A 57,671-nucleotide genomic window follows, 5' to 3' on the forward strand; every position below is an offset into this window, starting at 1 on the left:
ATCTGCCAATTGCGGTAATTTCAGTCGGACCAAACCGGGATCAAACAATTGTCAGAACAGTTTAAATGATGTAATCACCCTTTTATATCGCAATTTTTGAAAGAAATTAGAGAGCTGGTTCGAAAAGATTTTTTACTGGAACTCAGACAGAGATATGCCTTAAATGGGATTCTGCTGTATGTGGTCTCTACAATTTTTGTGGTTCAGCTATGCATTGGAAGGGTTATTGATGAAACAACCTGGATTGCCCTGTTCTGGATAATTCTCCTTTTCGCGGCGTTTAATGCCGTTTCTAAAAGCTTTGTTCAGGAGAGTGCTGCCCGGCGTTTGTATTATTACGTGCTGGCTGCACCGGTTTCGGTTGTCCTGTCAAAAATGATATACAATACCTTGTTAATGCTTTTTCTGGGTGCACTTAGTTTGGGTGTTTATTCAGTTTTTATGGGAATGCCTCCCTTTAATCTGGCCTTATTTTTACCTGCATTTGCACTTGGATGTATTGGGCTGGCTTCTGCACTAACAATGGTTTCAGCAATTGCTTCCCGGAGTGGAAATAATGCTGCCCTTATGGCTATTCTGGGCTTCCCGGTAGTGGTTCCCTTATTGCTGCTGCTGGTTAATGCTTCTAAAGCTGCGCTTAAACCGGGTTTGTATTTGACCGAAATTGCAAAAATCCTGACTTCAATCCTGATGATTGATCTTGTTGTGGTGGTGCTTGCGGTTATTCTCTTTCCTTATCTTTGGAAAGACTAATCTAAGTTAATACGATAAAAATATGATAAAAGGAATGTGGTGGAAAATAACAGGAATCGTTTTAATCCTGTATTCGATTATTGCCGGGTTGCTGATTGATGTGCCTGATTTACCTGTAATACGCGAAACTATCAGAAACCTGTTTTACCATGTGTGTATGTGGTTTGCTATGTTTACCATGTTCGGCACTTCATTGGTTTATAGTATTAAATATCTTTCCGGCTTTCAACTTAAAGATGATTTAAAGGCCTCAGAAACCGTTTATACCGGTATATTTTTTGGCATCCTTGGATTAGTTACCGGAATGATTTGGGCAAAGTTTACCTGGGGCGATTTCTGGACAAACGATCCTCAGCTCAATGGTGCTGCCGTGAGTATGATGGCTTATATGGCTTATGTGGTCCTGCGCAGTTCAATTGACGAACAATCAAAGCGGGCTCGTATTTCTGCCGTGTATAATATTTTTGCGTTTATGCTGTTGGTCATTTTCCTTGGTGTGTTGCCGCGGCTTGCCGATAGCTCACTGCATCCCGGCAAAGGGGGCAATTCCTCAACCATGGAAGGCCTGGATATGAAAATGCGCATGGTTTTTTACCCTGCAGTTGCCGGTTGGATTATTGTAGCATTTTGGCTTACTCAACTCAGATTGCGAAAACGCATGCTGATGAATAATGTTTAACCCTTTTGATGACAAAACAATGATTGGAGAAGATAAATATATGGTAGTGGCCATTGTTATGGCTATCATTTTTGCCGGACTTGGTGTGTATTTGCTGCTGCTCGATAAAAAACTCAGCAAGATGGAAAAAAAACAGGCTGATTTCTTTAAAGAAAACAGTAAGTCCTGATTTGCTTTTCTTTAAGTTAATTATCTACCTTTGTAGATTAATGGATACATTTGCATAATATAACCACAAAATCTCAAAGCGATGAAACGGGTCCATATCCTTATTCTTATAGTTGTAATTGCTGCAATAGGTGTAGTAATGAGCCTTTCAATGAATTCATCAACCTATGCGGGCTTTGCTGAAGCGATAGAGCGCCCTGGGCGTGAATTTCATGTTATTGGTAAACTTAGCCCTGGCAAACCTATTGAGTTTGACGCCATGAAAGATGCCAATAGCTTTACCTTTTATATGCTTGATAACAATGGCAAGGAAATGAAGGTGAAATATACCGATAGCAAGCCACAGGATTTTGAGAAATTGGATCAATTGGTTGTGATTGGGAAAATGAAAGACGGACAATTCGAAGCCCATAAAATGAACCTGAAATGTCCGTCAAAATATAACAATGACGAAGTTCCTGAAGGCTTTAAAGAAAAAGACTTTACAGGATCTTCAAATTAATCAGTATTCGAATTTTAGTGAGATATCATCAATGATCAAAGGATTCTTGTTTTGATTCCAAACATAGCCTTTAATGATATTTTCACCGGTAAGGGTTTCAGGAAGCTCAAATGTAGCTGAAACTTGTTTCCATTCCTTGCCTGCCGGGAAGAAATCAGCAATTTTAAACCCTTTGTAATAAGCGTTGTTGTTTACTGAAACGACTATTGAGCCTGGAGTATTGGCCATATCCGAATAAATCCATGCTGTATAATGTACTTTTTTAGGTACACGGGCATCGATGTAACTCAGTTTTTGCTCAAAAACAAAACTGAACTCGTTTGTTGAGTCAATTTTTGAAGCAAATTTTCCAGAATGCGCCATGCCCTCAGCAATGGTCTTCTCGTTTTTCCAGGATGCAGGAATTTCGTTAAGCAGCGAATCAATGTTTTCAAGATCTGTAGAAAAAGTAATCTCATTGCTTGAGCTTGCTTCACTTTTTTCCTGAGTTCCTGACCCACAAGCTGTTGCCATTACAGCAAGAATTGTGATAATGAATAGGTTTTTCATTTTCTGGTTAGAATTGTGTTATTTTTCTTTTTAAAAACGTGCAAATTTACTACAATTCTGCTATTCCAAACCAAACTTTCTTTGCCTCTGTTTTTTATTATGAAGATCATCATTGAATGGCAAGTGGAATAAAATTAAAACACAGAAAATCAGAAAACTGACTGTTAAATTAGTTATTTGTTGGCGATAAGTTTGTCAACAACTGAATTTAGCAGAGCAATGTTTTCTTCCACGTATTTAAGACCGGCTTCATGCAGAGCATTCAGATTCTTGACTGAAGCATCGTCCATTTCATTGTTGGCTTCATAAAGTGAAGGTTCCAGCCTGATGTAGTTTTCAGGTGTACCGGTTGTTTCCCAGATTTTTCTGAGCTGGTAGTTCACTGTTTCCGAATTTCCCGACATCATAATGTCTATAATAGGCTGAATCCATTCTATCATTCCCCAATCTTTTGCATCGTTATATTGGTATGGCTTGCTGGTCGAGCCTGTTCCAATTGAAACTATTATCATGTCTTTGGCATAAGGCATGTCAGCTTTATCAGGGTTGTTTAATATTTTTGAGAATGGAATGCTTCGGGCTTCGGCATATGCACACATGGCCGGATTATTGGCAAAAACACCACCGTCAATCAGTGGATAGGGTGTTCCGTATGCTGATTTGATGCGAGCTACTTCAAAATAGGTAGGCGCTGTCGAAGTGGCCCTTGCAACCTCTTTCACCTTAAAGTTATGGGTTATACTTGCTTTGGCATCTACCTGACTAAAAAAATGAGCCCGCCTGTTTCTGATGTCATATGATGAAATCAGGCAGGGCTTCAGCAAATCACTCAGCATCGTATCACCCATATAATCTTTTAAAGCTTCCTCAAGCTCCTGGGCATTGTATTTTTCATCAAGCAAACCACCTTTGCTTTTTATTTTCTGCCATATCGTGATGTCGAAGATTTCATCGCCGCGATCAAGATATATATCTACAGCTTGTTTTGTCGTGTATTTTGGCCGATTGGTTGGTTGACCCTTGCTATCCAGCGCGGGAATGAGAAAAGTGCAAACCAGAATGCCTCCGGTACTTGTACCAGCCAACAGATCGAAGTAGTCGCACAATCTGGCTTCTTTCCCTTCTCTGGCTATTAATTGCTCCTCTATGTATGATAAAATAACACCCGGCAAAATGCCTCTGATTCCACCGCCATCAATGGATAATATTCGTACTTTTTTCTTTTCCATGGTTTTGAGTTTTGATAAATCAAATATAATCAATAACAAGTCTAAATAAAAATAAGTATGCTATTATTTTATCTTCGGCATCAGGTGATTAGAGGACCGGAGTGATGAAAATTACACTTTCTGGTTTAAAAAATAATGGGTGCTGTAAATATGACACTGAAAAAAAATAGCTAAAAAACAAAATTTCAATGCCTTTGGATAGAGGCAATCTTAAAGTTATATCTTTGTTGCGAAAATCTATGACCAATATATTAACACTAAATAAATTTAACTCATGAATGAATTGATGACATCGGAAAAGTTGATGCATCTGGAAGAAAAGTACGGAGCGCACAATTATCATCCACTGCCAGTTGTTTTAGCTAAAGGAGAAGGCCCTCTGGTATGGGATGTTGAAGGTAAACAGTATTATGATTTTCTGTCAGCATATTCTGCTGTAAATCAGGGTCATTGCCATCCGAGAATCATTAAGGCTTTGGTTGATCAGGCGTCAAAAATGACGCTTACTTCCAGAGCTTTTTACAATGATTCTTTAGGCGTTTATGAAAAGTTTGTAACTGAATACTTTGGTTACGACAAGGTGCTGCCGATGAACTCCGGTGCTGAAGCCGATGAAACAGCGCTTAAACTGTGCCGCAAATGGGCATATACCCGCAAAGGTATTGCTGAAGATCAGGCTAAGATTATTGTTTGTGATGGTAATTTCCACGGAAGAACCATCACCATCGTTTCCATGTCGACCGATCCTGATTCCTTTGGTGGCTTTGGTCCGTTTACTCCCGGATTTATCAAGATTCCTTATAACGATATTGATGCGCTTGCCGAAGCACTTAAAGACCCGAATGTAGCTGGTTTTCTTGTAGAGCCTATTCAGGGTGAAGCTGGCGTTTTTGTACCGGATGAAGGTTATCTGTCAAAAGCTGCTGCCATGTGTAAAGAGAAAAATGTACTCTTTATTGCTGATGAAGTACAAACAGGTATTGCACGTACAGGTAAATTACTTGCCTGCGATCACGAAAATGTTCGCCCCGACGTATTGATTCTTGGTAAAGCCATTTCTGGCGGCGTTTATCCTGTATCTGCAGTTTTGGCCGACGACGATATCATGCTTTGTATCAAACCGGGTGAACATGGTTCTACCTTTGGTGGAAATCCTGTTGCTGCGCGTGTTGCCATGGAAGCTTTGCAGGTTATTAAAGATGAGAACCTGGCTGAACGTGCTGAATATCTTGGTAAAATATTTCGCGATGAGATGCGTGCCGTTAAATCAGATATGATTGCACTGGTGCGTGGAAAAGGTTTATTGAATGCTGTTATTATCCGTCCTAAAAATGGTAAAGAAGCCTGGGACGTTTGTATGAAGATGAAGGAAAATGGTGTATTGGCAAAGCCTACACACGGCGATATCATTCGCTTTGCACCTCCTCTTGTTATCTCGGAAGAGCAGCTTCGTGATGCTATTAAAAGGATTATTGAGTCTATTTTGTCATTCGAATAGCATCTCTGTATATTTCTGCAAAAGCCGTAGTCAGTTAAACTACGGCTTTTTTTTATTTTAAACCTGTTTTAACTTCCATTTTCCACGGCTGAAAATCAGAATGCCTAGCAGGGTTAATGTGCTTTCGGCCAGCACTATGGCATAATATACGCCGTTGGTGCCAAAACTAAAATGGATTGCCATTAGGTAAGCGAGTGGAATTTCTATGAGCCAGAAACAGATAAAGTTCAGCAGCGTAGGAGTGTATGTGTCGCCTGCGCCATTGAGTGATTGTGTCATTACCATCCCCATGGCATAAAAGAGAAAGCCTGAACTTACGATTCTCAAACAACTGATTCCAGCTTGCAGCACTTCCGGATCGCCAATAAACATACCTACAAAGTATCCGGGGAAAACTACAAAAATGACTGAAATCAATCCGAGCAAAAACATGTTTGAGAAGCCGGTAATCCAGGCTGCCCGTTGGGCTCTGAGTGGCTGTCCGGCTCCCAGATTCTGCCCGACCAAAGTGGCAGCAGCATTGCTTAATCCCCAGGATGGTAATAATGAAAATATGACTATTCTGATACCAATTGTGTATCCTGCAACTGCAGCACTTCCAAATACAGAAATGATTCTTACCATCACAATCCAACTGGCTGTTGCAATAAGATTCTGAAGAATGCCACCAGTTGAAAGCCTGATGAAGGATGCCATTATCCGAAAGTCGGGGATGAGGTGTTTAAATTCAATATGAATTCTTTTGTGACCTTTAAAGAGTATGTAAAATTGAAAAAGTACAGCCAGTCCACGTCCGATGTTGGTGGCCAAAGCAGCGCCTTCGATTCCCATGGCAGGTATCGGGCCCAATCCAAATATCAATATTGGATCGAGCACAATATTGATTGCATTTGCAATAAAAAGTACGCGCATGCTTAAGGCAGCATCCCCTGCACTTCTGAAAGCTGCATTGATAATAAACAACATCATAATGACGGCATTTCCTGCAAACATGATGCGGGTGTATCCATGGTTCATTTGAGCCAGTTGTTCACTGGCACCCATTAAGCGCAGCAATTCGCCAGAAAAGAGAACCCCGGGGACAGCTATGATAAATGAAACAAGCAAGCCGGCAATGATTGATTGCCCTGTAGCTTTTGCTGCAGCTCCGGGGTGTTTCTCACCAATTCGGCGCGATACAAGAGCTGTGGTTCCGGCACTGAATCCGACTGCCAGTGCATACACCAGTGTCATCATCGATTCGGTTAAGCCTACAGTGGCTATGGCGTCATTCCCCAATTTTGACACAAAGAATATGTCTGCAATGGCAAAAACAGATTCCATAACCATTTCAAGAATCATGGGAATGGCGAGCAAAAAAATGGCCTTGCCAAGTCGCAGGCTGGTATAATCCTGCTCGCTGCCGGTAACAGCAAGCCGAAGAAGGCTGTAATATTCTTTGAGTCTGGAATACAATATTTTATATTTTTCTGATAAGCTCATTTGATTCTATTTAGTAAAAAAACAAAAACCCGGGCTGATGAGAGACCGGGTTTGCTATAATTTTGGAGGCAAAAGTCAGATAAATAGAATATATCTCACCCGGTTAAGATCAATTTTAACCAGACAAATGGTTAAAATCAATAAAGATTTTTTACAGGTGAGTTTCATATCGTATATATTAGAAGTACAAAAATAGAAAAAATATGAATAAAAAAATGAGGCTATCTCATTTAATGAAATAGCCTCATTTTTAAAATCAAATGGTTTATTTTGAGCCACCTGCCCACCATACATTGTCAGTATAAACATAACTACCGTTTCCATATGCACTTGCAATATTAGGATTGGTGGTTACGTCATCTGCGCCATAAGTGTAACGCAATGGGAACTGATTATTGTTTAACGGATTTTCAAGTGTGATAAAGTTTTCGCCAAGGGCTTTAAGTCTGCGAACATCATTATAGGCTTCAATTGATTCTTCTTCAAAGAATGCCAGGTATTTCTGAACCATCACTTCCTGAATCGGATTACTGTTGAAACGTGGAGTAACTTCATTTTCAAAATAAGTAGTGGCATCCGCTTCAGTTAAGCCAACTTTAATGAATGCTGCAACTATACCATTCTTAAGCGCTTCAGCAGCTTCAGTTGCATGACCTCCCATACGGGCATATGCTTCTGCTTTTAAAAATTCAACTTCATGATAACTCATGAGGAAAGTTGGAGCTGTTGGGGAGCTAAGGGCTGAAATTCCATAGAATCCTTGTCTCTGGTCGGGTCCGCCGTTAGGAGCAAAAGTGAGAGTTTCAGTCCCTGGGTAAGCCATGAAGTACACAGCATCTCTGGGGTCATTGCGTTCTACAAGTTTGTTATGAAGGCTCTGACTAGCACCAAAATAATCTCTGTCTGTGAAAAAAGTATAAAAAGGACTATTGGTTGAAGATCCATTGTAGGTGAATTTACATTCTTCACTTGCATCGGCGAATGAATTATTTGCGAAGTTAATAACATCGTCCCATTTTCCGCCATTTTTCAGGGATAACCTTGTGGTATAACGAGCTTTCAGGCCGTTTGCAAATTTTGTCCATTTAGCTGCATTACCGCCAAAAAGAAAGTCCTGAGTGCCTAAAGAAGCATAGGTGGTTTCTTTACCAAGATTCGCGATTGCATCATCAAGGAGTGTAAAGATTGTATTATACAAATCTTCCTGTTTGTCAAGCTTTGGTTGGAAAATTACACCAGGTTGCAGTGCTTCGCTATATGGAACATCTCCCATCAGGTCAGTAAGCATGGCAAGGTTGTATGCTGTAAGGATTTGAGCAATACCCAAAGTACGGAAGTTGTTTGCTTCAGCTCCACCTTCAGAGCACTTGTTGATTATAAGCTTTAGATTATAGAGGTTTTCATAACAAGCACCCCATATATTATTATAGGTTGTTGATGAAATAGGTTCTCCTGATCTTACTTCAGCATTATACATCTGATTATAGATTCCAACGTTATGTTCAACATAAACAGAAGCATAGAAAGCAAAATCGCTACCAGTAACTGTAAATGCAGATCTAGTCATTACGTCAGTAATTGCTAACTTGGTTGGAACATCGAGAGGATTATTCTCGTTTTTGTTGATGTCCTCCAAAGTATCCTGCGAGCATCCCACCATGGCTAGCATGAAAGTTGGGATGGCTAACATTTTTAGTATTTTGTTCATTTTGTTTCTGTTTTAAGGTTAGAAATTCAGGTTTACGCCAAATCCAAAACTTGATGTTTGTGGCATAGAGAAGCGTTCGAAAGAACCTCCCATATTGTTGTTACCCTGACTTGATTCAGGATCGAAGTTTGGTAATTCTGTCCAGATTAGAATATTACGGGCATAAACCGATAATTCCAAATCAACATTTTTAATTACCTGTTTTGGCAACCTGTAGTTTAGTGTTAATTCTCTGAGTTTAACAAAGGAGTTGTTTTGAATATAGTATTCGTCAATTCCGGTGAGAACGCCAGTAATAAGATCTTGGTATGCATCAGGGTCATCAGCACCACCACGAACGATATCATTAGGGGTTCCATCAGGTTTAACACCAGGATAGATAAAAGTACTTTCACGATCTTCAACGTTTTTAGAAACGCCATATAAATCAAGCAGGCCATTGGTACCAGCGTACATCTGGCCGCCATTTTTCCAATCAACAGTAGCTGTTAATGTAAAATTATCATAGGTTAGTTTATTAGAGAAACCTAAGATGAAATCAGGAGAGGCTTCTCCAATAACTTTGGGCTCTCCTTGCTGAGGGAATCCATTATACCATTCTCCTGGTTCATCATAAACAATGATGTTTCCATTGTCATCTCTAAGGAATGACGATCCGTAGATAACAGGATAAGTGCTTCCAATACCTGCTCTAACCTGAGGTGTAACAAAACCGCCAAGGAAAATACTCTCAACGCCTGGTGCAAGTGCATCAACGAAATTGTTGATTTTTGAGAAGTTCACATTAATATCCCATGAGAATTTCTTGCCACTAAAAGGAGATGCATAAAGCATGATTTCATGAGCATTGGTATGAAGCTCACCACCGTTCATAACAAGCGAGCTAGCTCCGGTAGAGGCAGCTAAAGGAACTTGGAAAATTTGGTCAGTTACTTTCTGATATGAATATGCATAGTCAATTCCAATGCGGTTATTGAAGAATTTTAACTCGGTTCCAAGTTCATATGATTTAGTGTTCTGAGGTTTCAGATTGGGGTCATATTGAATATTGTTGGACAGATAAGCGCTTATTCCGGCAACCGGGTACTGAATAGGAGAGCCTCCCCAGAAACCACCGCTATAATCAGGAGTTGTGTAGAAATTTACAAGATATTCTCCGGCTTGTCCTACTTCAGCATAAGAAGCACGAACTTTTGCAAATGATAATACCGGTAAATCATTCAGGCTTTCAAGCTCTGTAAGAACAAAACCTAAAGATGCTGAAGGATAAAAGAATGCATTGTTGTCTCTCGGCATAGTTGATACATAGTCTTGACGGCCAGTTGCGTTAAAATATAACATGCCTTTGTAGTCAAGAGATAAGTTGCCAAAGAATCCGACTGTGCGATCTTTGTATTGCTCTTCATTAGCCTGTACTATTTTAGCATTCTGGATATGAGCCCATCCTCCAAAATTGAATGTTGAACCATATTCATTGTAGATTTTACGGTTTCTTTCATTAAACTCATTACCAATTAAGGCCGTGAAATTCAAATCCTGGTTAATTTTCCAAGTATAAACCATTGTTAACAATGAGTTCGCAGTGCGTGATGTAACCCCATAGTTGGTTATTTCACCTGTGCCCCCTCTGTGTCCGTATTCAAATATATCCTGATAATGTGATGTATAAGAATCCATACCAAGCTGATACCTGGTTTTTAAGGACATATTGTCAGAAATTTTTGGTGCATATTCAACAAACCCATTTCCGAAGAAGCGATCTGTTGACTCTGTAAACTTATTGTTCTTTGCAGCCCAGTATGGGTTGTCAAATGTAAGTGAACGATAGTATATCTGAGCGTAAGGGTCTGATGGAAGGTTATAAGGAATCTCTTTAAGATTATAAGTTGCAGGTGCTGCATAAACTCCGGCGAGTGAAGCATCGTTTGCTGCAGGGAGTTTATCAATAGAAGTTCTGACGAAATTTGATGAAAATCCTAATGTCCAGTTTTTATTTAACTGAGTTTGTCCTGCAGCTTTTGCATTCCATCTGTCCATGCCAGTAGAAGGTACAATACCATCCTGGGTTGTGTTTCCAAGGCCAAATGCAATATTGCCTTTTTCTGTTGCCTGGCTGATGTTAAGCGATGTAGTAGTTGTTGTTCCAGTGTTAAAATAATCACTGTAGTTGTCATATATGGCTGGAGTGACCCAAGGGTCAAGTCCTGCTCTTTCTAACTGAGGTACGTTGTACATCCCAGGATGTCCCTGTGAATTTCCTCCGTAGGTTGCATCATCTGGCAAATCAGAGATTTTTGGTCCCCATGAAAAAGAAGTATTTGGGAAAAAAGAACCATAACTTCCCTGTGCGTAAGTTGTTTGATATTCTGGTTTCCTTGAAACTTTCTCAAAGCTTGTGAAATTTGAAAAAGATATCATCGGTTTACCGGTTTTATTTCCCTTGCCACTTTTGGTCGTAATAATGATTACACCATTCGACGCTCTGATTCCGTACAAAGCAGCTGCTGCCTGTCCTTTCAGAATGTTGATGCTTTCTATATCGTTTGGATCAATGTCAACAGCACGGTTAGCAATATCAGCTCCGGTTACACTGTTCATTGTTGAAAAGTCAGCTGTAGAAGAAATGGGTAATCCGTCAATCACATATAATGGTGTATTGTTTCCTGAGAAGGAACGGGCACCACGAATTACAATCTGTGAAGATGCTCCAGGCATACCACTTGAGGGTTTAATCTCAATTCCTGAAACTTTTCCTTGTAATGCGGTTGATAAATTGGAAGAACCAGACCTGGAAAGGTCATCACTTTTCACTTCTTGTGCAGAATATCCAAGTGCTTTTCTTTCTTTGCTGATACCCAGGGCTGTTACAACAACTCCCTCAATGTTCATGACATCGGGGTCAAGCACTACATTAATTACGGTTTGGTTTCCGATAGTAACATCGGTTGTTTTCATTCCCACAAATGAAAACTGAAGAATTTTTCCCTGGGCAGGGACTTTAATTGAATATTTCCCACTCATGTCGGTAGTTAAACCAACAGTGGTTCCTTTTACGAGCACGGTAGCTCCGGGAATGCCCTGGCCGTCCTCAGAACTGGTAACCGTACCTGTGATGGTCGTTTGCGCCAGTACTACCTGCACTCCGGCAAATACCAAAAGTGCAAGCATTAATGCAAATTTTCTCATAATGTGTGTTTTTGATGAGTAAAATGTTTAACAAAATGTTGATGTTTCTTTTGTAATCAATCTTAATCCTGTTGGTTGATTTAATGATAATTGATGTGTGTGGCCTCCTTTGTTAATTGATTAAGTAGTGGGTTAGTGTTTGTAGAAAATTGCCGCAATTTATAATAAATTTTTGCAGCAAGTCAAGCAAAATTAATAAATTTTGCATTATCTACGTTTGTTCTTATAGATATATGAATATATCTATAAAAAATGCGGCATTTTAATCAAAAAAAATGAACCTGAAGCTGCTTATTGCATAAATTTTAAGTTAACAGCGTAGGCCAGAATAAACGAACCTGTTAGTAACAGGTTGGAAATCGGGGCAATGTAGCCGTCAATCATCAGGGAGGGCAAGAGGAGCATGAGTAGCTGCGCAAGGGTGTAGAAATGAAATCCTGTTTTTTTAAGTTTAAACATCAAGATTGCACCGGTAAGAGAGGCTGCATAAAGTAATCCCATGAACAAGAAAAAAACAGGACCTGCAGCTTTAATCATTTCTGCAATGGCTGATGCTTCAGCAAAGGCAGAGTCATGAACAACACTTGGAATGATATCATAGGCTGCTGAAACAAAGAAGGAAGAGAAGGCAGACAAGCCACTTCCGGCAAAGGTAAGAATGCAGAGAAATGTTAAACCCGGAGGTCTTTTTCCTGCATAATGTTTGGTGGAAGTAGGTGATTTGTCTGTTGTAAATTCTTCCATATTTGAATCAGCTATAGCCAGATTGATTGATTTAGCTGTAAAATTAACAATTATTATTCAAAGAAAAAAAATACGAACAATCTTTTTTAATCAAGTTTTCCTGTTATTGCTTCAACTTCGTTTAAAATCTCACATGATTTAACCAATTCCTTCATCTTATTGTGGTCGGCATATAGAGGCCTGTCTGTTTCGAGAAACTCAATGTGTTTTCTGATGACCTCTTTGGCTTTGGTAACACCATGTCCAAATTTGTATTCTCTGAAATCCAGTGCCTGTGCAGCTGCCATAAATTCTATTCCGAGAATTCCATAAGCATTGTCGAGTATCTGGTTGTTTTTAAGAGCTGTATTCATTCCCATTGATACGAAGTCCTCCTGATCGGCAGCTGCCGGAATTGACTGAATACAGGCCGGTGCGCTGAGTATACGCTGTTCAACAATCTGCATATCGGCGGTATACTGACTCAGCATAAGGCCTGAAAACATTCCGGCTCCTTTGGTGAGAAAGGCGGGCAGTCCGACACTCAGCGCAGGATTATTGAGCCGGTTCATTCTTCGTTCTGACATTACACTAACCATCGTAATTACATAGCCTGCCATATCCATAGGAACCGCAACCGGTGTACCCTGAAAGTTTGCGCCTGAAAGCTGGATGTCAAGCTCGGGGAAAAAGATTGGATTATCGCCTACGCCGTTCAATTCGATTTCCACCTGTGATTTGGCCCAGGCCAATGCATCGTGTGCCGCGCCTATTACCTGTGGTGTTGAGCGCATGGAATAGGCGTCCTGAACTTTGCATTTAATTCTGTTTTCGGCCAAATCGCCACCTTCAACCAACCGCCTGATGGCATTGGCACTGCGCACCGCACCCTTAAATCCGCGAACTTCATGCAGCAAAGTGTTATATGGCTTCATATTGGCTTTCAATGCTTCAAGCGACATGGCTGCCGCAATTTCGGCCTGTTTCAGCCAGTTGTTGGCATCGTAGAGAAAGATGGCACTCATGGCTGTGAGTACATTTGACCCGTTAATGGTGGCTAATCCGTCACGAGCCTGAAGTCCGGGTATTGGTATTCCGGCTTTTTGCATGGCCTCTTTGCCTTCAAGAAGCCGGCCTTTATAATAGGCCTTGCCTTCACCCATCAACAGGAGTGCTATCTGTGACATGGGTGCCAGATCGCCACTGGCGCCTACCGATCCTTTCTGGCAAACATAAGGTGTAACCCCTTTGTTCAGCATGTCAACAAGTGTCATTGTTATTTCGGGCCGTACGCCTGAATTGCCGTGTGCATGTACATTTATACGTCCAAGCATGGCTCCTCTTACATGCTCAACAGGCATGGGGTCGCCAATGCCAGCGGCGTGGTTATAAATCAGGTATTTCTGAAAGTCTTTGACCTGATCATCATTGAGTACCACTTCAGAGAATTCACCTATTCCGGTATTAACACCATACATAATTTCGCCGGCACTGATTTTCTTTTCAAGCATTGCCCGGCAGGCCTGCATCCTTTGCATAGCTTCAGGATGAATGTCAATCTTTTTTCCGAAACGGGCTACATCAACTACATGCTGAATGCTTAATCCACTGCCTTTGATAATGAGTGTCATATTACCTCCTGGTGTTAGGGTTGTATGAAGTGATAATCAAAGAAATGGAAAAGAAAGGAATCTGCAAAGAAAACCAGAATATTTTTTTATAATCGGCAAAAATTAATTTGAGAATTGCATAGAGGCTCATTCTCAGATACCTCTATGCAATCAACGGACTATTCCGGGAAATCAAATTTTATTTGCCGGATAAATTCGATGGTTTTATTGATTTCGGTATAAATGACCTTATCGTCATTGACAAAGGACACTGCGCCGCGGTATTCTGAAATAAATGCATTGAGAAATGGTGAAGTTTGTGCAATTTCTCTGAAGTCAAGAGCCTGGGCGCCGGCAAAAAGCTCAATTGCCAGCAGTTTCTCCAGATTGTCGAGTACTCTTACGGTTTTGGTTGCTGCATTAGCTCCCATACTCACATGGTCTTCCTGCTCATTTGATGAAGTGATTGAGTCGATAGAACAGGGTGTTGCCAGTTGTTTGTTTTGACTCACAATACTGGCTGCAGTGTATTGGGGAATCATAAACCCTGAATTTAGACCGGGTTTGGCAACCAGAAATTCTGGTAGTCCGCGTTGGCCTGAAATTAGCCTGTAAACGCGTCTTTCCGATATGTTGCCTAATTCAGCAAGGGCGATAGCCAGGAAATCGAGAGCAAAAGCCAGAGGTTCGCCATGGAAATTTCCACCCGAAAGAACCAGATCTTCATCCGGGAAAATGGTTGGATTATCGGTTACAGCGTTTATTTCGGTCAGAATAACTGATGCGGCATACCTTATCGTGTCTTTAACAGCACCATGAACCTGCGGAATGCATCTGAATGAGTAAGGGTCCTGTACCTTTTTGCCTTCGCTTTCAATGAGCTTGCTTCCTTTCAAAAGGTGGCGCATGTTGCGGGCGGTTTCAATTTGTCCGGCATGTGGCCTGATGGTATGCAGTTGTTCCATAAACGGATCGATGCGTCCGTTGTAGGCTTCAAGCGAAATGGCCCCGGTGATGTCGGCAAGTTTTGCCAGTTTTCCGGCGCGCAGCAGGATATAAACACCATGCGCACTCATAAACTGCGTGCCGTTAAGCAGTGCCAGGCCTTCTTTTGATTGCAGTTCAATAGGGTCCCAGCCAAATTGTTTCATGATTTTTTTTGCCGGATACACTTTGCCTTCATAATGAATTTCACCTTTGCCGATAAGCGGGAGGCTCAGGTGGGCAAGAGGGGCAAGGTCGCCTGAGGCTCCCAGTGATCCTTGCTCGTAAACGACAGGTAAAGCATTGTTGTTGAATAAGTCAATCAACCGTTCAACAGTTTTTACCTGTACGCCTGAGTTGCCAGATGAAAGGGCGTGTATTTTCAGCAGCAGCATCAGTTTTACGATTTCCTGATGGATTTCAGGCCCTGTTCCGCAAGCGTGCGACATGACAAGATTTTCCTGAAGAGTACTTAAATCTTTGTTGGATATCTGAATATTGCACAGGGAACCAAAGCCGGTGGTAATACCGTAAATAGGATCGCTGTGGTTCTTTACTTTATTGTCAAGGTATTCGCGGCAATGGGCGATTTTTGCCTTTGACTCTTCTGAAAGGCTTAGTTTTGTGTTGCTGACAAGAATTTGTTCAATAGTTTCGAAGCTCAGAGGAGCTGAGCTGATAGCAAAAGTATTCATGATAAATGGGTTACGTGAGTTAAAAAAATAAGCAATTGTAGAAATGGAGCTGGTGCTCCGGCTTTATTTTTCTTACCACGTAAGTCCCGCCCGGTTGATTTTAATTTTAAATCTCAGTTTCCAGTCGGTTCCCATTATGCCTGTATATGTTGGATGATTTGTTCCGGTGTAACCATGATTTGTTCACCGGTTTTCATGTTTTTCAGCTGATATTCGCCTTTTAATCTTTCACTTTCGCCAATAATGACTACAAATGGAATTTGCTTACTATCGGCATAGGAGAACTGCTTTTTTATTTTTGCGTTTTCGGGGTAAAGTTCAGTATTAATGCCATTTCTTCTGAGCTCAGAAGCAAGCTGAAGGCAGAGAGATTCTTCGGCTCCGCCAAAATTTACAAAAAGTACCCGGGTGGATGAGGCTGTTTCCTGTGGGAAAAGATTCAGTTCATTCATAACATCATATATACGATCGGCACCGAATGAAATACCAACTCCGCTTATTCCGGGAAGTCCGAAAATTCCTGTAAGGTTATCGTATCTACCACCGCCGCTGATGCTGCCCATAGCCACATCGGCAGCTTTAACTTCAATGATGGCACCTGTATAATAATTGAGCCCGCGGGCCAGGGTCAGGTCAAGCTCAACAGGACTGTTAATTTTCATGGTTTTAACCATGTTCAGAATTTCTGTTGTTTCTGCAATTCCCTTTGTTCCTTCAGCAGAATTAGCCAGTACTTTACTTATTTGTTCCAGCTTTTGGGCATTATTTCCTTCAAGGTTTATAATGGGTTGAAGCATGGATATGGCTTGCTGGTCAAGTCCGCGTTCGGCCAGTTCTTCATTTACTTTTTCAGGGCCGATTTTGTCGAGTTTGTCAATGGCCACAGTAATGTCGGTGATTTTATCGGCATGACCAATAACTTCAGCAATACCCGACAGTATTTTACGGTTGTTGAGTTTGATTACAATATGAATGCCCAGGCTTTCAAAAATCTGGTCGGCCATCAGAAGCAGTTCTGCTTCATTGATGAGAGCGTCGGAGCCTACAACATCGGCATCGCATTGATAAAATTCACGGTACCGGCCTTTTTGTGGCCGGTCGGCACGCCAAACCGGCTGAAGCTGGTAGCGCTTAAACGGAAAGCTGATTTCGTTCCGGTGCTGTACAACATACCTGGCAAAAGGCACGGTGAGATCGTAGCGAAGTCCTTTTTCAGTGATTTTGCCTGCCAGTTTTCCACTGTTTTCAGGTGTAATTTCTGAAGCAGGTATGCCCGACAGATAATCTCCTGAGTTGAGAATTCTGAATAAAAGTTTGTCTCCTTCTTCACCATATTTTCCGAGCAATGTGCTGAGATTTTCCATTGCAGGCGTTTCAATAGGTTGATAGCCAAAACGTTCAAATATCTGGCGAATTGTTTTGAATATATAGTTGCGGCGGTTCATCTCCACAGGGGAGAAGTCGCGTGTTCCTTTGGGGATGGATGGTTTTTGACTGGCCATTGTAAACAGCTCTTTGGTTAACAAACTGCGGCTGTTGAATGCCGTAGCCGGAAGAGCAGCGCAAAATTAAACATTTTCAGCCAACCCTGAGATTCAGTTTTTTTATCAGCTGTTCGAGATACGCTTTGGCTTGCGGTTCACCTTCAGCAGGAGCCCAAGCTGCAAAGTTTTTATCATCAATGGGATGGTATGGGCCGTCTTTAACTTCATAGGCCACAGAGCCTTCCTGCAGTGAAATGATGCTGTGGAATGTGCGTTCTGCTATTTCAACTCCATAGTTTCCTTCAGTGGCATCCAGGATGGTGTGCTGTAAAACTTCTCCGGTTTCATTGAATTCTATGATGCAAAGTCTGCCCCGAAGCGCCATGAAAACTTCTCTTTTGTCAGGATTTTCATGTTTATGAGGTCTTACATAAGTGCCGGGTTCCATGGCATTCAGCATGCGTTGCAGGGTGTCTTCAGCATCGTAGTGAAAGTTGTGATTCATCCGCAGCCTTGGCGATGCCTTGGCCTTGCTGGTGAGTTGAGCAAGCAAATCCTGGTTGATTTGTTTCATACTGCATATATTTTTATCAGCCATTGAGCCAGTAATCCGGTAAAAATTGCCACTGCAAAACTAATCATGGTGCCAATCAGGATGTATTCTGCACCTTTGCGGTTGTTGCTGTCGCGGATATCGCCAAAGCGCATTACCGATTTGGCTGCTACCAGAAACCCGACAGCCGGGAACTGGTTTATCAATACAAATGTGAGGATAAGCAGTCGCTCGAGTATGCCTATATAGCGTCCAGCATCTTTCAATCCATCTGAGGTTTCGTTTTCATACGACCATTTTCGGGTAAGCATACCGATGATGATTCCCATTGGCCATGTAACCATTGTATAAGCGGCTATATAAATCCATAGCTCCAGATTTCCGAAAAGCCATTCAGGCCCGGCCGGCAATCCTTCACGGGTAAGGTATAGCCAGGTTGCACCCGCTGTAGCTGCCAAATGCAATAATTGGTCTGCTGCAAAAATTACAGGTTTGTCAGGGGCATATGATTTAATGATATCAATTCCGGCATGAACTGCAAATATCAGTATCGGAATTAGCCAGGTGTGAGGATATCCTGATAATATCCATGAAAGAACAGCAATTATTGCGGCATTGGCGTAAAGCAATCCCGACTTCCATTTATATGTGGCCCTTTGTTTAACCCAACTCTTTTGCTGCAGAATAAAATCACCAGCCATATGGGCAATGAAAAGCCTGATAAATAAGGAAATGGCCGTCACACTTATGCATGTTTCTGCCTGCATCGGATTTTGTTTTTATAGTTAAATTAATATAACCATTAGAGGTTATAAATTATAAATATAACCACATGGGGTTATAAGTAAGTAATATAACTACTGAAGGTCAGTGTATAGGTATTCAAGTGGATTCACAAAGAAAGCGATACCGTATCAGGAGTAATTCAATGGCAGGCCAGCCGGCTTTTTGTGTTTTTTTTGCGATGGCTGCTTGCGAAATGCCTTTTTCCATGGCTAAAGAGACCTGAAGCCGGTTGTTAAGCAGGCCGGGAATTATACTCGCCTGCGCTGAAGTCCAGTTTTTTACAATTTCATCACAAAGGGCAAGCTCGGTATTCAATTCGCCTGTCATTGCGGGGCTGGGGGTTTCAATGGCCATCATGACCGATTTCTTCATGGTTTCCAGCAGCCGTCCTGAGCGGGTAAAAGCTTCGCCCGAACTTTCAGTGATGTTTTCGCTCAGGTTTTCAATGGTGTCAATAGCGATGGCGAGCCGGCAATCGACTGCCCGTGCCACGGTGGCAGGGTAGGCAATGCGAAGGCCGGCTCTGATAAAAAGTGAAGCTTCGAGCGCATAATAAGGATCCAGAAGCAATTGAAAACTGTCACCTCTGAAAATGCTGTATCTTAGATGCTGGTCATTTTTATTCAATACCAGGTTATAATCTCCGAAAATCTTTTTCAGCACCGCCGGCAGCCTGGCCAGGTCGGTGGGTTGAAGTTGGGTAGATTTTCTGATATCTCCGGTTATAACAGCATAGAGGTGAGGGTTCATCATTCCTTTAATTTTTTATATCTGATACGATGGGGTTCGGTATCTCCGGTTCGTTTCTTACGGTTTTCTTCGTACTCTGTATAGCCTCCTTCAAAGAATACAACCTGTGAGTCGCCTTCAAAGGCCAGAATATGCGTAGCAACGCGGTCGAGGAACCAGCGATCATGCGAAATAACCACTGCACATCCGGCAAAATTTTCGAGGCCTTCTTCCAGCGCTCTCAAGGTATTCACATCAATATCATTGGTAGGTTCGTCGAGCAATAGCACATTGGCTTCAGAACGCAGGGTGAGAGCCAGATGCATACGGTTTCTTTCGCCGCCTGAAAGCACTCCGGCTTTTTTGCCCTGATCGGCACCGCTAAAATTAAAACGGGCAACGTAAGCGCGCGAGTTGAAAAGTTTGCCACCCAGTTGCAGGTTTTCATTGCCTTCGGAGATGACTTCCCATACAGATTTTTCGGGGTCGATATCGGTATGAGCCTGATCGACATAACCAAGTTTAACAGTTTCGCCCACTGCAAAGTCACCGGCATCGGTTTTTTCAAGTCCCATGATCATCCTGAAAAGGGTGGTTTTTCCGGCTCCGTTGGGGCCGATAATACCCACAATACCGGCAGGCGGTAAACTAAAGCTCAGGTTTTCGAACAGGAGTTTGTCGCCATATGCTTTTGAAATCCCTTGGGCTTCAATCACTTTATTTCCAAGGCGCGGGCCATTGGGGATGAAAATTTCCAGTTTTTCTTCTTTTTGCCTTGTATCTTCACTCATCATGCGTTCGTAAGCGGCAAGACGTGCTTTTGATTTGGCGTGACGTGCTTTGGGGGCCATGCGCACCCATTCAAGTTCGCGTTCAAGGGTTTTGCGGCGTTTACTTTCGGTTTTTTCTTCCTGTGCCAGGCGGTTTGATTTTTGCTCAAGCCATGATGAATAATTGCCTTTCCAGGGTATGCCTTCTCCGCGATCAAGTTCAAGAATCCAGCCGGCTGCATTGTCGAGAAAATATCGGTCGTGGGTAACAGCGATGACTGTTCCTTTATATTGTCTGAGGTGTTGTTCCAGCCATTCAATGCTTTCAGCATCGAGGTGGTTGGTGGGCTCGTCAAGCAACAGAATGTCAGGTTCTTGCAGCAAGAGTCGGCACAGGGCCACCCGGCGGCGTTCACCTCCTGAAAGGTTTTTAACAGATTGCTCAGGCTCGGGACAACGCAGGGCATCCATGGCCCTTTCTAAACGGGTGTCAAGTTCCCAGGCATTGTGATGATCGAGCAGTTCTGTAATACGTCCCTGTTCTTCAATCAGGTCGTTCATTTCATCATCGGTCAGGGGCTCTGAAAACCGGTTGTTTACCGTTTCATAATCTTTCAACAGTTTTACTACTTCTGCTACCCCTTCTTCAACAACTTCCCTGACTGTTTTGGTTTCATCAAGCTGTGGCTCCTGCTCAAGCAACCCAACAGAGTAACCCGGCGAAAAAACAACCTCACCCGTGTAGGATTTCTCAACCCCTGCAATAATTTTTAATAATGTTGATTTCCCTGAACCGTTTAAACCTATGATGCCGATTTTGGCTCCATAATAAAATGACAGGTATATATCCTTGAGTATTTGTCGGTTAACTGGCACAACTTTGCCAACACCAACCATTGAAAAAATGATTTTTTTGTCGTCTGACATAATGCTTATTTGTTTTGCGCAAACTTAAGCATTTTTAGCAAATTGTAAACTGAAGCTATGTGAGATACCTGATTGGGGGCGATTAAACAAGGCTAATTGAGCGGCACTTTTCTAAGCGGCTGAAGCAACATAGTAAAAGTGCTTCCCTTGTCAATTTCACTTTCAACCTTGATGATGCCATGGTTGAGCTCCATAAATTCGAGGCACAATGCCAGTCCAAGCCCGGTGCCCCGCTCGCCCATTGTGCCTGTACGTTGTACTTTAGGATCAAAAGTAAACAGGTTCTCAAGTATTTCAGGAGGAATTCCATTTCCGGTGTCTTTTACCGAAATTTTTACCATCCCGTCGCTCTGAAGCGCCTGCACGTGTATTTTGCCACCTGAAGGGGTAAATTTAATGGCATTGGAAATCAGATTGCGCAATACGGCCATTGTCATGTCTATGTCGGCCCATGCCTGCAGCAATGGTGGCAAGTCGTATGTAATTGCTATGTTTTTCTTGCGTAACTGTGACTGGAATATGGGAATGGTTTCATAAACCATTTCACTGATGTTAAATGCTCTGAATACGGCCCTGGCTGAACCTGTTTGTGTACGACCCCACTCTAATAGATTTTCTATCAAACGATAGGTGTCATTGGAAACACTCAGGATATTTGTGGCTGCTTCGCGGCGTTGTGTTTCAGATAAATACTCGTATTCTGAACTGAGCAACTCTGAGAACCCAAGAATTGACTGGAATGGCGATTTGAGGTCGTGCGCTATAATGCTGAAGAATTTGTTTTTGGTCTCATTCAGTTTGAACTGTTCCTTATACAGTTGATTGAGCTCTTCTTTTTGCTTCGATATTTGTTCGTTGCGTTCTGCAAGCAGCTCATTTTTACGCTTTTTGCCCTGATACAAAGAGAAAACAAATGAGGCAAATACAATCACGATGATAGAAATGATTATCAGCAGGTTTCGGATAGTTTGCTGCCTTTTTAGCGCAAGCTGGCTAAATATATTCTGTTGTCGCAAAAACTGATTGTCGCGCTCGGTTTGCTCTGACTCAAAAGTTACCCTCAGGCGGTTCAGCTTTTCGCTGTTTTCTGTATTGTAAATACTGTCGGAAAAGGTCCGGTATTTTGTAAGAAAATCGAGCGATCTTTTATAATCCCCTTTCTGTTTCCAGGCTGTTGACAGTTTTTCGTAAACATCCATCAGCAGAATGTTTGAACCGGTTTTTTCAGCAAATGGCAGTGCTTCATTCAATAATGTGATGGCTTCATCAGGATCGTTAAGTTTGATTCTGAGATTTGCCAGACTTGTGAGTACTGATACGTTCAGACTTTTATCATTGACGCTGTTTGAAAGTCGTTGAGCTTCTTTGAGGTTTATCATAGCCTGCGGCAAATTGCCTTCGGCCATATTGATATCACCGATGTTAAGCAAACAAATGATTATGCCCTGCTGATCGTTAAATTGTCTGCTCAATTCGATGCTTATTCTGTAATAATCCAGCGCTTCATTATTCTTGCCCAGCCCCTGAAAGGCTGCCCCCAGGTTATTGTAGTTGGTGGATAGATTTTCCTGGCTATTGAAAGATTTATTGATTTTTTCTGCCTTCCGGTAATAAGTGATGGCTGTCATAAAATCTTTCATGCTCAGATAGATGTTGCCAATGGTGTTATAGGAACGGGCCATTTTCAGGCTGTCCTTGTTCTTTTCATCTATCTCAAGGGATTGCCGCATGTAGTCCAGCGCTTTATCATAGCGACCCAATGTGTTGAAAAATTCTCCTATATTTCCCAGAATAGTCGAGAGCTTTTTCTCATTGTTGTTTTTTGAAAATATGGAAGCTGACTCAAGATACCTTTTCAGGGCTCCCGAATAATCTCCCTGTCTCTCCAGAATCAGTGCAATGTTATTTTGATTACTGGCAATGCCTTCGTAATCATTTATTTGTTTGAATATGGCAAGGGATTGCTCATAATATTCAAGTGCCTGCCTGTAGTTGGTTAGCTGGTAATGGGCGATACCAAGTGTTTTGAGGGCTGTACCTGTTTCTTTTTTATTCTGAAGTTCAGCAGCCAGCTTTAAGGCCTGATTGGCCATAGATATGGCTTTCTGAGGCGATTCAGTGGCAATTTCAACAGCTTTTTTATTCAGTTCTGTAAGCTGCTTCTCGTCTGATGCACTACCAATCCCTAAGGCAAGTTTAAAACTAAAGGATACCAGCAGCAGGATAAGCACGGCCGTGCTGGCATATATGTTCTTTGTCATTTTATAATTTCACTGTTTGTTTATCAGGATTTCTCCCATTTGTAATCCTAAAATGGAAAAAAAATTTACACTTTTTAGCATTCTTTTTAAAGTTAAGCTTTTTTAATCAGCTTTAACCGCATTTTTGTTTGCCCTTTTTCTTCCTTCAGGCCTCAACCTTTTCCATATGGTTTCACATATTCATTCCTTATGATGCATGGAATCAGTTGATTGTAAATTTTGGTTCCTTTTGTCAGGTCAGGCACAAGCGATAGCTTGTTTTTAAGTTGATGTGATTGTGGTTGGCAAGTTTGGGTTTCTTTTTAACGCTACGAATTCCTGTTCATTGTTGGTTCATTTCATTAACCTGATAATTTTGACGGGATAAGTGCTCAATTGCAGCTTACGGTAGGAGCAAGGTACAGCCGGCCGCAAATTATTCAGCACAGGTTTATGCCTGGGTTGTCCGGATTTTTACAGAAGGGATATGTTGCCTGCAACAGGGGTGATAAACTGCTATTTTAAGCAGTCATTCATTGATGAATTAAAGGGGGGTAGCCAGCTTCGGTTAGTTTTTGCTGTTGTTCAGAAAAAGGGCTGATAATTTTTCAGTGGCGCCTTCCCAGCTGTAGTTTCTGTTGACAAAATAAAAACCACTGTCGGCCAGGCTGGTTCTGACAGTAGTGTCTTCGAGCAGTAAAACCGCATGTTTAGCTACTGCTTCAGGAGTGTCGCCAATCAATATTTCACTGTTTTCCTTTGCACCAAGAGCCAGGTTGCACAGGGTGGAGGTGATACTGGGCAACCGCATCGACATTGCCTCAAGTAGTTTGTTTTGCAGTCCAGTACCTATTTGCATGGGGGCCAGAAAGATACGGGCACTTTCGTAGCAGGTTCTGATATCGTCTACCCATCCGGTAACAGTTACATGTTCCGAAGCAAGCGCTTTAACCCTGGCGTGGGGCGAGGCTCCTGCCAGCATCAGTTTTACATGGGGATGGGTGCGGTGTATAACCGGGAGTACTTTTTTAACCAGATACTCGGCGCAGTCAATATTGGGCGGATAGCCCATATTTCCTGTAAAAATCAAATCATGGGTTATTTTACTCTTGCCTGGTCTGAAAAAACCCTGATCTACCCCATTGGGTACTATTACAATCTGTTCGCGTCCGTTATGCGGAATGCAGTTTCTGTCGGGAATGGAGATAATGGTTTTGTTATTGAACAGGTCAAACAGTTTCTCCTCGTACTGCAGCAGCTTTTTATATTCAAATTTCAGTACAGGTTTCATGAAAAAACCTGCTGTTGGAATTCTTCTTTCAATGCCTTTCGAAAATACATCCTGATAGTCGAGTGTTTTCGGAAGATTGCTGTCGAGCGCATAGGCAGCAGTTCTCAGTAATTGGCAATAAATATGGTCGGGTTTGTCTTCGGCAAGTATCCGGTTGATTTTGCGTTGTGCTTTCCGGCTGTAGTAATAACCTGCCTGCAAAGGCCATTTGTTCAGGAAGGCTCTTATCAGGTTGATAAAAATATCTGTAAGCAAAGGGCGCACTATAACTATTTTGCTGCAGAAGGGCTTGATTTTTTCAATACTTGCCGCCGGAACTCTTTCGTGGCTGATGGCAACCAGTATAATGTCAAAACTGCGCGAAAGAATGCGTAACTGATGATAAGCCCGCAGTTTATCGCCCTTTTCAATGGGGTAAGGAAACCGGGGAAGAATAACCAATAGCTTCATATGGCAGAACCAGGCCGGATTTTTGGTCCGTTGTACAAACCCTGACAACGGCTCCGGGCTTTAAGCGACAAAGTTAATAAATTAGCTTAATGCTGGATCGCTCTGTAAAAATCAGTTAATTTTTGCATCAACACCGCATTGTTGTGCGATTTCATAACCAGTTGCCGGCCGTTACTCCCGGTTTGCAAGGCAAGGGATGGTTGAAGGATGAGTTCGCTGATTTTTTCGGCAAAGGTTGTGGCATTTTCTGCAATCATCAGGTTTTTTCCATCCGTATAATCTATCCCCTCGGCTCCAACCCGGGTGGTTACGATGGCGCAGCCGGCAAGCATGCCTTCTATTATTTTTATGCGGATACCACTCCCCGAAAACAGCGGAACCACCATTACTGAAAATGATTCCATATATGCTTTGGCGTCAGGTACTTCGCCGTCAATTACAATGCCCGGTGTTGTGCATTTTCTCAGCCAGTCAGGCATTTCACGACCTGCAAGGTGAAACTCTAAATCAGGAAACTGTTTGTGAATCAGTGGCCAGACTTTGTTTATAAACCATTTGATACCTTCCTGATTAGGCAGCCAGTTCATTGACCCCAAATGGAAAATACCTGTCCGACGGGTTGGATAACCGCTTTTTTTTCCGGGGTTTGCTTCATTGATGTTATTGATGCCAAACGGGATATCCGTTACTTTAATTTCACCGGCATGCTGCCTGAAAAATGCAGCATCTTTGGCCGTTATGGCTACAATGCCATCCACTTTTCTGATGGTATTCAGCTCGTATTTTTTAAGTGTGGATGCCAGATGGGTCAGATAATACTTCTTAAACGGATTGAAAGTCCCTTTGGCCATTCTTTCCCATATCAGGTGCTCAATATTATGTGCCCGTAATATGAGTTTTGCATCTGAAAACATTTTAATTTCATCCAGATAAGGGGTGGTAAACAGTGTTTCAAACTGGATGATGTTAAATTTTTCATTTCTCAGAATGGCCATCAATGCCTGCCTGAAATCTTCTGAAATAAAGCGCTCTACATGGTATGATTTTCCGCTGAATAAATTCAGAAAGGCAGGCCATGGCCTGACCGAAAGATCGATATACACATACTCGATGCGGGTTTTAGCCCGGTAATTTTCAGGGATAGACGAAAGTGCAATGCTGTATTTGTTGCTGTTAATGGCCAGGATTTTAACTGTATGACCTGCATTGATAAGCCCTTCGGCCATGGCATTCATCGCAATCGGACCTCCTTCATGGGGAGGCCAGGGCGATTTATTACACAGCAGTAAAATATTCATTTCCGGTTTTTCGCGTTACAGTTTACTCAGGTTTCTTTTGAAGCCATTTTCCGGTAAAAAATCTTTTCCAGATATCAGGATCAAACAGGGGAGAGTCGGTGGTTGCTTTCAGGGTGAGAATAACCCCTAATGGCAAGAGTACGGCAGATGAGAGCCACATGCCAATTACCGGATCCATTTGTCCGGCCTTTACCGATTTTTCGCCCGTCATTGATATAACGTGGTAAATGACAAAAAACACAATAGATATCACCAGCGGAAGCCCCAGCCCTCCCTTACGAATAATCGCTCCCAAAGGTGCGCCGATGAAAAACAATACCAGGCAGGCAATGGAAAGGGTGAATTTACGGTGCCATTCTACTTCATGCTTATGAACCAGTACTGTTCGTTCTTTCAGGTCGTTTTTACTGAATTCTATATTGTTTCTTGCGTTTTTGGCGGCATTCAGTGCCGATTCATGTGCCTGCAGCAACTCTTCTTTATTCATGCCCTGCATGGCCGGTATACGATTGTTTACCTTCGTTTCCTTTTCGGGAATCTGAATGCGACCTGAATCTATCTGTGTGTTGAAATAATAACTTAACTCTGTTGAGCGAAGCAGGCCATCGCGCCGGCTATTGATTTCATTCTTGAGCGAATCTTCCGATTTTGTAAGCTGCCTGAGGTTGAGCATCTGGTAGTGATTGCGAAACAACTCTTCATTGGTGCGCATCATTTTGAACTGCGACAAGTCAAATTTCCGGTACTGTTCGGCAAACCAGGTGCGCTGAAATGGTCGTTTAAGGTCATTTCTGCGGTCGGTTTTTTCGTCGTAGTTATATCCATTATACAGGGTAAGCTCCAGGAAATTACCATCAGGACTCTGTATCATTGTGCCCGATTCAGCTTTGGTTACCGTTGTATTGCCCATCCGTGATGAATGATCGTAAATCATTACATCCCTGATGGTAATGCCATCTTCCTCTTTTTTGTTGATGCGCATCACATACCCATCTATGCCATTGTAAAATATGCCTTCCCTTATATTCAGTGCAAGCTTTTGTTGCCGCACATCATACAGTATTGACTTGAATTTAAGGTTGGTTACCGGTAAAACATTGTTTGAGAAGAAAAAGGCAAATACGCTTATCAAAATTGATAACACCACCAGTGGCCGCATAAAAGTGCTGAGCGAAATCCCTGCCGATTTTACAGCTACCAGCTCATACCTTTCTCCCAGATTGCCAAAGGTCATTAACGACGATAATAATATGGCCAGTGGTAATGCAAGCGGAACAAATGTGGTGGAGGCATAAAAAAGCAACTGACCAACTACATACCACGGCAGGCCTTTGCCAACCAAATCGTCAATGTACTTCCACAAAAACTGCATCACCAGAATAAACAAGGCAATGAAGAATGTGAGTATCAGCGGGCCAAGATATGACCTTAATATGAGCAGGTAGAGTCGTTTCACAATTGGTGCTTATTGATTGCAAAAGTAAACATTTGTTTATTTGAATAAACCTGGTATGTGCCAAAGTTCCTATCAACCTGTTAAGATTGTTTGTTGTCGAGTGCCGGTTTTGATTTGCCTTTTGAGAAGCGGTTATTATTTACATGATTATCCGGACAATCTGAATTGTTAAATACTAAGTCGCTGTAAACCTGTTGTCTGCCTTTGTTCTTTGGGTTCATATGTTTATGTAGGTCTTTAAAGTTCAGGTTGCTGTTGCTGTTTCTGGGCAATTTTGTGAGGCTGAAGCTCAGAGAATTTCCCTGTTCAGGCAGATAATCCTTTTTTGAAAATATTCGATAACAAAAGAAGTAAACGCCATTGAGAAGCAAAACAGCATCGCTTGAATATGAATATTACATTGGGCTGAACATCAGTGTTTTCAAGATATACATGGCTGCTCAATAGCAATCGTGCCATTTAAAAAACGGGCAATGTTTCGTGCTAATCTCATAAAACTCTATACATTTGCTTGGAATTAAAACAGAACAAAGTTTATGCATCTTGTTGAAGTTAAAGATAAAAAACAGGCCGGCCAGTTTCTCGATGTTGCCCGCAGCATCTACAAAAATGATCAAAACTGGATTTGCCCGCTCGATTCGATGGTTGAAGCCGTTTTTAATCCGGCTGTAAATGTATTCTTTACACATGGTGAAGCTATCCGGTGGATTCTTTTTGATGAAAAAGGCAATGCCATTGGGCGGGTAGCTGCATTTATCAACCGCAAAAAAGCCTTCAACTTTGAGCAACCAACAGGCGGAATGGGCTTTTTTGAGTGTATTGATGATCAGAAAGCGGCTTACTTTATGTTTGATGCCTGCAAAAAATGGCTTTCCGACAAGGGGATGCAGGCCATGGATGGCCCGATTAACTTTGGCGAAAATGATAACTTTTGGGGGCTGCTGGTGGAAGGCTATATGCCGCAAAGCTTTGGCATGAATTACCATCACCCTTATTACCGCAATTTTTTTGAATCTTACGGCTTTAAACCCTATTTCGAACAGGTTACCAATCATTTGGATCTTACCAAACCCTTTCCTGAACGCTTCTGGAAAATTGCTGACTGGGTTAGGCAACGCCCTGGGTATAGCTTCAGGCATTTCGACTGGAAGAAAAGTACACAACTGATCCAGGATTTTAAAACCATATATGATGATGCCTGGCAGTTTCACGAAAATTTTACACCTATTGTAAAAGAAGACCTGCTTAAATCTCTGAGTGAGCTAAAGCCAATTATGGTGAATGAGTTTATCTGGTTTGCCTATCATGATGATGAACCCATCGCCTTTTTAGTAATGATTCCTGATGCCAATGAGCTATTCAGGCATTTTAATGGCAAATTGGGGCTGTTGGATAAACTTAAGTTCCTGTATCTGAAAAAGAAGAATATTTTTACACGTACACGCATTACTGTAATGGGCATCAGGCCAAAGTATCAGAAGTCGGGTATTGAAGCCGCCATTTTCTGGCATATGGATAAGGTAATGAAAAAAATGCCCAACTATAAGGAAATTGAACTGTCGTGGGTGGGCGATTTTAATCCTAAAATGAGGCAGTTACACGAATCAGTAGGCGGCCATTTCGCTAAAAAGCATATCACCTATCGCTATTTATTTAGCCATAATGGTGAGTTTCACAGGGCTACATCCATTCCCCTTGATACAAAAGAGAAAGCAATTAAATCCTAGCAACTGTCCGACTTTTTAATTTTGTGTTCTGGCAGCCAGTTTAACTTTAATGGATAAACACCGGAAATTAATGCTTTAAAATTTGTATTAACCTTTGCTTTGTTTTGTAACTGACTCTAAAACAATAATTAAACATGCCGGAATATTCTTTTGGTTGTTTCCTAATCGCATTTATTGTGAATTTGAAACCATTCATTGAAGCAGGAAGAATTGCAGGATGCTTTTTAAATGCGTAAATTATTGTTAAAAGTTGGATAAAAAACTTACAGCGTAATGAAAAGTATTAAATTTGCTCCAACGAGAAACTCTAACAAAACTTAATAACCCAATATTTATTAATCAATAACCAAATCTCTAATCTCTAATGAAAAATTCATTACTACTTGGCCTCGCGCTGAGTATTGGTATGTATGCCGGTGCTCAGGAGCGTAACCTGTCAAAAGTTCACAAAGTGAACGTACGTCCGGTTGACAGCGGTTTAAATTACACAGATCCTTCTTCAGCACAACAGGATGGTGGTACCGCAGTTGAAATTTACAACAGGAGCGGTGAACTGCTCAAAACCAATGCATCTTCTTCTGCCAATCTCTTTGGTATTTTTAACACTGATCAGCGTGTTGTTTCTGCTATTCCTGAAGCGAACATGGTAGTTTTTGGTAACCGCGCCGGCGGATCTTTCGGTGCTACAGGTAACGACCTTCGTGTTGCTTATTCAACCGATTTAGGCGCTACATTTACCAATTTTGTTATCAATCCTCAAGCAGGACTTAATTTCAGATATCCCAGCACTGTAATTTATAACCCTGCCGGAAATACTGATCCGAATAATATGTTTGCAATTTACAGCGGACCATATACGGATGCTGCAGGCTGGAAAGGTCAGTTTTTTGGAAGCGCCCGTGTTGGTGGTGCCGATGTCAATACAACTTTCGAAAACAATGAAGCAAGTGTTTATCTCAATCACCTGAATATTGGGATGACGGCTACTGCTTCAGGTAATATTCATGTTGCTTCTTCACGCCTCAATGGTACTTCTACTGCTTACACAAATGAAGGTTTTGAGGTGTTAAACGGTGTTTTCAACAGCAGCACTAATCAGGTTGACTGGGAACTCCCACGAGTAAAAGTTCAGCCAGAGCTACTGGAAGATGGCCGTATTGATGCCCCCAGAATGGTTTTTTCACCTGATGGAACAATCGGTTATATTGTTTGTACCGCTGTTGATGCTGACAATGCTTACAATCCTTACGGAGTTGAATGGCCTGTTGTTTACAAAACAACTGACAATGGTCAGAACTGGGATAAAATTGATGCTTTCGACTTTTCTGAAATCAATGCATTTAAAGAATATTTGTGGCCAACCAGAGCTGACTTTGATGTTGTAGTTCCACGTTGGTATAACAAATGGGCTGCTCCCGAAAATCAGTCAAACAATGGTGTTACAGTTGATAAAAACGGAAATCTTCACATTGCTGGCTTGGTAAGAAGTACAAATTCAATTCACCCTGATTCACTCAGCTACTTTTATTCTGAAGAGCCGCTGTTGATTTTCGATGTTTTTATGAATGGCGATGGTACCTGGAATGCACAGTTTGTGGATTCAATCCGTTCAGCTGGTCTGGAAGATTACCTGTCAGTTTCACTTGATCAGCGTATCAATATGAGCCGTACCGAAGATGGCTCTAAAGTTTTTGTTACCTGGGCCGATACTGATCCTACCCTTTGGGGTGCTGGTGTTACAACCAATATGCAGCCTGACCTTTTTACCTGGGGTTATGATGTTGAAACCAGCCATTTTACGACTCCTGTTAATGTAACTGCTTTCTCTGACTACTGGGGCGATAATTTCTGGTTGCATGTTTCTGACAGGATTGTTACAGAAGGAAATAATTTCCATATTCCATTAACAACTTCTATCAACGGAACTACCGAAGATGATCCTGTAACACATCAGTATTTCAGCGGTGTTGGTTTTACCGAGGCTGATTTTACTAACGTGAACAATCATCATATTGCAACTCCTGCAGCTATTTCGTCTGTAGCTCAAAACTTCCCGAATCCGTTTTCAGGTATTTCTGAAGTTCAGGTAAATTTATCAGTAGCTGCTTCTCTCAGCCTTGAGGTATATAACCTTGTAGGTCAGAAAGTTTTTGAAGTCCCTGCAACCAAAGCTGCAGCAGGTACACATGTACTCACTATTGATGCTAAGAATCTGAAGTCAGGTGTTTATACCTATTCGGTTATTGCAGGTGGTGAGCGTCAAACCAGAAAAATGATTGTTAAGTAATTTTTCTGAAATCGTATGTAAAAGCTGTTCCTCATAGGAACAGCTTTTTTTTATGTGTTAGATTGATAAAGACAAACAGATTTGATAGTATAAAATGTGGGGTGATGATGGGAATTATATCAATGCATTGTTAAATGTTAGAAATAATGAAATTATAATTTGCATTAAATCCTTTTTTTTTATTAATTTTAAGTACTCCTAAAATATTCATTAACCTAAAAAATCATCAAATGAAAAAAATTGTACTTATTCTTTTTGGCTTGCTGATTTGTTATAGTGTTATTGCCCAGCAGCGCAATATGACTGCAATTGAAAAGGTTTATCCACGTTCTTTTACTTCTGACCTGGAAAGCAGTGTGAATCAGCAAGGTTTGCCGCAAAATGCAGATTACCAGATTCTGTTCAATAAGAGTGGTGATTTGCTAAAAATCAACGTTTCTTCTTCTGCCAACCTTTTTGGTATTTTCACCACTGATCAGCGTGTTGTTTCAGCTCTTCCTGAAGCCAATATGGTGATTTTTGGCAACAGGGCCGGCGGATCCTTTGGTGCCACCGGAAATGACCTCAGAATTGCTTATTCGGTTGATATGGGGGCTGAATTTACTAATTTCGTAATCAATCCGCAAACCGGCCTTAATTTCAGGTACCCGAGCACCATCGTGTACAACCCTTCAGGGAACACTGATCCGGCAAATATGTTTGCTATTTACAGCGGCCCCTATACCGACGCTGCTGGCTGGAAAGGACAATATTTCGGCAGTGCCCGTATTGGTGGTGCCGATGTAAACACAACTTTTGAAGACAACGAACCTACTGTATACCTCAACCACCTGAATGTGGGGTTGACAGCCACTGCTGCAGGTAATATTCATGTTGCCTCTTCGCGCCTGAACGGGACCTCTGCCGCCTATACCAGCGAAGGCTTTGAAGTTTTAAATGGTGTGTTCAACAGCAGCACCAATCAGGTTGATTGGGAATTACCGCGGGTTAAAGTTCAGCCTGAACTTCTGGACGATGGACGTATTGATGCCCCAAGGATGGTTTACTCAGTAGATGGCTCGATAGGCTACCTGCTTTGTACTGCAGTGGATGCTGATAATGCTTATAATCCTTATGGAGTTGAATGGCCTGTTGTTTTCAAAACATTGGACAATGGGCAGACCTGGGAAAAAATTGAAGCATTTGATTTTTCTGAAATCAATACATTTAAAGAGAATTTGTGGCCAACCCGGGCAGACGAAAATGTGATAGTCCCTCGGTGGTATAATAAATGGGCTGCACCTGAAAATCAGTCTAATAATGGTGCAACTGTTGATAAAAACGGAAATCTGCATATTGCCGGATTAATCAGAAGCACCAATTCATTGCATCCTGATTCTCTGAATTACTTTTATTCTGCAGAGCCTTTATTGATTTTTGATGTATTTATGAATGGTGATGGGACCTGGAATGCACAATTTGTTGATTCTATCCGTTCTGAAGGCCTTGAAGATTATCTTACAGTTTCGCTTGACCAGCGCGTTAGCATGAGCCGCAGTGCTGATGGCTCAAAAGTATTTGTAACATGGGCCGATACTGATCCCACCCTATGGGGGGCAGGTGTAACTACCAATATTCAACCCGATGTTTTTATTTGGGGGTATGATATTGAAACCAATCACTATACTACGCCTGTAAACGTAACTGCTTTTACTGACTACTGGGGCGATAATTTCTGGTTGCATGTTTCCGATCAGGTGGTTACCGAGGGTAGTGATTATTATATTCCAATGTCAACATCAATAAATGGGACAACTGAAAATGATCCTGTAACACATCAATATTTCAGTGGAGTGGGCTTTTCAGAAGGCGATTTTGTAAATGTTAATACCCAAAATCGCGAATTATCAAGTGTTATCTCTACAGTGTCTCAAAATTTTCCAAATCCTTTTAATGGAATTACTGAGGTAAAAGTGAAATTGTCGGTATCGACCCTGCTCAGCCTTGAAGTGTATAACCTGGTTGGGCAAAAAGTTTTTGAAATTCCTGCTGTCCGTGCATCTGCCGGAATGCATAAGCTTGCTGTTGACTCCCGGAATCTGATACCTGGTGTGTATACTTATTCGGTTATTGCCGGTGGCGAGAGACAAACCAGAAAAATGATTGTTTTGTAAATATTATTTGTATTATCTAATAGGCCTGATGTCTTGATGTCAGGCCTTTTTTTTATGGTTATAATCAACTGTTTTAAATCTGTTGTACTTTAATCATCCTGATTTTTATTTGAAGTTGAAATCGAGTGTGTTATTTGTTAGAATTTTTTTTAGCTTTGTAGAGAGAGAATTTTATGTTTCACTTAAACCCAATACTCATGAAAAAATTAGTACTCATTACTTTGTCATTGGCTATTAGTGCTGGAGTTATGGCACAGCAAGCCCGCATCAAAGCAACCAGAGCCATGCAAAACATTGCTATTAAAAAAACGGCTGCAATTGATGAAACTACAAATTTACAAACTACCGTTAATCCTTATGTATCTTCAAGGATAGTTCCATCAGAAGCTGAAATTGGTGGAACTGTTTATGATCTGCAGTCAAATGCATCAAGTCCTTCAAACAGGATTCAATTATTTGATGACGGAACTATTGGCGCAACATGGACACGCGGCACAGGGCCTACAGAATACACTGACAGGGGTACTGGTTACAATTACTTCAATGGAGCTGATTGGGGCCCTGCACCAACTAATCGTATTGAAGTTGCCCGTTCTGGCTGGCCTGCATATACAGCATGTGGCCCTAACGGTGAAGCCTTTGTTTCACACGTTTCAGGAACAGCTGGCCTTACTTTTGTTAAAAGAGAAACCAAAGGAACCGGTGCATGGACTGAAAGTGTAATTGCACCTCCTTCAGGAGCTTCCGGATTATTGTGGCCTCGTATGGTTGCCAGCGGACCTGACAATATGTATTTACATGTTTTTGCATTAACAGCTCCAACCGGTAATGGTGGAACTGTTTTTGAAGGACAGGATGGTGCTGTAGTTTATTCTCGTTCAACCGATGCCGGAGCCACCTGGTCAACCCCTGTGGTTCTTGATGGTATGGGCGCTGATTATTATGTTAAGTTTGGCGGCGATTCATATTCACTTAGTGCTAAAGGTGATAATGTGGCTTTCCTTATGACCGACAACTGGACTGATATGTTTTTCTTGAAATCTTCAGATAATGGTGAAAATTGGGAGAAAACAATTCTTTGGGAGCACCCGATTCCAATGTGGAACAATACCCCATCCATTGATAGTATTTATTGCCCTGATGGAGCTGGTCATGCAACTTTTGATAATACAGGTAAGTTACATGTTGTTTTTGGGATAAATAGGTCTTACTATGATACAGACGGTAGCTGGTTCCCATTTGTAGATGGACTTGCATATTGGAATGAGGATATGGAAACTTTTACAGGTGGAGATCAGGTTAATATACTAAATCCAGATAATGTTTTCGAAATGGGAAATCTGATCGGTTATATGCTTGATTTAAATAATAACGGAGATTTGGATTTTGTTTGTTTTCAAAACGAATGTATTGGAAATTATGAGCTCTCGCCAACGAGTATGCCACAGATTGTAATTGATGATCTGAATCAGGTATTTGTTGTATTTACTTCTGTTACTGAAGGTTTTGACAATGGTTCACAGCAATACAGACATCTGTGGGCTCGTACATCACCTGATGGTGGTACAACCTGGGGAGAATTTTATCATTTGTCAGAAGATATTATCCATATTCTCGATGAGTGTGTTTTCCCATCAGCAGCTAGTGCAAGTGATGAGTTTATTCATGTTTTATATCAGGCTGATTCAGAACCAGGTCTTGCAGTTCGTGGTGACGAAGATGCTCCGGGTGAAAATATCATGTACTACATGCAGATTGCTAAAAGTGAGGTGATTGGTGTTCACAATGGTGGCGTTAAGGTGAAAGAATTAAAAGTTTCACAGAACTATCCGAATCCATTCAATAAAACAACATCCATCGATGTTAGTCTTGCTGGCAACTCAAACGTAAGTGTTGAAGTTTCTACCATTACAGGTCAGAAAGTGATGTCAACTTCTTATGGAACATATTCAGAAGGAACTCATAGAATTGATATCAGCTCTGATCTTAAAGCTGGTATTTATTTTTATACTGTTAGAGCCGGTGAAAATTCATTTACTGGAAAAATGACTGTTCTGTAGTCATTAGCAGCTTAAAAAAAAATGGCAGCCGTAATATTGCGGCTGCCTTTTTTTTATATTAATAGATAATGTCTTGAATTATAATCATTACTTTAGTATTTTTGTAAATCATCAATTATTAATGTATCACTAAACAAAAGACAATGAAAAGACAGTTACTCTTATCCTGCATTTTTATGCTTGGTTGGTCGTTGACTGTCAGAAATATGTAAAGATGCCCAAGCAATTGAAAGATATTTCAGCGCCTGATATGAAATCGGTGCGAGAAGCAGTAAACCCGCTTATTTTGCCAGCCAATGCCTATGTAAGAAGTGGCAGAGTGATCGACGAATTTGAATTGGGTACAACCTACTATGATCTTCAGTCAAACACTTCGGCTCCTGCCAACCGTTTTTATCGTTATGAAGATGGAACCATGGCTGCTGTATGGACCAGAGGAATGAACACTGCAGGTTATGCCGATCGCGGTACCGGCTACAACTATTTTAATGGTGCCGATTGGGGGCCTGCTCCTACTGCCCGTATTGAAACACAACGCACAGGCTGGCCAACTTATGCCCCACAGGGTACAGGCGAATTGGTGGCAGCCCATCACAATACTGCCGGGCTGGTTGTTAGCCGCCGCGATACCCGTGGCAGTGGCCCCTGGTCAGAAGCTATTCTGGCTGGCCCTGCTGGTGCAGTTGATATCTCATGGCCGCGCATGGTGAGCAGTGGTGATGACCATATGACCATTAACCTGTTGGCGGCAACTTATGTTGCCTATGAAGGACTTGATTTGGCCATATTGTATTACAGATCAACTGATGGTGGTCAGACCTGGGACAAACAGCATCAGATTCTGCCAGGCATGAGCTCAGCTGATTACACCGGCTTTAGTGGTGATACTTATTCGTGGGCTGAATCAAAAGGCGATACCATTGCTTTTGTAGTTTGCGATAACTGGACCGATATGTTTATCATGAAATCACCTGACAATGGTGATACCTGGGAGAAAATTACGGTTTGGGAACACCCTTACCCTATGTGGGATGGTGTTGAACCAACCGATACTTTTTACTGCCCTGATGGCGCTGCCCATATCGCTTTTGACAAGTCAGGTAAATTGCACCTGGCATTTGGTGTAAACAGAGCCATGATGGAAGCAGGTGCTACAGCTCCAAGCTGGTTCCCGTTTGTCGACGGTGTTGGATACTGGAATGAAGATATGCCTGCATGGACAGGTGGCGATGTGGATGCACTTGATCCTGATGCCTTGTTTGAAAGCGGAAATCTGATTGGCTGGATGCAGGACATCAATGAAAACGGTCAGATTGATCTTGTTGGTACATTAATCGATAATATTGGTAAATACTACGTTGGCCCTTCGAGTATGCCACAGATTACAGTGGATGAAAATAACCAGATATTTGTTGTGTATTCGGGTATTACAGAAGGTTTTGACAATGGAAGTCAGCAGTACAGGCATATCTGGTCAACAACTTCTCCTGATGGTGGAACTACCTGGGGCGAATTTAAAGATCTGACCGGCGATATTATCCATATTCTTGACGAATGTGTATTCCCAACTATAGCCAACCGTACTGATGATCAGGTTTATCTGATTTATCAGGCCGATAATGAGCCAGGACTTGCTATCAGAGGTGATGAAGATGCACCAAGCGAAAATATCTACTATCAGTTATCTGTTAGCAAAAGTGACATCGTAAGTGCAGATTCAAAACCCGTTTCTTCTTTTGAACTTTCACAAAACTATCCTAACCCTTTTACCGGAGTTTCACAGGTTAATCTCAACCTGAGCAAAACCTCAACAGTTAGCCTCGAAGTATGCGATTTACTGGGTCGCATTGTTTACCAACTGCCGGCTTCAAGCCTGAATGCTGGTGCTAATGTGTTGACTATCAATGCTAATAATCTGAAGTCAGGTATATATACCTATTCCGTTATTGTAAACGGTGAGCGTATTACCCGCAAAATGATGGTTGAATAGAGTTTAACCTTTATTTCTTTACCAAAGGCTGTCCTCCCGGGCAGCCTTTGGTATTTATAGATATAGTGATGATTGATATGTTAGCCTGATTGTGTGTGGTGGCTTTTTACTGAAGCTTATTTTATCCGTTTGGGTTTATTGCCGGTTAAGCGCTACATGAAATAAATCTGTAAGGAGAATTCTCTGCCTTTATCAGGAATTAACCGTTTAAAGCCTTACAGAGTCAGGTAGCTTGCAGGCACCAGGAGCTGCACACGTACAATGCACTGAATGAAATTTAACCCATAATAGCCGGTTTATTTAAAGGGTTTCCGGATACTGGTCTCGGCTGTTGACTACATAAAGGAGTGAGGTGAAAAGGGAATGAGAATAGTCATTCGCCTGCAGTTTTATGTGTTGATCCTAAATCTTTAAAGTGGTTTTAATGTTCGTTTGGCTGGCATGTTGAGTGAATCGAGCTGCCGGGCAAGTTGCGTTCTAACCATTTGGAAACTGTCCATCAGCTCCTTTTTAATTGGGAGGGCAGGAGGTGATTCAACTTTCAATGGGTCGACCGGTGCTCCGTTTTTGTAGAACCTGAAATCGAGATGGGGCCCGGTTGAAAGACCTGAACTACCCACATACCCGATAATCTGCCCCTGAGTAACGCGGGCGCCTGATTTAATTCCCGGGCCATATCCGCTCAGGTGGAGATAAGCGGTTGAATATGTGCTGTTATGCCTTATTTTAACCATGCGGCCTGCACCACCGGCATATTTTACATCAGTTACCACTCCACTGCCGATGGTATGCACCGGAGTGCCTTTGGGTGCAGCATAATCAACCCCATGATGCGGACGGCGGATACGAAGTACAGGGTGAAGCCTGCTATTGGAAAAACGCGAACTGATGCGGGAAAATTTAAGGGGCGCTTTTAAGAAAGCTCTTCTTAAGCTCATGCCTTTCTCATCAAAATAATCTGCTGCATCATCCTGTATAAACCGGTAGGCATAAAGGTCTTTCCCTCCCTGTCCAAATCTGGCAGTGATAATGTTTCCCATTCCGATAGATTCATCGCCTACAAACAGTTCCTCATACAAGGCACTGAAATTATCGCCTTTCTGAATGGCATAGAAATCAACAGTCCATGCGTAAATTTCCGATAAAGCGATGGCCAGATTGGGGTCTGAGCCTGATTCTGTCATGGCATTCCACAAGGATGAAGTAATGGTGCCGCTGACCGCTTTAATTTTAACTTCTATGTCTTTTTCACCGGCATGCACATGCAGCGAATCTCCCATTTCAAATACAATATATTGTGTAGGGCTGCTTTCGTAAATAAAGTATGCGGCTTTTTTCAGACTGTCATTGTTGCAGAGCACGGTGTATTTGTTGCCCACCCTTATTTTCCGAACATCAAATACGCCCACAGCTTTGGTAACCAGTTGTTCAATGGTGCCCATGGGTGTGTGGTAGGTGCTCAGGATAGAGGACAGGTTTTCGTTGGCTTTCACCACATCCTTGACAACATAAAAGGAGTCAACCACAATGCCATATTCAATACGGGGCTCAGGAAGATAATAGTTTTCGGATTCAGGAGTAGTGCGTATGGCTGACATGTAATAATCAACCGTGAAAACAAGAAGGGTTGCAACAACGACAATAACAGCAGCTTCAATAATTCTTCGTCTTGTAAATAGCTTCATTCGGACAGGATTGTAGTGATAAATAAGTTTTTTAACGTTACTTGATACCTGTATATTGCAATAAGAGCGGATATTGTCCGCTCTTATTGCAACAATTAATCAGCGTTATAAGCCATCTGGCATCTTCAGGGAGATTGAATTATTTCCCGGAAGGGCAATTTCAGTTCATTTGTGCCAGTGCCGCATCGCGGCCGGCCTGTAATGCGTTGAGATTTACCTGGATGATTTCATCTCCTTTTTTGCGGAAGATATTGCGGATGGCATCCTGCAGGTGCTTGTATTCAATGTCGAGAAATGGTGAGGCCGCGCCCAGAATCACCATATTGGCTGATTTGGGTGAACCAAGGTCTCTGGCGATTTCGTCAGCGTCAAGTGCAATATGCTTGGGCTGTGAGGCTATTTCAGCCATAAGTTTATCCATTTCAGGATAGTTGGTGATGTTGATGTAAGGCTTGGTATTGGTTACCAGCCAGCCATCAGGCGAAAGCATAGGCAGATACCTGAGCGATTCCATTGGCTCAACAGAGATAATCATGTCGGCTTTCCCGAAAGGAATAAGATCTGAAGCAATTTCCCGGTCTGAAATGCGCAGGTTAGATTGCACATCGCCCCCACGCTGACTCATGCCATGTACTTCGGCTTGTTTCAGAAATAATCCGTTACTTAAGGCTGCTGTTCCTATGGTGGCAGCAATTGATAAAATTCCCTGTCCGCCAACACCGGCGAGTATAATGTCTTTTTTCATTTTATGCTTCTGCTTTTTCGGTTTGCTGCTTTTTCTTTTCTTCTCTCATGCGGCGGGTGAGTGTTTGAATGCACTCGCGCCTTGGGATAATTACTGAAACACCTTCGTAGGCAATTTCTTCTTTAAGAATGGCCAGATTTTCTTCGTGGTGTTTCTGCAGCGGATTGATAACTCTGATATGTTCTTTTTTTACGCCAAGTGCGAGGCAAATCTCTTCTATTTTCCCGAAAGCGGCAGAGTCCTGTCCGCCGGTCATGCCTGTGGTGGCATTGTCAAGAATCATCACGGTGATGGATGAGTTGTCGTTAACAGCATCCAGCAGTCCGGTCATGCCTGAATGGGTAAAGGTGGAGTCACCGATAACAGCTACTGCAGGTAAGAGGCCGGCATCGGCAGCGCCTTTGGCCATGGTAATGGAAGCACCCATATCCACGCAACTGTTAATGGCATTGAATGGTTCCATGGCTCCCAGTGTATAGCAACCTATATCGGCAAATACACGGCCTTTATAAAGATGGGCAATAGCTTCATTCAGTGCATTGTAGCTGTAAATATGCGGGCAGCCTTTGCAGAGTGATGGCGGACGGCTGGCAACCAGCTCAGGAATATCGCGGCCCCGGGTGTCGGTTAAGCCGAGAGCAACAGCCAGAATGTTTGGATTCAGCTCTCCGTCGCGCGGAATGGAGCCGTCGAGTCTGCCTTTGATAACTTTGCCGTTGTTCATATAGCCTCTTAAAAGTTCTTCAACCAAAGGGGCGCCGTCTTCAAGTACCAGAATGCTGTCGCAGGAGTTGTATAAATCGCTGATCATCTTTTCGGGAAGCGGATATTGGCCAATGCGCAGCACAGGATGAGGCACCTGGTGATTCTCAAAGTTCTCAATCAGGTAGTTGTATGCCAAACCGCAGGCGATAATGCCCATTTTTTTGTCAGGATGGTCAGTAAGAGTATTGAAGGGGGATTGTTCTGAAGATTGAACAAAGGCTTCCTGGGTTTTGAGTAACTGTTTGTACTGGCGGCGTGCATTGGCCGGCAGCAGGATAAACTGTTTGAGGTTTTCGGGCAGTTTCAGTTCATTTTGTTCCCTCATCTCGCGGCGCGAAACGCCTGAGCGCGAATGTGCCAGACGGGTTGTAATGCGCATCAACACAGGAATTTTGAATTTTTCGCTAAGCTCAAAACCATAATGAACCATGTCGTATGCTTCCTGTTGATTGCCGGGTTCCAGAATCGGCATCATGGCAAATTTGCCATAAAAGCGCGAATCCTGCTCGTTTTGCGAAGAGTGCATGGATGGATCGTCGGCTGCTACTACAATGAGTCCTCCATTAGCACCTGTTATGGCTGAATTTACAAAGGCATCAGCTGCTACATTCATGCCAACATGTTTCATGCACACCATGGCCCTTTTGCCTGCATAGGACATTCCCAATGCAGTTTCCATCGCTGTTTTTTCATTGGCGCCCCAACTGGCTACGATGTTTTTCGAACGGGCTTCTTTTGAGTGCATTACGTATTCTGTAATCTCTGTTGAAGGCGTACCGGGATAGGCATAAATACCTGACATTCCGGCATCGATTGCTCCCTGTGCAATGGCTTCGTCGCCTAATAATAATAACTTCTGCATCACTTATATAAGGTTTTTAAAATGAACAATATAGATTGGCAGAGTCTGGTGTGCTCTGCCGGGCAAAACTATAAAAATTTAACAACATGCACCGAATGAATGCTTATCTATATTTGTTTTAAATAAATAATGATAGCCGCTGATTTCCCTTTTTAGCCAATCAGTTGAGATTACGTGCCTGGTTTTATTTTATGAATTTTAGCATCTGTTTATGGAGGCAAGCCTGCTGCATACCATGGGTAAGTTAGTTCAAATCTGTTAACTTTGTGTGTGCTGAACTTTCAGGCAACTGATCTGTTTGGTATAGAATACTTCCGTGATTTACTGTTTGTAATGTTTTTTTGCTGATATGAATTTTCTTGCCCATCTTTTTCTTTCAGGTGAAAACCACGAGCTCATCATTGGCAATTTTATTGCCGACCATGTGAAGGGAAACAGTGTTGCGCTTTTTAGCGAGGGTGTAAGAGCCGGCATAACCCTTCACCGGGCCATTGATCAGTTTACCGATCAGCATCAGGTGGTGCGCAGCGCTGTGGAGCATTTGCGTCCTGACTATCGAAAATATGCCGGCGTAATTGTTGACATGTATTTTGACCACTTTCTTGCATCGGGCTGGAGCAGATGGTCGGATGAGCCATTGAAAATTTTTACTTCGCGTATGTATGATGTATTGATGTACTCTTTTTCGGTATTGCCTGAACGTACCCGCCGCATGCTGCCTCATATGATGGAACACGACTGGTTATATAATTACGGTAACTTTGAAGGGCTGCATCAGGCGCTGAGCGGGATGGCCCGGCGGACTCCTTTCAGCTCAAATATGGAAACTGCAACCCGCAAACTCAAAGGGGAGTATGACTTTTTTGCCAATAGTTTTGAGCGGTTTTTCCCTGAATTAATTGCTTTTGCAACCCAATACCGTAATGAATTAATTGTTCCCGTGCATATTTCAAATTGATTATTTGCTTATCGCTCTTAAATCCTTCTTGCGCTATTTGAATATTTCATGATTATCCTCTTTATAGAGTTGTGTAAATATAAAGTACGGTATTGCTCTTTTTATGATTTGAATGGCGGGTCAGACCCTGTATTTTTTTGCTGTCTCCGATGCAGACTCAATACGGACTTAATACGGACTTAATACGGACTTAATACGGTGTTAATTCAGAATAAAATCTGACTGATTCAATTTCTGCGAAACTGATTGGCATTTGCCGGCTAATTGGTTTAAATGTGACCGTAAATTGGCAAAAAAGAAAAAGTCCCGCACACATCAACGGGACTTTTCTACTGTTACAAAAAAACTGAAACGGTATTATACGAGGCCTTGTGCAAGCATGGCATCTGCTACTTTAACGAAGCCACCAATGTTGGCTCCGGAAACATAATTAATAAATCCGTCAGCATCTTTACCGTATTTAACACAGGTTTCATGAATATCGCGCATAATCTGGTGCAGTTTAGCATCCACTTCTTCGCGGGTCCATGACAGACGCATGGAATTCTGGGTCATTTCGAGACCTGAAACAGCCACACCACCGGCATTGGCGGCTTTACCAGGGCCATAAAGTATTTTGGCTTTCAGGTAAACCTCAACAGCTTCGGGTGTCGAAGGCATGTTTGCCCCTTCTGAAACCACAAAGCAGCCATTGGCGATCAGCATTTTTGCGTCGTCCTCATTTACCTCATTTTGGGTGGCGCAAGGCAGGGCAACATCGCATTTTATCATCCAGGGGCGTTTGCCTTCATGAAACTCGCAACCATATTTATCGGCGTATTCTTTAATTCTTCCACGTTTTACGTTTTTCAGGTTCATCAGGTAAGCCAGTTTTTCACTGTCGATGCCTTTGGGGTCGTGAATGAAACCTGATGAATCGGATAAGGTAACGACTTTACCGCCCAGCTGTGTAACTTTTTCAACGGCATATTGTGCTACATTTCCCGAGCCTGATACGGTAACAATCTTACCTTTCAGGCTTTCGTTGCGGGTTTTGAGCATTTCTTCAGCAAAATAGGTACAACCATAGCCAGTGGCTTCAGGCCTGATTAAACTACCGCCCCATTCGCGTCCTTTACCGGTTAATACGCCGGTAAATTCGTTGCGCAGGCGTTTGTATTGTCCGAAAAGGAATCCTATTTCACGTCCGCCAACGCCAATATCGCCAGCCGGTACATCGGTGTCGGGGCCAATATGACGGAATAATTCCGACATAAAGCTTTGGGTAAATTTCATCACTTCGTTGTCCGATTTTCCTTTGGGGTCGAAGTCACTTCCACCTTTACCTCCGCCCATAGGCAGGGTGGTAAGGCTGTTTTTCAAAACCTGCTCAAAAGCAAGGAATTTTAAAATGCCAAGGTTAACAGTTGGATGGAAGCGCAAACCTCCTTTATATGGTCCGATGGCGCTGTTCATTTCGATACGGAAACCACGGTTTACCTGAACTTCACCTTTGTCGTCGAGCCATGGAACACGAAACATGATAACTCTTTCGGGTTCGGCAAGGCGTTCAAGGATTTTAGCCTCTTTGTACTTGGGGTGCTCTTCGATATATGGAATGAGCGACTCGGCAACTTCATGTACAGCCTGGTGAAATTCAACCTCGCTTGGGTTCTTGGCAATGATTTTTGCCATAAAATCATTTACCTTCTGATCAAATACGTTTGCCATAAGAATTTTTGTTTTGAGATTGGTTTTTGGTTTAATGATGTGTCAATATTAGAAAATCTAATCCGATACAAGGCAAGCATTTGACCGTTTTTCTGCCACATAAAGGTTAATTTCAGTAAATTACGCAAAGATGGTGTGTGATTTTCGCAAACACTCCAACCCTTCGTCAACTACAAAGGGCTGCTTTTTTTGCCTGAAAGCGCAATGCCATTCAATAAGATGGGGATGATAACAGTTGTGGAGGAGCTCAGACTTCAATCAGATTGTTGCGGATGGCAAACTTAACCATATCAACGGTGGTCTTCAGGTTGATTTTTCGCATGATGTTGTTTTTATGCGACTCAACTGTGCGGATGCTCACAAATAGCTTATCTGCAATTTCCTGATTGGTGTAGCTTTCTGCAAAAAGTTTCAGCACTTCCAGTTCGCGATCGCTCAGGCAGCTGGTAGGATGGTTTCTGATTGCTGATGAAGAGCCGGGCTGATCGAGGTAACGCTTTAAGATAATGTTGGAGATGGATTTGCTGTAATAATCATAGCCATTGCGCACAGTCATGATGGCTTCAACCAGCTCGTTGCGGTCGGCATCTTTGCTGAGAAACCCTTTGGCTCCGGCTTTTAAGGTGCGCAAAATAAAACTTTCCTGAATGGTCATGGCCATAATAAGGATTTTTATTTGCGGATGTTCGCGTTGAATGATCCGTATCATGTCAATGTCGTGGTCGCCGGGCTCGTAGGTATTCAGCAATATAACATGTATGGGCAGAATGCGAAGTTTGATGAGCAATTCTGATAAGTTTCTTACACAACCCATAACCGTAATGCTTGTAGAATCGGCCAGCAGTGACCTGATTCCTTCACACACAATATGGTGGTCGTCAACCAGTATGACTTCAATCTTGCTCACTTTGTTTAAATTTTCGCTTACGAAAGTAGAATAATTCGGAATAAAATCAAAAGGCAGTTGATTTTAACTTAGGAAAGATTCTTCTTCCACGTGAGGAATCTATTGTTTAATTTAGTGGCTTATAATTTTTATTTTATGGCCGAAATTCCTGAAAATACCCCCGATATCAGAAAACTGATGCATGAGCGCGGTGAGCGTTTAAAAGAACTTGCAGCCATCAATCAGACTACGCAAATTCTTCGCGAGGGCAAGCCTGTGGATGAAACCCTGCAGCAACTGGCTATGATTTTTCCGGATGCCTGGCAATATCCGGCTTTTACGGTGGCCCGAATTAAATTTGATGGAAAGGAATACAAATCGGCAGGGTTTCAGGAAACCAAATGGTTGCAGCGTCAGCACTTTGATACCATCAATGAAAAGAAAGGCGCCATTGAGATCTATTATACCAAGGATTTTATGACCGCTGATGAAGGCCCTTTTTTGATTGAGGAGCGGCATTTGATCAGCAATCTGGCCAATATGATAACAGGCTTTCTGAATAGTCAGGAAGCCAGATTGCTCCTGCGTAAAACCCGGCCGGGCCATTTTTCTGAGCCGGCTGAAAAGGAAACATCACCGGCCTCAAGCAGGCAGTTGCTTCAGAAATTCCTGAACAAAAATAATTATGATCGCGACATCTATCATGATTTGATGCCTTTCAAAGTAAAGGAAATTTTGCTCGTAGCCAATCTTTACGATGCTTATAGTATTGAAAAGGAAGGGCGCTTTTCGGAACATGTACTGGGCGAATATCATCAGCTTAATTTAACTTCCATGCCCCGCATCACCGGGGTTTCGTCTGAAGAAGAAGCTTTTGAGCAGCTCGAATCCAAGCATTTCGATTTGATTATTTTTATGATTGGGGTCGAAAAAACATTATCGCTTCAGCTTGGAAGCAAAATAAAGGCTGAATTTCCGTATATCCCCATTTTTTTGCTGCTGAACAACAACCGCGATATCAATTTTTTTAATGAGCAGCCACTTATGCGTTTTATCGACCGGATATTTGTCTGGAATGGTGAATCGAAGGTGTTTTTTGCCATGATAAAGTTGATTGAGGATAAAATCAATGTTGAAAATGATACCAAAGTCGGGCTGGTAAGGGTGATATTGCTGGTTGAAGACTCGCCTCAGTATTATTCACGTTACCTGCCTTTGCTTTACAGTATAGTATTGGAACAAACCCGCCGCATAATTGAAGATGTGAGTACCGACGAACTGTATAAGGTGCTGCGGATGAGAGCGCGACCCAAAATATTACTGGCTTCTGACTTTGAAGAAGCGCAGGCCATTCTCGACAAGTTTAAGGATTATATGCTTTGCCTGATTTCAGATGTTAAATTTGCCCGCAACGGAAAGCTCGATAATCAGGCTGGCTTCGATTTGGTGCGTTATGCCAGGCAATTAATCAAGGAACTTCCAACTATCATCCAGTCGCAGGAGCATGAGAATGCACGCATGGCTTACCAGTTGAAGACGACTTTTATTGATAAAAACTCAGAAACCCTGGTGCAGGACTTTAAGAGTTTTATTACCCATTATCTGGGATTTGGCAATTTTATATACCGCGACAATGAAGGGCGACAAATAGCTGTGGCCCGTTCGCTTAAAGAGTTTGAGTCGCTGTTGAAAACCATTCCTGACGAATCGTTGATTTATCATGCCCGCAAAGATCATTTTTCGTTGTGGCTGATGGCACGGGGCGAAATTCAGGTGGCTAAAATTATTAACCCGGCCAAGGTTACCGATTTTGAAAGTCCGTCAAAGCTCAGAAAATACCTGATAGAAGTGATTCAGCAATTCAGGAATGAGCAAAACAAGGGCAAGGTTATTCCTTTTGAAGAATCGGCCTTGCTCGACGAAAGCAATGTGGTAAGCCTCAGCTCCGGGTCGCTGGGAGGCAAGGGACGCGGACTGGCATTTATCAATACCTTAATCAATAACCACGATTTCGATCAGTTGCTTCCCAATATCCGCATCCGCACACCCAAAACCTCTATCATTGGTACCGATGAATTTGAGTATTTTATTGAACGAAACAAGCTGCACGACCGGGTGGTGAACGGGCTGGAATATGAAGAAATTCAAAAGTTATTTCTGGAGGCATCACTTACCGAAACTCTGATGAAGCGGCTGCGAATCCTGCTCAGGCACATTACCAAACCAATTGCCGTAAGATCGTCGGGTTTGTTCGAAGATTCACTGATGCAGCCTTTTGCCGGAATTTTTGAAACCTACCTTTTGCCCAACAATCACCCTGATTTCAATACCCGGCTGCAACAGGCCATGAATGCCATCAAACTTGTTTATGCCTCAGTTTATTCGAAGGTGGCCCGTGGCTATATCGAAGCCATACATTACAAAATTGAGGAAGAAAAGATGGCAGTTATTATTCAGGAAGTGGTTGGCAATCAGTTTGAAGATAGCTTTTATCCGCACATCAGCGGGGTGGCACAATCATACAATTATTATCCTTTCGCTCACATGAAACCCGAAGAAGGATTTGCTGTGGCTGCCCTTGGGTTGGGAAAACAAGTGGTGGAAGGCGAAAAAGCCTACCGGTTTTCACCCAAATATCCCACCACCGAAATTAACTCACCCAAAGATCAGCTGAAAAATTCGCAGGTTGATTTTTATGCTGTTGATCTCAATAAAAAAGATGTCAATTTGCTTGAAGGCGAAACAGCCGGCCTTATTAAACTTGATTTGGATGATGCGGAGCGCCATGGAAATCTGCGCCATCTTGCATCGGTATTTGATATGGAAAACAGCCGGATTGTGCCCGGAATCACGCATGCCGGTCCCCGTATTGTGAACTTTTCAAATATTCTGAAATATAACTATATTCCATTGGCACAAACCATTGAGGTGGTGCTTGATGTGGTAAAGGAAGCAATGGGCGCTCCGGTTGAAATCGAATTTGCCGTCGATTTGAACCGCGACGATCAGTTCAGGGCCTCTTTTTACCTGCTTCAAATCAAACCTCTGATAGGAAGTATGCAGGATTATAGTTTCGATATAGGGAAAATTGAACCGGAACGTATTCTTTTATTATCGGAAAAAGGAATGGGAAATGGCCTTATTGATGATGTAACTGACGTAATTTACATTGATACTGCTGTTTTTGATAAGTCAAAAACCATGGAAATGGTGGCTGAAATTGAAGGGCTGAACAATGATATGCGAAAACATGACCGGAAGTATGTGCTCATTGGTCCGGGCCGCTGGGGCACACGCGACAGATGGATTGGTGTACCGGTAAACTGGCCGCAGATATCTTCGGCAAAGGTAATTGTGGAAACCAGTCTGGAAGGTTATCCGCTTGACGCTTCATCAGGGTCGCACTTTTTTCACAATGTAACTTCGATGAATGTGGGCTATTTTTCTGTGCAGCAGGAAATGTCAGGCTCATTTATCAGATGGGAGGTGCTTGACCGACAGGAACTTATACAGCGAACCACGCATTTCAGGCATGTGAGGTTCAAAAAGCCCTTAAATATTAAAATGGATGGTAAAAAGCGAATTGCAGCCATTACCTGGGATATGGACGTCTGATTTTATGGTGAACGCAAAGTGAGAGAAGCACAAAAATGCGGTGAAGTGTGGAGAAGTGCTGTCAAGGGTTGTTTAAGCCCGGAAGTGGTTGCTCTGCAAGACTGTAAAGTAATGAATGAAAGCTGTTTGATTGTTTGACCAATTGCAGTTTAAATATTTTTTGAAAACTGTTTGTTAATTCAAAAAAAATTACGTCCTTTGCAGACCGAAAAATAAAACTTACTATAAGCGTATAGTCATGTCAAGAATTTGCCAAATCACAGGAAAAGGAATGATAGTAGGAAATAAAGTTTCCCACTCAAACATAAAAACCAAACGCAGGTTTTATCCTAATCTGCAGGTGAAAAGATTTTACATCCCTGAAGAAGATCGTTGGATTACATTGAAAGTTTCCTGCGACGGACTTCGCCATATCAGCAAAAAAGGGATTACAGCAGCTCTGAAGGACGCTCAGGCAAAAGGCTTTATATAGTCTTCAAACGTCGTTTCTTTTAAGTTGGGCTTTAAAGAGTCAAAGCTGTTGCGCTTGCGCAACAGCTTTTTTCGTATTTGCCGGTTCAGTTGGGCTTCCTTTAAAATTGCATGCTATTTACCCGTATATTTGCACATCAGCATGAAAAAAATCAGCCTTCTCATATATGCCATTCTGATGTTTGCAGCCACATTGCCTGCACAGGAGGCTGATTTGGATCTGGTGCAGTTTTCGGGGATGGTTGTCACCGGAGACAGCCTTTATCCGGTTCCTTATGTAAACATCAGAATTAAAAACCTGAACAGAGGCACAACCAGCGATTATTATGGTTTTTTTTCGCTCGTAGCCCGCAAAGGCGATGTTATTCAGTTTTCGGCTATAGGTTTTAAGCAGGGCCAGTTCAAAATTCCTGATACACTGCGCGCAAACAGGTATTCTTTGATACAAATGCTTACCAACGATACAATATTACTGAAAGAAACCGTTATTTACCCATGGCCGACCAAAGAGCAGTTTAAACATGCTTTTGTATGGAATGAAATTCCGGATGACGACCTGACCATTGCTCAAAAAAACCTGGATAAACTGGAGATGCGCGAAAGAGCCAGAGCGATGCCTATGGATGGCAGCATGAATTACCGCAATTATATGCAGCAGGAGGTGGGTAAACTCTATTACAAAGGCCAGATTCAGCCTATGAACATCTTCAATCCATTTGCTTGGGCCGAATTTATTAAAGCCTGGAAAAGAGGCGATTTCAAAAAGAAAAACTGACAAAGTCAACAGCTTTTATGTATAAGAACAATACTACTATTCATCGCTACCTGATTGTATTTCTGTTTGCTGTGTTCAATGTGTCGTTTGCCGGGGCGCAGGAGTTTGGTGAGGTGTTTGGGAAAGTGACAGACATTAAAAATCAACCACTTGGGCTTGTAAATATTGCTGTTTCAGGATTGCCGGGGGGCACCACTACCAAGCCTGACGGAACCTATCATTTAAAAGTGCCGGCAGGCCGCGATCTTAACCTGGTTATCTCTTTTGTGGGCTTTGTAACCGAGAACATAAAAATTAAAATAGCAACAGGCGAAAAAAGAGAAATCAACCGTAAACTTGCCGAGTCTACTACCATGTTGCCTGGTTTTGTTGTGGAAGACCGCCAAATTCGTTCAAGTAACCTCAATAAAATTGATCCTCGTTTGGCAACGATGATTCCCAGCACCTCAGGAGGAATTGAAGCTTTGCTCAAGACTTTGCCGGGCGTGGCCTCCAACAATGAGCTGAGTTCACAGTATTCGGTCAGAGGAGGTAATTATGATGAGAATTTGGTTTATGTCAATGATGTTGAAATTTATAAGCCTTTTCTGGTAAGATCGGGACAGCAGGAAGGCCTGAGTTTCTTAAATTCTGACCTGGTGGCATCTATTCTCTTTTCTGCCGGGGGCTTTGAAGCCAGATATGGCGATAAACTGTCATCGGTGCTGGATATCAGGTATAAAAGGCCCACAAAATCAGCCGGCTCGGTTAGTGCCAGCCTGCTGGGGGCCAGTATGCACCTCGAAGGGGCTTCCAAAGATCAGCGATTTATGTATCTTTTTGGTTTCAGGCAAAAATCCAATCAATACGTACTTAAAAGTCTGGAGACCAAAGGTGATTATAAACCTTCGTTTACTGATTTGCAGGCAATGGTGCTGTTTGAAGCCAATCCGAAGCTGGAGTTCAGTTTTCTGGGAAATTATGCCAGAAACCTATACCGTATCGTCCCTTCAACCCGGGAAACAAGCTTTGGTACCGTTAATGAAGCACTACAGCTGAAGGTTTACTTTGACGGGAATGAAGAGGACAGGTTTATTAATTATATGGGCGCGTTTACAACCAATTTTAAACCAACGCAAAACCTTTCGCTGAAACTTATTGTCTCTTCTTTTCAGTCGGTGGAGAGCGAAACCTATGATATTTTGGGGCAGTACTGGATTGGACAGCTTGAAACAGACCAGGGAAGCGATGCTTTTGGTGAGGCTTTGGAGACCAAAGGTGTTGGTTCTTATCTGAATCATGCCCGTAATTACCTGGATGCAACGGTTAGCAGTTTCGAACACAGAGGTACCCGAACAGGCGATAATGCTACCACTCTATGGGGCATTAAGTTTCAGCATGAGCTGATAAATGATCATTTGAATGAGTGGAGTTTAAATGATTCGGCTGGTTTTACCCTGCCCAGAAAACCAGATGCGCTGGGGATGGCTGGTAATCAGAATAATCTTACGTTGCAGGACTTTGTTAAAACGAACATTGAGTTGAACTCAAACAGGTTCTCCGGGTTTCTGCAGCAATCATGGGATCCTGAAAGTGATGCCGGCAAATGGGGATTTACACTGGGTGCCCGCTGGAATTACTGGGACTTGAATCATGAGTTTCTTTTCAGCCCGCGGGGAAGCCTTTCCTATAAACCTGTGTGGGAAACCGATATTCTATTTCGTTTTTCGGCCGGATTGTATTACCAGCCGCCATTTTACCGGGAGTTGCGAAATAAAAAGGGTGAAATTAACCGTGACCTGAAAGCGCAATCGTCTGTTCATTTTGTGGCAGGTTCTGATTTGAATTTTAAAGCATGGGGACGTCCTTTTAAATTTGTGGCTGAAGCATATTACAAATTCCTCGACCATCTGGTGCCTTATGATGTGGATAATGTGCGCATCAGGTATTATGCCACCAACAATGCCAAAGGCTATGCAACCGGTGTTGACATGAAAGTTAACGGTGAGTTTGTAAAAGGTGTTGAATCCTGGGCCAGCCTCTCCTTTATGCGTACACGCGAAGATATTGACGGAGATACTTACACCGATTATTATAACGACGAAGGTGAACGGATTATTCCGGGTTATACTACCAATAATGTGGTGGTTGATTCAATCGTTTCTGAGCCTGGCTTTATGGCCCGGCCTACTGACCAACGGCTTACATTCGGACTCTTTTTCCAGGATTATCTGCCTAAAAACCCCACCTATAAAATGCATCTGAACCTGCTGTTTGGCACTGGTTTACCATATAGTCCGCCAGGTGCTGTCCGATCGCGTAATGCAAACCGAATGCCATCGTTCAGGCGGGTGGATATAGGTTTCTCAAAACAAATTATGGGTGACAGATATGGAACCGGTGAGAGAAATGGTCTGCTCCGCCATATTGACAATATCTGGATAAGCCTCGAAGTGCTGAATTTGCTGCAGGTGAACAATACCATTTCCTACACATGGGTTAAAGATGTGAATAACCGGCAATATGGCGTACCTAACTATCTTACGCCAAGGCAGTTAAATCTGAGGGTTTCCATCGAGTTTTAATTGTTGCAGTGGGTTTTTGTGCGCTGATTTTTTTTGAACTCCGGCTGTTTTAATGTCTTGGTGATAGCCGTTCAGTGTTCCGGTTTTATTTTAACATTCCAACTGCAGTTTTTATCAGCAGGATAAACAAATCCGGTTGTTGCGTGTTATTTATATCAAATCTAAATAACAAACACTTTTAAAACCGGAGGATATAGCATGAATTTCGAATTCCCTTCATTACCTTATGCTTACGATGCATTGGAACCACATATTGACAGAATGACGATGGAAATCCATTACACCAAACATCACAGAGCATACTTTGATAAATTTGTTGCAGCAATTCAGGGTACCGATCTTGAATCACAAACCATAGAAGAAATATTTAGTAAAATAAGCCAGGCTCCTGCTGCTGTGCGCAATAACGGTGGCGGATATTACAATCACCAGCTTTTCTGGGAAATTCTTTCTCCTAAAGGAGGAGGTGTGCCCACAGGCAAACTGGCCGAGGCTATTCAACAGAAATTTGGTTCGTTTGAAGAGTTTAAAGCTAAGTTTAACGATGCCGCAGCCAACCGTTTTGGCAGTGGATGGGCCTGGCTGAGTGTTAAACCTGATAAGAGCCTGTGTGTATGTTCTTCTCCCAATCAGGATAATCCTCTTATGGATGTGCATGATTGTCAGGGAAAACCGATTCTAGGACTTGATGTGTGGGAGCATGCCTATTATCTGAAGTATCAGAACAGGCGTCCTGACTACATCCAGGCATTCTGGAATCTGGTAAACTGGGAAAAAGTCAGCGAAAATTACGAAAAAGCAATGCGCTAATCCTTGTTGGAGTGTTGCTCATACAAACCTTTTTTCGGCCGGCTTGTTTAATACAGGTCGGCTTATTTATTTTAAAACGAAAATCAAAAATCAAATGAAATCAAAACTTATGTTGTTGATGTCTGGCTTGTTCATGGCTTCAACCATTACCTTTGCACAGGTTCAACCAACTTTAAAACCTGTGAAGAAGAAGGCAGATGCTTCCAAGCAATCGAACGTAACCGAATCGGAGCCTGCCAAAAAAATGCCCATTCCGGTGAAGACCATAGTATCGAAACCCGAAGTCTTGTCAAAAAAGTGGGTAGCACCAGCCAGTGAGCTGACTTTTGACGCCCTGCCATATGCATTTAATGCCCTGGAACCGGTCATTGATCAGCTAACGGTCGAGATTCATTATGACAGGCATCATCGGGCATATTACAACAATTTCATGAAGGCCATTAAAGAAACGAAGGCAGCGAATATGCCTGTTTCGGCCATTTTTGCGAATATTTCTTCATTTTCCGAGGCCATCAGAAATAATGGTGGTGGTTATTTTAATCATGTGCTGTATTGGGAAAATCTCTCTCCTGATGGAGGAGGAGAGCCTTCAGGAGCATTGGCTTCAGCCATTAGCAAAACCTTTGGAAGTTTTGCCGGATTTGTTAAGCAGTTTGAAGATGCTGGTAAAACCCGCTTTGGCTCGGGTTGGGCCTGGCTTTCTGTTGACCCGTCAAATGGTGAGCTTTTTATCAGCTCTACCCCCAATCAGGATAATCCGTTAATGAACACGGTTGAACGGCAGGGTACGCCTATTCTTGCACTTGATGTTTGGGAACATGCCTATTACCTGAACTATCAGAACAAAAGGGCAGATTATATATCTGCTTTCTGGAAACTGGTCAACTGGAAAGAGGTTGAAAACAGATATACTGCCTGTGAGGTTGCTTCAAAAGCAATGAAGAAATAAACCTAACAATCAATAAAAAGAAAAAGACTACCTGACAGGTAGTCTTTTTCTTTATCATCAAATGGCTGATAATTACAGCTTGCGTTTAATTTCAACTTCTTCGTATCCTTCAATAATATCTTTTTCTTTAATATCATTGAAGTTGTCGATGTTCAATCCGCATTCATAGCCTGCAGAAACTTCCTTCACATCGTCTTTAAAGCGTTTGAGAGAGCCCAGATGTCCGGTATAAACAACAATACCATCGCGGATAATTCTGATTTTGGTATTGCGGTGGATTTTACCGTCAAGTACCATACAACCGGCCACTGTACCAATCTTGGTAATTTTGAATACTTCACGTACTTCAATATTGCAGACAATTTTCTCTTCAATATCCGGTGAAAGCATACCTTCGATAGCAGCTTTTATTTCGTTAATGGCCGTGTAGATAATAGAGTAAGTACGGATATCAATCTGTTCCTGTTCAGCCAGTTTGCGGGCGCCCTGTGAAGGACGAACCTGGAATCCGATGATGATGGCATTGGATGCAGAAGCAAGCAATACATCGCTTTCGGTAACGGCTCCTACAGATTTATGAATAATGTTAACCTGTACTTCCTGTGTTGAGAGTTTGAGTAATGAATCGGAGAGGGCCTCAACAGAACCGTCAACATCACCTTTTACAATAATATTGAGTTCTTTAAAGTCGCCAATGGCAATACGGCGGCCGATTTCATCGAGGGTAATATGTTTTTGAGTACGAATACCCTGTTCGCGTTGCAGTTGCTGACGTTTGGCCACAATACTCTTGGCTTCACGTTCATCGTGCATAACTTTAAAGGTGTCGCCAGCCTGAGGTGCTGCATTCAGTCCCAGCAGCAGGAGTGGTGTACTTGGGCCAGCCTCTTTAATGGGCTGGTTGCGCTCGTTGTACATCGCTTTCACCTTACCAATAGTAGTACCTGCGAGCACCATATCGCCTTGTTTTAAGGTACCGGTTTGCACCAGAATTTTGGCAACATAACCTCTGCCTTTGTCAAGGGATGATTCAAGGATTGTACCGCTGGCCAATTTATTTGGATTGGCTTTCAGTTCAAGCATTTCGGCTTCTAACAGCACTTTCTCAAGGAGCAGGTCAAGGTTTACACCCTTTTTGGCTGAAATTTCCTGACTCTGATATTTTCCGCCCCAGTCTTCAACCAGAATATTGCGTTTTGAAAGCTCTTCCCTGATTTTATCTGGATTGGCATTGGGTTTATCAATTTTATTGATGGCAAAAACAATGGGCACACCTGCAGCCTGGGCGTGATTGATGGCTTCAACCGTTTGAGGCATGACGGTGTCGTCGGCCGCAATCACAATGATAACAATATCCGTTATTTTCGCACCTCGGGCACGCATAGCCGTAAATGCTTCGTGACCGGGAGTATCGAGGAAGGTTATTTTTTTACCATTTTCAAGTTTTACTTCATAGGCACCAATATGCTGGGTAATACCTCCTGCTTCACCTGCAATTACATTTGTATGTCTGATATGGTCGAGCAGCGATGTTTTTCCATGGTCAACATGTCCCATAACCGTAACAATCGGGGCTCTGGGTGCCAAATCTTCAGGTGCATCAACTTCTTCATTATCTTCATAGCCTTCGGTAGCCTCAACTCCCACAAATTTAACTGTGAAGCCAAATTCATCGGCAACAACCACAATGGTTTCAGCATCGAGGCGTTGGTTAATGGAAACGAAGAGGCCGAGTGAAAGGCAGGTTGATATAATCTGATTTACCTGAACATTCATCAGGTTAGCCAGTTCGTTGGCAGTCACAAATTCAGCAACCATAATGGTTTTCTGCTCTTCAACTCTCTTCTGAGCTTCTTCAGCCATTTGCTGGCTGGCCATCGACCGTTTTTCGCGGCGGTGTTTCGACGCTTTTGATTTTCCGGTTCCACTCAGGCGTTGGAGCGTTTCTTTGATCTGCTTCTGGATATCTTCCGGAGAAAGCTCAACTTTAGGTGCCTCGCGACGGGGACTTCCTTTTTTATCGCGCATGCCCGGTTTGCCTTTCGGCTGACCAGCATTGCCCTGGGGTTGTCCCGGTTGTCCGCCCTGGCGTGGTGTTTGTCCAGCCTGAGGTGTAGTTTCTTCTCCTGGTTTTTTAATACGTTTGCGTTTTTTCTTCTTCGATTTCATTGAATCGTCGGAAGAAGAAGCAACAGGTTTTTTGGGTTCCGGTTTACGTACCTCCGGTAGTTTCATGGTTCCCAGAATCGTCACACCTTCAAGTTTTCTGACTTCGGTTTTCAGGAAATTTGATTCCCTTTCAACTACAGGTTCTGCAGGTGTTTCTTTGGGTTTTTCAGGCTCGGCCGGAGTTTCTGCAACCGGAGTTGCAGGTGTTTCAGCCTGAGGTGTTTTAATCTCTGTTTTTGTTTCTTTTACTTCTTCAACAACTGCTTCGGGTTCTGCCGGTGTGGTAGCAACAGGCTCTGCTGCGGGTTCTTCAGTTTTACCCTTTTTCTTTTTGTCTTTGCGTGAAGGTCTTTTCAACGAGTCCAAATCCATTTTGCCCAGTACTTTTAACTGACCAATCTGGGTAACTTCTTCTTCCGGTTCTGTTGTTTTTTCTTCTTCAGCAGGGGTGATTTTATCATCGGCAGGAGTGCTGGCTGCAACAATTTCTGTTGGTTCAGGCTGAACAGGTGTTTCTGCTTTTACCGGTTCAGCTGTTACTTCTGATTTTGGTTCAACCACTTCCGGTTTAATATCGGCAACCGGTGTTTCGGCAACCGGAGCTGCAGGTGCAGGTTCTGGTTCTGGAACGGGGATTGGCTCAGGCTCAGGAGCTGGAGCTGGTGTTGGCTCAGGCTTTTGTTGTTCAGGCTTAACCGGCTCAGCAACCGCTGGTTCATCAGGGATGGCCACAGGCTCAG

The 57,671-nt window shown here is 42.5% G+C and carries 42 protein-coding genes (2 of these 42 cut by a window edge); 18 read left to right on the top strand and 24 right to left on the bottom strand.

From position 1 onward, the window contains the following. The 5 genes from H6541_01840 to H6541_01860 all read left to right on the top strand — a co-directional run. Nucleotides 1-65, top strand: the final stretch of a protein-coding gene (locus tag H6541_01840) for an adenylosuccinate synthase (protein ID MCB9014506.1). 1,231 nt of this gene lie to the left of the window's left edge; 65 of the gene's 1,296 nt are visible here — the last part of the coding sequence; its start codon lies off the left edge, out of view; its stop codon occupies nucleotides 63-65. Between the two features lie 19 nt (nucleotides 66-84). Next, nucleotides 85-753 carry a heme exporter protein CcmB gene (locus tag H6541_01845; GenBank protein MCB9014507.1) on the top strand — a complete coding sequence of 223 codons (669 nt, stop codon included), beginning with the start codon at nucleotides 85-87 and terminating at the stop codon, nucleotides 751-753. 25 nt (nucleotides 754-778) lie between these two features. Then, entirely contained in the window at nucleotides 779-1,432 is a 654-nt protein-coding gene (gene ccsA / locus H6541_01850; protein MCB9014508.1) for a cytochrome c biogenesis protein CcsA, read from the top strand. Then, complete coding sequence (locus tag H6541_01855) at nucleotides 1,425-1,601, top strand: CcmD family protein (GenBank protein ID MCB9014509.1); 177 nt, start codon at nucleotides 1,425-1,427, stop codon at nucleotides 1,599-1,601. Before ccsA ends, H6541_01855 begins: the two co-directional genes overlap by 8 nt. Before the next feature lie 81 nt (nucleotides 1,602-1,682). Further along, nucleotides 1,683-2,102: a cytochrome c maturation protein CcmE gene (locus H6541_01860; GenBank protein MCB9014510.1), complete on the top strand. Its 420-nt coding sequence runs from the start codon at nucleotides 1,683-1,685 to the stop codon at nucleotides 2,100-2,102. On the opposite strand, the gene H6541_01865 is transcribed toward H6541_01860, so the two are convergent. Both H6541_01865 and H6541_01870 read right to left on the bottom strand, forming a co-directional pair. After that, a complete protein-coding gene (locus tag H6541_01865) occupies nucleotides 2,103-2,651 on the bottom strand; it encodes a hypothetical protein (protein ID MCB9014511.1) in 549 nt (182 codons plus the stop codon). Nucleotides 2,652-2,824: 173 nt separating this feature from the next. Then, the gene (locus H6541_01870; protein ID MCB9014512.1) at nucleotides 2,825-3,880 is read right to left on the bottom strand and encodes a patatin-like phospholipase family protein; all 1,056 of its coding nucleotides are present in this window, start codon (nucleotides 3,878-3,880) and stop codon (nucleotides 2,825-2,827) included. Between the two features lie 274 nt (nucleotides 3,881-4,154). On the opposite strand from H6541_01870, the gene rocD reads away from it, so the two are divergent. Next, nucleotides 4,155-5,378, top strand: a complete 1,224-nt coding sequence (rocD, locus tag H6541_01875) for an ornithine--oxo-acid transaminase (protein MCB9014513.1) — start codon at nucleotides 4,155-4,157, stop codon at nucleotides 5,376-5,378. Nucleotides 5,379-5,435: 57 nt separating this feature from the next. Here the strand turns inward: rocD and H6541_01880 are convergent, their stop codons facing one another. The 16 genes from H6541_01880 to H6541_01955 form a co-directional block, all read right to left on the bottom strand. After that, a complete protein-coding gene (locus H6541_01880; GenBank protein MCB9014514.1) occupies nucleotides 5,436-6,860 on the bottom strand; it encodes an MATE family efflux transporter in 1,425 nt (474 codons plus the stop codon). 265 nt (nucleotides 6,861-7,125) lie between these two features. Continuing rightward, nucleotides 7,126-8,568, bottom strand: a complete 1,443-nt coding sequence (locus H6541_01885) for a SusD/RagB family nutrient-binding outer membrane lipoprotein (protein ID MCB9014515.1) — start codon at nucleotides 8,566-8,568, stop codon at nucleotides 7,126-7,128. Nucleotides 8,569-8,586: 18 nt separating this feature from the next. Then, a complete protein-coding gene (locus tag H6541_01890; protein MCB9014516.1) occupies nucleotides 8,587-11,754 on the bottom strand; it encodes a SusC/RagA family TonB-linked outer membrane protein in 3,168 nt (1,055 codons plus the stop codon). A gap of 291 nt (nucleotides 11,755-12,045) precedes the next feature. Further along, nucleotides 12,046-12,498: a hypothetical protein gene (locus H6541_01895; GenBank protein ID MCB9014517.1), complete on the bottom strand. Its 453-nt coding sequence runs from the start codon at nucleotides 12,496-12,498 to the stop codon at nucleotides 12,046-12,048. An 86-nt stretch (nucleotides 12,499-12,584) separates the two neighbouring features. Then, a complete protein-coding gene (locus H6541_01900) occupies nucleotides 12,585-14,108 on the bottom strand; it encodes an aromatic amino acid lyase (protein MCB9014518.1) in 1,524 nt (507 codons plus the stop codon). A gap of 158 nt (nucleotides 14,109-14,266) precedes the next feature. Further along, nucleotides 14,267-15,766 (bottom strand): histidine ammonia-lyase, encoded by a 1,500-nt coding sequence (gene hutH / locus H6541_01905; GenBank protein MCB9014519.1) that lies wholly within the window; start codon nucleotides 15,764-15,766, stop codon nucleotides 14,267-14,269. Between the two features lie 134 nt (nucleotides 15,767-15,900). Then, nucleotides 15,901-17,268 (bottom strand): histidine--tRNA ligase, encoded by a 1,368-nt coding sequence (locus H6541_01910; GenBank protein MCB9014520.1) that lies wholly within the window; start codon nucleotides 17,266-17,268, stop codon nucleotides 15,901-15,903. 76 nt (nucleotides 17,269-17,344) lie between these two features. Beyond that, nucleotides 17,345-17,824, bottom strand: a complete 480-nt coding sequence (locus H6541_01915) for a WbuC family cupin fold metalloprotein (GenBank protein MCB9014521.1) — start codon at nucleotides 17,822-17,824, stop codon at nucleotides 17,345-17,347. After that, nucleotides 17,821-18,570, bottom strand: coding sequence for a DUF3307 domain-containing protein (locus tag H6541_01920; protein ID MCB9014522.1), 750 nt, complete (start codon nucleotides 18,568-18,570; stop codon nucleotides 17,821-17,823). The genes H6541_01915 and H6541_01920 overlap by 4 nt, the downstream gene beginning before the upstream one ends. Nucleotides 18,571-18,685: 115 nt before the next feature. Beyond that, the gene (locus tag H6541_01925) at nucleotides 18,686-19,342 is read right to left on the bottom strand and encodes a hypothetical protein (GenBank protein MCB9014523.1); all 657 of its coding nucleotides are present in this window, start codon (nucleotides 19,340-19,342) and stop codon (nucleotides 18,686-18,688) included. After that, the gene (ettA, locus tag H6541_01930; GenBank protein ID MCB9014524.1) at nucleotides 19,339-21,015 is read right to left on the bottom strand and encodes an energy-dependent translational throttle protein EttA; all 1,677 of its coding nucleotides are present in this window, start codon (nucleotides 21,013-21,015) and stop codon (nucleotides 19,339-19,341) included. The genes H6541_01925 and ettA overlap by 4 nt, the downstream gene beginning before the upstream one ends. Before the next feature lie 92 nt (nucleotides 21,016-21,107). Continuing rightward, nucleotides 21,108-23,276, bottom strand: a complete 2,169-nt coding sequence (locus H6541_01935; protein MCB9014525.1) for a tetratricopeptide repeat protein — start codon at nucleotides 23,274-23,276, stop codon at nucleotides 21,108-21,110. A gap of 547 nt (nucleotides 23,277-23,823) precedes the next feature. Beyond that, a complete protein-coding gene (locus tag H6541_01940) occupies nucleotides 23,824-25,044 on the bottom strand; it encodes a glycosyltransferase (protein MCB9014526.1) in 1,221 nt (406 codons plus the stop codon). A gap of 38 nt (nucleotides 25,045-25,082) precedes the next feature. Then, complete coding sequence (locus tag H6541_01945) at nucleotides 25,083-26,294, bottom strand: glycosyltransferase (protein ID MCB9014527.1); 1,212 nt, start codon at nucleotides 26,292-26,294, stop codon at nucleotides 25,083-25,085. Between the two features lie 22 nt (nucleotides 26,295-26,316). Then, on the bottom strand, nucleotides 26,317-27,750 hold the full coding sequence (locus H6541_01950; protein ID MCB9014528.1) for an LptF/LptG family permease: 1,434 nt from the start codon (nucleotides 27,748-27,750) through the stop codon (nucleotides 26,317-26,319). An 80-nt stretch (nucleotides 27,751-27,830) separates the two neighbouring features. Continuing rightward, nucleotides 27,831-27,971 (bottom strand): hypothetical protein, encoded by a 141-nt coding sequence (locus H6541_01955; protein ID MCB9014529.1) that lies wholly within the window; start codon nucleotides 27,969-27,971, stop codon nucleotides 27,831-27,833. 315 nt (nucleotides 27,972-28,286) lie between these two features. Between H6541_01955 and H6541_01960 the strand changes: the two genes are divergently transcribed. From H6541_01960 to H6541_01980, 5 genes are all read left to right on the top strand, one after another. Further along, complete coding sequence (locus H6541_01960) at nucleotides 28,287-29,477, top strand: GNAT family N-acetyltransferase (GenBank protein MCB9014530.1); 1,191 nt, start codon at nucleotides 28,287-28,289, stop codon at nucleotides 29,475-29,477. Between the two features lie 364 nt (nucleotides 29,478-29,841). After that, nucleotides 29,842-31,764 (top strand): T9SS type A sorting domain-containing protein, encoded by a 1,923-nt coding sequence (locus H6541_01965; GenBank protein ID MCB9014531.1) that lies wholly within the window; start codon nucleotides 29,842-29,844, stop codon nucleotides 31,762-31,764. Nucleotides 31,765-31,994: 230 nt separating this feature from the next. After that, nucleotides 31,995-33,917: a T9SS type A sorting domain-containing protein gene (locus H6541_01970; protein MCB9014532.1), complete on the top strand. Its 1,923-nt coding sequence runs from the start codon at nucleotides 31,995-31,997 to the stop codon at nucleotides 33,915-33,917. Nucleotides 33,918-34,114: 197 nt separating this feature from the next. Further along, complete coding sequence (locus H6541_01975; protein ID MCB9014533.1) at nucleotides 34,115-35,977, top strand: T9SS type A sorting domain-containing protein; 1,863 nt, start codon at nucleotides 34,115-34,117, stop codon at nucleotides 35,975-35,977. 214 nt (nucleotides 35,978-36,191) lie between these two features. Next, nucleotides 36,192-37,967: a T9SS type A sorting domain-containing protein gene (locus tag H6541_01980; GenBank protein MCB9014534.1), complete on the top strand. Its 1,776-nt coding sequence runs from the start codon at nucleotides 36,192-36,194 to the stop codon at nucleotides 37,965-37,967. A 410-nt stretch (nucleotides 37,968-38,377) separates the two neighbouring features. On the opposite strand, the gene H6541_01985 is transcribed toward H6541_01980, so the two are convergent. The 3 genes from H6541_01985 to H6541_01995 form a co-directional block, all read right to left on the bottom strand. Then, entirely contained in the window at nucleotides 38,378-39,652 is a 1,275-nt protein-coding gene (locus H6541_01985; protein MCB9014535.1) for a peptidoglycan DD-metalloendopeptidase family protein, read from the bottom strand. Nucleotides 39,653-39,812: 160 nt separating this feature from the next. Next, the gene (locus tag H6541_01990) at nucleotides 39,813-40,397 is read right to left on the bottom strand and encodes an indolepyruvate oxidoreductase subunit beta (protein ID MCB9014536.1); all 585 of its coding nucleotides are present in this window, start codon (nucleotides 40,395-40,397) and stop codon (nucleotides 39,813-39,815) included. A gap of 1 nt (nucleotide 40,398) precedes the next feature. After that, nucleotides 40,399-42,024: an indolepyruvate ferredoxin oxidoreductase gene (locus H6541_01995; GenBank protein MCB9014537.1), complete on the bottom strand. Its 1,626-nt coding sequence runs from the start codon at nucleotides 42,022-42,024 to the stop codon at nucleotides 40,399-40,401. A 349-nt stretch (nucleotides 42,025-42,373) separates the two neighbouring features. Here H6541_01995 and H6541_02000 point away from each other — a divergent pair, with 349 nt between their 5' ends. Continuing rightward, nucleotides 42,374-42,982, top strand: a complete 609-nt coding sequence (locus tag H6541_02000; GenBank protein MCB9014538.1) for a DUF479 domain-containing protein — start codon at nucleotides 42,374-42,376, stop codon at nucleotides 42,980-42,982. Nucleotides 42,983-43,339: 357 nt separating this feature from the next. Here the strand turns inward: H6541_02000 and gdhA are convergent, their stop codons facing one another. Then, nucleotides 43,340-44,692: an NADP-specific glutamate dehydrogenase gene (gene gdhA / locus H6541_02005; protein MCB9014539.1), complete on the bottom strand. Its 1,353-nt coding sequence runs from the start codon at nucleotides 44,690-44,692 to the stop codon at nucleotides 43,340-43,342. Nucleotides 44,693-44,939: 247 nt separating this feature from the next. Further along, on the bottom strand, nucleotides 44,940-45,599 hold the full coding sequence (locus H6541_02010) for a response regulator transcription factor (protein ID MCB9014540.1): 660 nt from the start codon (nucleotides 45,597-45,599) through the stop codon (nucleotides 44,940-44,942). A gap of 519 nt (nucleotides 45,600-46,118) precedes the next feature. Here H6541_02010 and H6541_02015 point away from each other — a divergent pair. The 6 genes from H6541_02015 to H6541_02040 all read left to right on the top strand — a co-directional run bounded on the left by H6541_02015 (nucleotide 46,119) and on the right by H6541_02040 (nucleotide 54,762). After that, nucleotides 46,119-49,193: a pyruvate, phosphate dikinase gene (locus tag H6541_02015; protein ID MCB9014541.1), complete on the top strand. Its 3,075-nt coding sequence runs from the start codon at nucleotides 46,119-46,121 to the stop codon at nucleotides 49,191-49,193. Between the two features lie 238 nt (nucleotides 49,194-49,431). After that, a complete protein-coding gene (locus H6541_02020; GenBank protein MCB9014542.1) occupies nucleotides 49,432-49,665 on the top strand; it encodes a 50S ribosomal protein L28 in 234 nt (77 codons plus the stop codon). 141 nt (nucleotides 49,666-49,806) lie between these two features. Then, nucleotides 49,807-50,439 (top strand): carboxypeptidase-like regulatory domain-containing protein, encoded by a 633-nt coding sequence (locus H6541_02025; GenBank protein MCB9014543.1) that lies wholly within the window; start codon nucleotides 49,807-49,809, stop codon nucleotides 50,437-50,439. A 17-nt stretch (nucleotides 50,440-50,456) separates the two neighbouring features. After that, nucleotides 50,457-53,003: a carboxypeptidase-like regulatory domain-containing protein gene (locus H6541_02030; protein MCB9014544.1), complete on the top strand. Its 2,547-nt coding sequence runs from the start codon at nucleotides 50,457-50,459 to the stop codon at nucleotides 53,001-53,003. A 198-nt stretch (nucleotides 53,004-53,201) separates the two neighbouring features. Beyond that, the gene (locus H6541_02035; GenBank protein MCB9014545.1) at nucleotides 53,202-53,813 is read left to right on the top strand and encodes a superoxide dismutase; all 612 of its coding nucleotides are present in this window, start codon (nucleotides 53,202-53,204) and stop codon (nucleotides 53,811-53,813) included. 244 nt (nucleotides 53,814-54,057) lie between these two features. Beyond that, a complete protein-coding gene (locus H6541_02040) occupies nucleotides 54,058-54,762 on the top strand; it encodes a superoxide dismutase (GenBank protein ID MCB9014546.1) in 705 nt (234 codons plus the stop codon). Nucleotides 54,763-54,834: 72 nt separating this feature from the next. Here the strand turns inward: H6541_02040 and infB are convergent, their stop codons facing one another. Next, a protein-coding gene (infB, locus tag H6541_02045; GenBank protein MCB9014547.1) for a translation initiation factor IF-2 crosses the window boundary here: on the bottom strand, nucleotides 54,835-57,671 show its 3' portion. Its footprint extends 409 nt past the window's final position; the window shows 2,837 of its 3,246 coding nt (coding positions 410-3,246); the start codon falls outside the window, past its right edge; its stop codon occupies nucleotides 54,835-54,837.

The sequence above is a fragment of the Lentimicrobiaceae bacterium genome (assembly GCA_020636745.1).
Lineage (GTDB): Bacteria > Bacteroidota > Bacteroidia > Bacteroidales > Lentimicrobiaceae > Lentimicrobium.

What these genes read in the sequence shown, in the direction of transcription:
- H6541_01855 (MCB9014509.1), top strand. Translation starts at nt 1,425, where the DNA reads ATGTTTAACCCTTTTGATGACAAAACAATGATTGGAGAAGATAAATAT.
- H6541_01860 (MCB9014510.1), top strand. Translation starts at nt 1,683, where the DNA reads ATGAAACGGGTCCATATCCTTATTCTTATAGTTGTAATTGCTGCAATA.
- H6541_01865 (MCB9014511.1), bottom strand. Translation starts at nt 2,651, where the DNA reads ATGAAAAACCTATTCATTATCACAATTCTTGCTGTAATGGCAACAGCT.
- H6541_01870 (MCB9014512.1), bottom strand. Translation starts at nt 3,880, where the DNA reads ATGGAAAAGAAAAAAGTACGAATATTATCCATTGATGGCGGTGGAATC.
- rocD (MCB9014513.1), top strand. Translation starts at nt 4,155, where the DNA reads ATGAATGAATTGATGACATCGGAAAAGTTGATGCATCTGGAAGAAAAG.
- H6541_01880 (MCB9014514.1), bottom strand. Translation starts at nt 6,860, where the DNA reads ATGAGCTTATCAGAAAAATATAAAATATTGTATTCCAGACTCAAAGAA.
- H6541_01885 (MCB9014515.1), bottom strand. Translation starts at nt 8,568, where the DNA reads ATGAACAAAATACTAAAAATGTTAGCCATCCCAACTTTCATGCTAGCC.
- H6541_01890 (MCB9014516.1), bottom strand. Translation starts at nt 11,754, where the DNA reads ATGAGAAAATTTGCATTAATGCTTGCACTTTTGGTATTTGCCGGAGTG.
- H6541_01895 (MCB9014517.1), bottom strand. Translation starts at nt 12,498, where the DNA reads ATGGAAGAATTTACAACAGACAAATCACCTACTTCCACCAAACATTAT.
- H6541_01900 (MCB9014518.1), bottom strand. Translation starts at nt 14,108, where the DNA reads ATGACACTCATTATCAAAGGCAGTGGATTAAGCATTCAGCATGTAGTT.
- hutH (MCB9014519.1), bottom strand. Translation starts at nt 15,766, where the DNA reads ATGAATACTTTTGCTATCAGCTCAGCTCCTCTGAGCTTCGAAACTATT.
- H6541_01910 (MCB9014520.1), bottom strand. Translation starts at nt 17,268, where the DNA reads ATGGCCAGTCAAAAACCATCCATCCCCAAAGGAACACGCGACTTCTCC.
- H6541_01915 (MCB9014521.1), bottom strand. Translation starts at nt 17,824, where the DNA reads ATGAAACAAATCAACCAGGATTTGCTTGCTCAACTCACCAGCAAGGCC.
- H6541_01920 (MCB9014522.1), bottom strand. Translation starts at nt 18,570, where the DNA reads ATGCAGGCAGAAACATGCATAAGTGTGACGGCCATTTCCTTATTTATC.
- H6541_01925 (MCB9014523.1), bottom strand. Translation starts at nt 19,342, where the DNA reads ATGATGAACCCTCACCTCTATGCTGTTATAACCGGAGATATCAGAAAA.
- ettA (MCB9014524.1), bottom strand. Translation starts at nt 21,015, where the DNA reads ATGTCAGACGACAAAAAAATCATTTTTTCAATGGTTGGTGTTGGCAAA.
- H6541_01935 (MCB9014525.1), bottom strand. Translation starts at nt 23,276, where the DNA reads ATGACAAAGAACATATATGCCAGCACGGCCGTGCTTATCCTGCTGCTG.
- H6541_01945 (MCB9014527.1), bottom strand. Translation starts at nt 26,294, where the DNA reads ATGAATATTTTACTGCTGTGTAATAAATCGCCCTGGCCTCCCCATGAA.
- H6541_01955 (MCB9014529.1), bottom strand. Translation starts at nt 27,971, where the DNA reads ATGAACCCAAAGAACAAAGGCAGACAACAGGTTTACAGCGACTTAGTA.
- H6541_01960 (MCB9014530.1), top strand. Translation starts at nt 28,287, where the DNA reads ATGCATCTTGTTGAAGTTAAAGATAAAAAACAGGCCGGCCAGTTTCTC.
- H6541_01965 (MCB9014531.1), top strand. Translation starts at nt 29,842, where the DNA reads ATGAAAAATTCATTACTACTTGGCCTCGCGCTGAGTATTGGTATGTAT.
- H6541_01970 (MCB9014532.1), top strand. Translation starts at nt 31,995, where the DNA reads ATGAAAAAAATTGTACTTATTCTTTTTGGCTTGCTGATTTGTTATAGT.
- H6541_01975 (MCB9014533.1), top strand. Translation starts at nt 34,115, where the DNA reads ATGAAAAAATTAGTACTCATTACTTTGTCATTGGCTATTAGTGCTGGA.
- H6541_01980 (MCB9014534.1), top strand. Translation starts at nt 36,192, where the DNA reads ATGCCCAAGCAATTGAAAGATATTTCAGCGCCTGATATGAAATCGGTG.
- H6541_01985 (MCB9014535.1), bottom strand. Translation starts at nt 39,652, where the DNA reads ATGAAGCTATTTACAAGACGAAGAATTATTGAAGCTGCTGTTATTGTC.
- H6541_01990 (MCB9014536.1), bottom strand. Translation starts at nt 40,397, where the DNA reads ATGAAAAAAGACATTATACTCGCCGGTGTTGGCGGACAGGGAATTTTA.
- H6541_01995 (MCB9014537.1), bottom strand. Translation starts at nt 42,024, where the DNA reads ATGCAGAAGTTATTATTATTAGGCGACGAAGCCATTGCACAGGGAGCA.
- H6541_02000 (MCB9014538.1), top strand. Translation starts at nt 42,374, where the DNA reads ATGAATTTTCTTGCCCATCTTTTTCTTTCAGGTGAAAACCACGAGCTC.
- gdhA (MCB9014539.1), bottom strand. Translation starts at nt 44,692, where the DNA reads ATGGCAAACGTATTTGATCAGAAGGTAAATGATTTTATGGCAAAAATC.
- H6541_02015 (MCB9014541.1), top strand. Translation starts at nt 46,119, where the DNA reads ATGATAACAGGCTTTCTGAATAGTCAGGAAGCCAGATTGCTCCTGCGT.
- H6541_02020 (MCB9014542.1), top strand. Translation starts at nt 49,432, where the DNA reads ATGTCAAGAATTTGCCAAATCACAGGAAAAGGAATGATAGTAGGAAAT.
- H6541_02025 (MCB9014543.1), top strand. Translation starts at nt 49,807, where the DNA reads ATGAAAAAAATCAGCCTTCTCATATATGCCATTCTGATGTTTGCAGCC.
- H6541_02030 (MCB9014544.1), top strand. Translation starts at nt 50,457, where the DNA reads ATGTATAAGAACAATACTACTATTCATCGCTACCTGATTGTATTTCTG.
- H6541_02035 (MCB9014545.1), top strand. Translation starts at nt 53,202, where the DNA reads ATGAATTTCGAATTCCCTTCATTACCTTATGCTTACGATGCATTGGAA.
- H6541_02040 (MCB9014546.1), top strand. Translation starts at nt 54,058, where the DNA reads ATGCCCATTCCGGTGAAGACCATAGTATCGAAACCCGAAGTCTTGTCA.